57 protein-coding genes and 1 pseudogene (1 of these 58 cut by a window edge) are annotated in these 45,129 nt (G+C 35.6%); 46 read left to right on the forward strand and 12 right to left on the reverse strand.

Features of this window, described 5'->3' with window-relative positions; all coding sequences use genetic code 11:
* The 5 genes from JOC48_RS13805 to JOC48_RS13825 form a co-directional block, all read left to right on the forward strand.
* On the forward strand, positions 1-352 hold the 3' end of the coding sequence (locus JOC48_RS13805) for a carbon-nitrogen family hydrolase (RefSeq protein WP_204500641.1). 437 nt of this gene lie to the left of the window's left edge; the window shows 352 of its 789 coding nt (coding positions 438-789); its start codon lies beyond the left edge, outside the window; its stop codon occupies positions 350-352.
* A gap of 164 nt (positions 353-516) precedes the next feature.
* Positions 517-1,530: an ABC transporter ATP-binding protein gene (locus tag JOC48_RS13810; RefSeq protein WP_204500643.1), complete on the forward strand. Its 1,014-nt coding sequence runs from the start codon at positions 517-519 to the stop codon at positions 1,528-1,530.
* Positions 1,527-2,318 carry an ABC transporter permease gene (locus JOC48_RS13815; RefSeq protein WP_204500645.1) on the forward strand — a complete coding sequence of 264 codons (792 nt, stop codon included), beginning with the start codon at positions 1,527-1,529 and terminating at the stop codon, positions 2,316-2,318. Before JOC48_RS13810 ends, JOC48_RS13815 begins: the two co-directional genes overlap by 4 nt.
* Before the next feature lie 2 nt (positions 2,319-2,320).
* Positions 2,321-3,106 carry an ABC transporter permease gene (locus JOC48_RS13820; RefSeq protein WP_204500647.1) on the forward strand — a complete coding sequence of 262 codons (786 nt, stop codon included), beginning with the start codon at positions 2,321-2,323 and terminating at the stop codon, positions 3,104-3,106.
* 166 nt (positions 3,107-3,272) lie between these two features.
* Positions 3,273-4,289 carry an aldo/keto reductase gene (locus tag JOC48_RS13825; RefSeq protein ID WP_204500649.1) on the forward strand — a complete coding sequence of 339 codons (1,017 nt, stop codon included), beginning with the start codon at positions 3,273-3,275 and terminating at the stop codon, positions 4,287-4,289.
* A 136-nt stretch (positions 4,290-4,425) separates the two neighbouring features.
* Here JOC48_RS13825 and JOC48_RS13830 read toward each other — a convergent pair whose 3' ends face one another.
* From JOC48_RS13830 to JOC48_RS13840, 3 genes are all read right to left on the reverse strand, one after another.
* On the reverse strand, positions 4,426-5,160 hold the full coding sequence (locus tag JOC48_RS13830; protein ID WP_204500651.1) for a YetF domain-containing protein: 735 nt from the start codon (positions 5,158-5,160) through the stop codon (positions 4,426-4,428).
* A gap of 103 nt (positions 5,161-5,263) precedes the next feature.
* Positions 5,264-6,301 carry an anthranilate phosphoribosyltransferase gene (locus JOC48_RS13835; protein WP_204500653.1) on the reverse strand — a complete coding sequence of 346 codons (1,038 nt, stop codon included), beginning with the start codon at positions 6,299-6,301 and terminating at the stop codon, positions 5,264-5,266.
* Positions 6,298-6,906 (reverse strand): ANTAR domain-containing response regulator, encoded by a 609-nt coding sequence (locus JOC48_RS13840; protein ID WP_204500655.1) that lies wholly within the window; start codon positions 6,904-6,906, stop codon positions 6,298-6,300. Before JOC48_RS13840 ends, JOC48_RS13835 begins: the two co-directional genes overlap by 4 nt.
* Before the next feature lie 378 nt (positions 6,907-7,284).
* Between JOC48_RS13840 and JOC48_RS13845 the strand changes: the two genes are divergently transcribed.
* A complete protein-coding gene (locus JOC48_RS13845) occupies positions 7,285-8,805 on the forward strand; it encodes a NarK family nitrate/nitrite MFS transporter (protein WP_204500657.1) in 1,521 nt (506 codons plus the stop codon).
* 306 nt (positions 8,806-9,111) lie between these two features.
* Positions 9,112-10,314: an S-methyl-5-thioribose kinase gene (mtnK, locus tag JOC48_RS13850; protein WP_204500659.1), complete on the forward strand. Its 1,203-nt coding sequence runs from the start codon at positions 9,112-9,114 to the stop codon at positions 10,312-10,314.
* A gap of 184 nt (positions 10,315-10,498) precedes the next feature.
* Here mtnK and JOC48_RS13855 read toward each other — a convergent pair whose 3' ends face one another.
* The 5 genes from JOC48_RS13855 to JOC48_RS13875 form a co-directional block, all read right to left on the reverse strand.
* Positions 10,499-11,284, reverse strand: a complete 786-nt coding sequence (locus tag JOC48_RS13855; protein ID WP_204500661.1) for an alpha/beta fold hydrolase — start codon at positions 11,282-11,284, stop codon at positions 10,499-10,501.
* 151 nt (positions 11,285-11,435) lie between these two features.
* Entirely contained in the window at positions 11,436-11,741 is a 306-nt protein-coding gene (locus JOC48_RS13860) for a hypothetical protein (RefSeq protein ID WP_204500663.1), read from the reverse strand.
* A gap of 69 nt (positions 11,742-11,810) precedes the next feature.
* Positions 11,811-12,341, reverse strand: coding sequence for a tetratricopeptide repeat protein (locus tag JOC48_RS13865; RefSeq protein ID WP_239584376.1), 531 nt, complete (start codon positions 12,339-12,341; stop codon positions 11,811-11,813).
* Positions 12,342-12,352: 11 nt separating this feature from the next.
* Positions 12,353-13,039: a tetratricopeptide repeat protein gene (locus tag JOC48_RS13870; protein ID WP_239584377.1), complete on the reverse strand. Its 687-nt coding sequence runs from the start codon at positions 13,037-13,039 to the stop codon at positions 12,353-12,355.
* Between the two features lie 396 nt (positions 13,040-13,435).
* Complete coding sequence (locus JOC48_RS13875) at positions 13,436-13,960, reverse strand: hypothetical protein (protein WP_204500665.1); 525 nt, start codon at positions 13,958-13,960, stop codon at positions 13,436-13,438.
* Positions 13,961-14,371: 411 nt separating this feature from the next.
* Here JOC48_RS13875 and JOC48_RS13880 point away from each other — a divergent pair, with 411 nt between their 5' ends.
* The 4 genes and pseudogenes from JOC48_RS13880 (at position 14,372) to JOC48_RS13895 (ending at position 18,615) form a co-directional block, all read left to right on the forward strand.
* On the forward strand, positions 14,372-15,811 hold the full coding sequence (locus JOC48_RS13880; RefSeq protein WP_239584378.1) for a phenylacetate--CoA ligase family protein: 1,440 nt from the start codon (positions 14,372-14,374) through the stop codon (positions 15,809-15,811).
* A gap of 32 nt (positions 15,812-15,843) precedes the next feature.
* Complete coding sequence (locus tag JOC48_RS13885; RefSeq protein ID WP_204500667.1) at positions 15,844-17,079, forward strand: phenylacetate--CoA ligase family protein; 1,236 nt, start codon at positions 15,844-15,846, stop codon at positions 17,077-17,079.
* 82 nt (positions 17,080-17,161) lie between these two features.
* Positions 17,162-17,977: pseudogene (locus JOC48_RS13890) on the forward strand (bifunctional 3-deoxy-7-phosphoheptulonate synthase/chorismate mutase); the annotation flags it as partial.
* Between the two features lie 47 nt (positions 17,978-18,024).
* Positions 18,025-18,615, forward strand: coding sequence for a chorismate pyruvate-lyase family protein (locus JOC48_RS13895; protein ID WP_204500670.1), 591 nt, complete (start codon positions 18,025-18,027; stop codon positions 18,613-18,615).
* A gap of 98 nt (positions 18,616-18,713) precedes the next feature.
* Here JOC48_RS13895 and JOC48_RS13900 read toward each other — a convergent pair whose 3' ends face one another.
* Together JOC48_RS13900 and JOC48_RS13905 are read right to left on the reverse strand one after the other, a co-directional pair.
* A complete protein-coding gene (locus JOC48_RS13900; RefSeq protein WP_204500672.1) occupies positions 18,714-18,995 on the reverse strand; it encodes a hypothetical protein in 282 nt (93 codons plus the stop codon).
* A gap of 21 nt (positions 18,996-19,016) precedes the next feature.
* Entirely contained in the window at positions 19,017-19,235 is a 219-nt protein-coding gene (locus JOC48_RS13905) for a hypothetical protein (protein WP_204500674.1), read from the reverse strand.
* Between the two features lie 187 nt (positions 19,236-19,422).
* On the opposite strand from JOC48_RS13905, the gene JOC48_RS13910 reads away from it, so the two are divergent.
* The 5 genes from JOC48_RS13910 to JOC48_RS13930 all read left to right on the forward strand — a co-directional run bounded on the left by JOC48_RS13910 (position 19,423) and on the right by JOC48_RS13930 (position 23,722).
* Entirely contained in the window at positions 19,423-20,208 is a 786-nt protein-coding gene (locus JOC48_RS13910) for a hypothetical protein (RefSeq protein ID WP_204500676.1), read from the forward strand.
* Between the two features lie 44 nt (positions 20,209-20,252).
* Entirely contained in the window at positions 20,253-21,062 is an 810-nt protein-coding gene (locus tag JOC48_RS13915; RefSeq protein WP_204500678.1) for a CPBP family intramembrane glutamic endopeptidase, read from the forward strand.
* Between the two features lie 263 nt (positions 21,063-21,325).
* Positions 21,326-22,654, forward strand: a complete 1,329-nt coding sequence (locus JOC48_RS13920) for a S8 family peptidase (RefSeq protein ID WP_204500680.1) — start codon at positions 21,326-21,328, stop codon at positions 22,652-22,654.
* Positions 22,655-22,991: 337 nt separating this feature from the next.
* Positions 22,992-23,297, forward strand: coding sequence for a hypothetical protein (locus JOC48_RS13925; protein WP_204500682.1), 306 nt, complete (start codon positions 22,992-22,994; stop codon positions 23,295-23,297).
* Between the two features lie 158 nt (positions 23,298-23,455).
* Positions 23,456-23,722: a hypothetical protein gene (locus JOC48_RS13930; RefSeq protein WP_204500684.1), complete on the forward strand. Its 267-nt coding sequence runs from the start codon at positions 23,456-23,458 to the stop codon at positions 23,720-23,722.
* A gap of 897 nt (positions 23,723-24,619) precedes the next feature.
* Here the strand turns inward: JOC48_RS13930 and JOC48_RS13935 are convergent.
* A complete protein-coding gene (locus tag JOC48_RS13935) occupies positions 24,620-25,537 on the reverse strand; it encodes a DMT family transporter (protein WP_204500686.1) in 918 nt (305 codons plus the stop codon).
* A gap of 345 nt (positions 25,538-25,882) precedes the next feature.
* Between JOC48_RS13935 and JOC48_RS13940 the strand changes: the two genes are divergently transcribed.
* The 20 genes from JOC48_RS13940 (at position 25,883) to JOC48_RS14030 (ending at position 36,422) form a co-directional block, all read left to right on the forward strand.
* The gene (locus JOC48_RS13940) at positions 25,883-26,278 is read left to right on the forward strand and encodes a hypothetical protein (protein ID WP_204500688.1); all 396 of its coding nucleotides are present in this window, start codon (positions 25,883-25,885) and stop codon (positions 26,276-26,278) included.
* Between the two features lie 14 nt (positions 26,279-26,292).
* Positions 26,293-26,556 (forward strand): hypothetical protein, encoded by a 264-nt coding sequence (locus JOC48_RS13945; protein WP_204500690.1) that lies wholly within the window; start codon positions 26,293-26,295, stop codon positions 26,554-26,556.
* A gap of 153 nt (positions 26,557-26,709) precedes the next feature.
* Positions 26,710-27,255, forward strand: a complete 546-nt coding sequence (locus tag JOC48_RS13950) for a hypothetical protein (RefSeq protein ID WP_204500692.1) — start codon at positions 26,710-26,712, stop codon at positions 27,253-27,255.
* A gap of 262 nt (positions 27,256-27,517) precedes the next feature.
* Positions 27,518-27,697: a hypothetical protein gene (locus tag JOC48_RS13955; RefSeq protein ID WP_204500694.1), complete on the forward strand. Its 180-nt coding sequence runs from the start codon at positions 27,518-27,520 to the stop codon at positions 27,695-27,697.
* Between the two features lie 191 nt (positions 27,698-27,888).
* On the forward strand, positions 27,889-28,221 hold the full coding sequence (locus tag JOC48_RS13960) for a hypothetical protein (RefSeq protein WP_204500696.1): 333 nt from the start codon (positions 27,889-27,891) through the stop codon (positions 28,219-28,221).
* 70 nt (positions 28,222-28,291) lie between these two features.
* The gene (locus tag JOC48_RS13965; RefSeq protein ID WP_204500698.1) at positions 28,292-28,798 is read left to right on the forward strand and encodes a hypothetical protein; all 507 of its coding nucleotides are present in this window, start codon (positions 28,292-28,294) and stop codon (positions 28,796-28,798) included.
* Positions 28,799-28,865: 67 nt separating this feature from the next.
* Complete coding sequence (locus JOC48_RS13970) at positions 28,866-29,255, forward strand: WapI family immunity protein (RefSeq protein WP_204500700.1); 390 nt, start codon at positions 28,866-28,868, stop codon at positions 29,253-29,255.
* A 260-nt stretch (positions 29,256-29,515) separates the two neighbouring features.
* A complete protein-coding gene (locus tag JOC48_RS13975; RefSeq protein WP_204500702.1) occupies positions 29,516-30,076 on the forward strand; it encodes a sigma-70 family RNA polymerase sigma factor in 561 nt (186 codons plus the stop codon).
* A complete protein-coding gene (locus tag JOC48_RS13980; RefSeq protein WP_204500704.1) occupies positions 30,066-31,337 on the forward strand; it encodes a DUF4179 domain-containing protein in 1,272 nt (423 codons plus the stop codon). The genes JOC48_RS13975 and JOC48_RS13980 overlap by 11 nt, the downstream gene beginning before the upstream one ends.
* A gap of 99 nt (positions 31,338-31,436) precedes the next feature.
* On the forward strand, positions 31,437-31,625 hold the full coding sequence (locus tag JOC48_RS13985; RefSeq protein ID WP_204500706.1) for a hypothetical protein: 189 nt from the start codon (positions 31,437-31,439) through the stop codon (positions 31,623-31,625).
* A 4-nt stretch (positions 31,626-31,629) separates the two neighbouring features.
* Positions 31,630-31,794 (forward strand): hypothetical protein, encoded by a 165-nt coding sequence (locus JOC48_RS13990; protein WP_204500708.1) that lies wholly within the window; start codon positions 31,630-31,632, stop codon positions 31,792-31,794.
* A 300-nt stretch (positions 31,795-32,094) separates the two neighbouring features.
* On the forward strand, positions 32,095-32,439 hold the full coding sequence (locus JOC48_RS13995; RefSeq protein ID WP_204500710.1) for a hypothetical protein: 345 nt from the start codon (positions 32,095-32,097) through the stop codon (positions 32,437-32,439).
* A 651-nt stretch (positions 32,440-33,090) separates the two neighbouring features.
* Positions 33,091-33,336 (forward strand): hypothetical protein, encoded by a 246-nt coding sequence (locus tag JOC48_RS14000; RefSeq protein WP_204500711.1) that lies wholly within the window; start codon positions 33,091-33,093, stop codon positions 33,334-33,336.
* A 162-nt stretch (positions 33,337-33,498) separates the two neighbouring features.
* Positions 33,499-33,609, forward strand: coding sequence for a lipoprotein (locus tag JOC48_RS21295; protein ID WP_239584379.1), 111 nt, complete (start codon positions 33,499-33,501; stop codon positions 33,607-33,609).
* A gap of 168 nt (positions 33,610-33,777) precedes the next feature.
* Positions 33,778-34,038, forward strand: a complete 261-nt coding sequence (locus tag JOC48_RS14005; protein ID WP_204500712.1) for a hypothetical protein — start codon at positions 33,778-33,780, stop codon at positions 34,036-34,038.
* A gap of 123 nt (positions 34,039-34,161) precedes the next feature.
* Positions 34,162-34,593, forward strand: coding sequence for a hypothetical protein (locus JOC48_RS14010; RefSeq protein WP_204500713.1), 432 nt, complete (start codon positions 34,162-34,164; stop codon positions 34,591-34,593).
* Positions 34,594-34,846: 253 nt separating this feature from the next.
* Entirely contained in the window at positions 34,847-35,344 is a 498-nt protein-coding gene (locus JOC48_RS14015) for a hypothetical protein (RefSeq protein WP_204500714.1), read from the forward strand.
* Positions 35,345-35,393: 49 nt separating this feature from the next.
* Entirely contained in the window at positions 35,394-35,564 is a 171-nt protein-coding gene (locus JOC48_RS14020) for a hypothetical protein (protein WP_204500715.1), read from the forward strand.
* Positions 35,565-35,741: 177 nt separating this feature from the next.
* Positions 35,742-36,179: a GNAT family N-acetyltransferase gene (locus JOC48_RS14025; RefSeq protein WP_204500716.1), complete on the forward strand. Its 438-nt coding sequence runs from the start codon at positions 35,742-35,744 to the stop codon at positions 36,177-36,179.
* Positions 36,180-36,263: 84 nt separating this feature from the next.
* The gene (locus JOC48_RS14030; protein WP_204500718.1) at positions 36,264-36,422 is read left to right on the forward strand and encodes a DUF6612 family protein; all 159 of its coding nucleotides are present in this window, start codon (positions 36,264-36,266) and stop codon (positions 36,420-36,422) included.
* 195 nt (positions 36,423-36,617) lie between these two features.
* On the opposite strand, the gene JOC48_RS14035 is transcribed toward JOC48_RS14030, so the two are convergent.
* Positions 36,618-37,595 carry a tetratricopeptide repeat protein gene (locus JOC48_RS14035; RefSeq protein WP_204500720.1) on the reverse strand — a complete coding sequence of 326 codons (978 nt, stop codon included), beginning with the start codon at positions 37,593-37,595 and terminating at the stop codon, positions 36,618-36,620.
* A 592-nt stretch (positions 37,596-38,187) separates the two neighbouring features.
* Between JOC48_RS14035 and JOC48_RS14040 the strand changes: the two genes are divergently transcribed.
* The 10 genes from JOC48_RS14040 to JOC48_RS14085 all read left to right on the forward strand — a co-directional run bounded on the left by JOC48_RS14040 (position 38,188) and on the right by JOC48_RS14085 (position 44,670).
* Entirely contained in the window at positions 38,188-38,808 is a 621-nt protein-coding gene (locus JOC48_RS14040) for an NAD(P)-dependent oxidoreductase (RefSeq protein ID WP_204500722.1), read from the forward strand.
* Positions 38,809-38,895: 87 nt separating this feature from the next.
* On the forward strand, positions 38,896-39,609 hold the full coding sequence (locus JOC48_RS14045; RefSeq protein WP_338024320.1) for a DUF2711 family protein: 714 nt from the start codon (positions 38,896-38,898) through the stop codon (positions 39,607-39,609).
* 88 nt (positions 39,610-39,697) lie between these two features.
* Positions 39,698-40,243, forward strand: coding sequence for a hypothetical protein (locus JOC48_RS14050; RefSeq protein ID WP_204500724.1), 546 nt, complete (start codon positions 39,698-39,700; stop codon positions 40,241-40,243).
* A 118-nt stretch (positions 40,244-40,361) separates the two neighbouring features.
* Positions 40,362-40,871, forward strand: coding sequence for a hypothetical protein (locus JOC48_RS14055; RefSeq protein WP_204500726.1), 510 nt, complete (start codon positions 40,362-40,364; stop codon positions 40,869-40,871).
* Positions 40,872-41,448: 577 nt separating this feature from the next.
* Positions 41,449-42,489 carry a 3-deoxy-7-phosphoheptulonate synthase gene (locus JOC48_RS14060; protein ID WP_338024321.1) on the forward strand — a complete coding sequence of 347 codons (1,041 nt, stop codon included), beginning with the start codon at positions 41,449-41,451 and terminating at the stop codon, positions 42,487-42,489.
* Positions 42,490-42,553: 64 nt separating this feature from the next.
* A complete protein-coding gene (locus tag JOC48_RS14065; RefSeq protein ID WP_204500730.1) occupies positions 42,554-42,709 on the forward strand; it encodes a Z-ring associated ZapG family protein in 156 nt (51 codons plus the stop codon).
* A gap of 839 nt (positions 42,710-43,548) precedes the next feature.
* Positions 43,549-43,719, forward strand: a complete 171-nt coding sequence (locus JOC48_RS14070) for a hypothetical protein (RefSeq protein WP_204500732.1) — start codon at positions 43,549-43,551, stop codon at positions 43,717-43,719.
* 16 nt (positions 43,720-43,735) lie between these two features.
* The gene (locus JOC48_RS14075) at positions 43,736-43,906 is read left to right on the forward strand and encodes a hypothetical protein (RefSeq protein WP_204500734.1); all 171 of its coding nucleotides are present in this window, start codon (positions 43,736-43,738) and stop codon (positions 43,904-43,906) included.
* Between the two features lie 47 nt (positions 43,907-43,953).
* Positions 43,954-44,388: a hypothetical protein gene (locus JOC48_RS14080; RefSeq protein WP_204500735.1), complete on the forward strand. Its 435-nt coding sequence runs from the start codon at positions 43,954-43,956 to the stop codon at positions 44,386-44,388.
* Positions 44,389-44,475: 87 nt separating this feature from the next.
* Positions 44,476-44,670: a hypothetical protein gene (locus tag JOC48_RS14085; protein ID WP_204500736.1), complete on the forward strand. Its 195-nt coding sequence runs from the start codon at positions 44,476-44,478 to the stop codon at positions 44,668-44,670.
* The last annotated feature ends 459 nt before the right edge of the window (positions 44,671-45,129 follow it).

Here is a 45,129-nt window from a genome sequence, read left to right on the forward strand (position 1 = left end):
TTGTTATGACATTCGCTTCCCGGAATGGGTTCGAGTGCATACCATCAATAATGGAGCAAAGCTACTGTTTGTTACTGCTGAGTGGCCAAAGCCTAGAATTGATCATTGGAGAAACTTGCTCATTAGTCGTGCAATCGAAAACCAATGTTATGTTTTAGCTTGCAATCGAGTTGGAAAAGATCCTGACAATGAATTTGGCGGTAATTCACTTGTTATCGATCCGTGGGGTCAAGTATTAGCAGAAGGAAGTACAGAAGAAGCTATTATAACAACCACTATTGATACTAATTTAGTAGATGAAATTCGTAAAAGAATCCCAATATTTGAAGATCGTAGAGTTGATTTATATTGATGTTAACACTAGCCCGTCAATGGATTCGCCATTTATGGGCTTTTTTCTTTTAAAGGAAAATTTGCGTTTGACTCGTACGACATTTTTATACAGGTATTTACATTGTTTCTTTTTCTACTGTTAGGTAAACTAGATAAGGATGAATAAGGGGGAATTTTGTCAACATGGAAAACATCATTCAAGTAGACACATTACGAAAAGAATTCAAATCTTATTCTAGTAGATCTGGTTTAAAAGGGGCATTTCGTGATTTATTTACTAGAAATTATAAAGTAATACCTGCTGTAAAAGATATTTCGTTTACGATAAAAAAAGGCGAAATGGTTGGATATATAGGAGAAAATGGTGCTGGTAAATCAACTAGTATAAAAATGTTAACTGGGATTTTAACACCGACTTCAGGATCAGTCGTAGTAAATGGAATGAATCCACATAAAGAAAGAGAGAAGTTTGTTCGTTCGATTGGTGTTGTTTTTGGCCAAAGGTCACAATTATGGTGGGACATTGCTGTTCAAGAATCGTTCCGTTTGCTGAAAAAAGTCTATCATGTACCAGATCATGTCTATGAGTCTCACATGAATCACGTCATTGAGTCCTTAGATATCGGACCGTTATTAGATAAACCGGTAAGAAAATTATCTCTGGGACAGAGAATGCGGTGTGAGTTGGCTGCTGCTTTACTCCATAACCCATCGTTATTATTTTTAGATGAGCCAACAATAGGGCTTGATGTGCTTGTAAAATTAAAAATCCGAAACTTTTTGAAAGAAATAAATCAAAAATATCAAACAACTGTTTTATTAACCACACATGATTTAACAGATATAGAAGCGCTTTGTGAGCGGGTTATTATGTTAGATGAAGGACAAATTATTTACGATGGACGTTTATCAAAGCTTAAATCTAGTTGGGGAGAAGGGAAGCAAATAGAGTTTCAATTTGCAGATCCTAAAATCGAGAAACTAAATCTCGCTGTTTTAACCAATGATCTACAGACAGAATGGACATCAGGAAATAAAAAGAACGTTTGGGTCGCTAACGTCGTTAATGATGAAGAACTAATATCTGAGGTGATAGCCCGAGTTGTTGCTGCACATAAGATAACTGACATTAAGATTCATGAAATCACTACAGAGGAAATCATTCGAAATATTTACGAAGAGGGAGTTATCCAATGAGTAAGTATGTAGAAATGATTCGAATACGATTTCTAATGATGCTAGCATATCGGACAAACTATTATAGTGGAATTTTGATTTACAGCATTAACATAGGTGCTTATTATTTTTTATGGAATGCAATATACGGGGAAAAAGCATCGATTGAAGGAATGTCAGTTTTACAAATGACGTCCTATGTAGCAGTTGCATGGATGGCAAGAGCTTTTTACTTTAATAACATTGACCGTGAAATTGCTCAAGAAATTAAAGAAGGCAAAGTCGCAGTTGAATTTATTCGTCCTTATCATTATTTAATCATGAAAACGATGCAAGGGCTGGGAGAGGGATTGTTCCGACTATTCTTCTTTTCTGTACCAGGGATGGTTATTGTCGCACTTATCTTTCCAATTTCTTTTTCAGCATCCGGGATAACATGGTTATTTTTTTCAACTTCCATTGTTTTTAGTTTTATTATTAATACTCAAATTAACCTTCTGACTGGTATTTTAACGTTTTTCTTTTTTAATAATGATGGACTGATTAGAGCAAAACGCGTGATTATTGACCTTTTTTCAGGATTATTATTGCCGATAAGCTTTTATCCGGGCTGGGCACAACAAGTGATGAACTTTTTACCATTCCAAGCCATTAGTTATATTCCGAGTATGATTTTCACAGACGGTATGACTGGAAGTGCGGTTTATAATGCTCTGTGGTTTCAATTGATTTGGGCGATTTTATTAATCGTACCCATTCAATTTTTATGGATAATTGCTAAAAAACAGCTAATTGTGCAAGGGGGCTAACCATGAATTATGTAGCAATTTTTGTACAATATGTATCACAATATATAAAAACTCGTTTAACCTATCGTGTAGACATGGTTATTGAAATGATGTCTGATTTATTATTCCAAGCGGTTAATTTAGTATTTATTCTCGTTGTCTTTGGACACACTGACTTTTTAAGCGGTTGGTCAAGAGAGGAAATTATTTTTATTTATGGTTTTTTCTTAGTACCTTATGCCATTTTTGGAGCTTTTTTTAATATCTGGGATTTTAATGAACGTTACATTGTTAAAGGGGAAATGGATCGTATATTAACAAGGCCAGTTCACAGTTTATTTCAAATAATTTTAGAAAGAATGGAGTTAGAATCATTATTTGGAACATTTACAGGAATTGGTGTTATGGTGTATGCAGGGTACCAATTAGGGTTAGACATATCTTGGTTTGATCCAATATTATTTATTTTATTTGTTGTTGGAGGCGTGCTTGTCTATGGGGGAATATTCGTCCTATTGGCTTGTATTAGCTTTTGGTCGGATAGTCGAACGAGTATTATGCCAATGATGTATAACATCGGAAATTATGGTCGATATCCAGTCGATATTTATAATCAGGTAATTCGATTTATACTCACATGGATACTACCTTTTGCCTTTGTAGGTGTTTATCCTTCTGCCTATTTTTTAGGAAAGGAAGAATGGTATAGTTATGCTTTTATGACACCCGTAATAGGCATTGTGTTCTTTACTATATCTGTGTTTGTTTGGAATATTGGGGTTACCAAGTATAGAGGGGCAGGAAATTAATCACGACCTATCCGCTTTTTAGTGGATAGGTCGCTTTAATATATGAATCAAAAATCTTTTATTCTATTTTTCTTCGTTTTATAATGATAGATAGAAACCACATACATATATAATTCCACCAAAAATGAAAACGTTATCAATTATAGGGAAGTTAGGAGTGTATAAGATGGAATTTCGTTACTTAGGTAAAACTGGACTACGAGTAAGTGAGTTATGTCTCGGTACAATGACATTAGGAAGAGAAACAAGTGAGGAAGATAGTTTTAACATCCTTAATCGTTATCGGGATGAAGGCGGCAATTTCTTAGACACAGCTGATGTTTATACCCGCGGTGCCTCTGAGGAAATTGTTGGTAAATGGTTACAAAAACAAAATCGAGATGATTTTGTTTTAGCAACGAAGGTTCGGTTTCCAATGGGGGAAGGGCCAAATGACGTTGGATTAAGTCGTAAACATATTATTTCCGGCGTTAAAGAAAGTCTACGACGATTAAAAACAGACTATATTGACCTATACCAAGTTCATGCATGGGATCCAAGAACACCGTTAGAAGAAACATTAAGTACATTAAATGACTTAGTTCGTGAAGGACTTGTGCGCTATATTGGAGCTAGTAATTTTAAAGGTTGGCAGCTACAAAAAGCAATTGATCTGAGTCGTTCTAAAGGGTGGGAGCCATTCGTATGCTTGCAACCTCAATACAATCTATTGTCCAGAGCAACCGAGTTTGAATTAATTGAAGTATGTATAAATGAAGGATTAGGTGTGATTCCTTGGAGCCCATTACGCGGTGGATGGTTGAGTGGTAAATTCACTCGTGATATGGTAAAACCTCCAGAAAATACAAGAATAGCGGTAGCAGAGGAAAAAGGGTATAGCGAAACATGGGATATGTATAATAATGATTTTACGTGGAATTTAATCGATGAGTTAAAAGCTGTAGCTGAAGAGGTGAGTAAAACACCTGCACAAGTAGCTATTAATTGGTTACTTCAGCGCCCAGGGGTTACAGCACCTATTATTGGTGCGCGTACAATGGATCAATTAGAAGCGAACTTAGGGGCTGCTGGTTGGGCTTTAACAGAAGAACAAATGGATCGTTTAAATAAAGCTAGCAACTTATTTGTTAGTTATCCTTATGATTTAGCTGCTATTGAGCAACGAAAAAAAGGCCGAGAATAATTCTTAATGCTGTAGTCATTCTTGGTGGAGGAGTACATCTCGTACGCCGAAAGATGAACCAGCGTTTATTCGTGAAATTTTAGCTAAGTTATAAGTTAATGAAAAAAGGTACGGGCAAATGTTGTTACCCGTACCTTTAGTTATCCTTTCCTGGCTTATATAAATATGGACTATCTGTATTTGACTGATCATTAGGATTGTCTGTATCAACTGACAAGGTTCCTTCTTGTGTATAAGTTGCTAAGGTAATGTCTGATATGTTTTCAATTGTTAAATTGTAAGCATTTAGTTGCATATCCAGCCAATGTTCATCTTTTTTTAAATAGTTTAAATTATGATATAAAATTTGTCCGTTTAAAATAATTGGGATAGGAATAAAAGTAGGGGATGGTTGCAACTGAATGTCTTTCGGTTGTAATGGTCTAGCCTCTGATTTTGGTATGACACTGATTTTCCCCATTTCTTCCATCATTGCTAGTTCTACATCAGCAGTTTTTGTATATCCTTTCTCTCTTAACTGGCTTAAAAGTTCACTCGTTGTCATTCTTACTTGGTTTAAACCCTTTTCATCAATATCTCCGTTACGAATTAAAATACTAGGCTTTGCTATTAAAAGCCAGCGTAATTTATTGTTCAGTGTTGCGTATGAGAAAAAAATATAGATTGTTAAAAACACTGCTCCATATAGAATTGCCTGTCCGGTATTTTTATTAACTAAAGGCTCACTAAGAACCGTACCAATAACGATGATAAAGAGAATGTCAAAACTGTTCATTTCTGAAACAGCTTTTTTTCCAGCTAAACGAAAAAATATATAGGCAACAATAAAGATAACTAATGGCTTTATGATATAAGTAAGGAAAATATCCATAACGCACCTCCATAGAGATACGTTTTCCTAATAACTTAGTGAATATTCTACTTTGCATCTGTACAGTATTTAAAAGAGCCATATAGTACACTGATTATTACATTCACAGTTTCATCGAGAGTGTTTTTACTGCATTTTTCCAATTGTAATATTGGTCTAATGCTTCACCAGAGTCAATGACATACTTTGCTTGCGTTATACCTTGTTCAATAGAGTTTGCTTTTCCACAGAGCCATATTCTAACACCAGCATTTAAGAGAACTGTATTATAATAGGCAAGATCTCCATTCCCTTTTAGAACAGATAAAATGGTCTCAGCTTGTAAATTTGCATTCCACTTAACTTCTGGATAGTTAATTTGTAGCTCTAAAAGCTCCGGATCAATCACCAACCACTCTTTTTGTTGTTCTGATACCAAAAGAGCACGGGTTCTGCGCTCCACAGAAATGTCTTCAGAACCTTCCATTCCTTGAACGACTAAACCGTTATTAACACCTGTGCGACGTAATAATTCGACAATTTTATCAAATACAGTTCCATGGAAGATGCCAACTGTCATACTTGGAGAATCAGAAAAACGAATTAATTTCTCAACCGTATTTAACAATGTTCTGAGTCCAATTTCAGTTCTTATTCCTCGCAAACGAGCAAGAGGGGGGCACCATTCTTCAGTCGGAACAAATAAAAATCCTGTGCGTTCAGCTGCTTCAATTAAAGTTTCAGCATGCATGTTATTAGGAGGGATGTCTAGCGCTTGTAAAATATCATAAAGTGTTAAACCATTTTTCGGGGGAAGGGAAGGACTACTATGTAAGGACACTGGTATACCCATCGCACACAATACAAATGCTGTAGGAAAAGTAGCATAAAAGGATTTTTTTCTTCCGTCATATGGACCAGCACAATCAATACTCCCTGGAACAGGGTGAATCATACTATGTGAACGGCAAACATCAACAAAGGCAATCATTTCTTCCATAGACTCCATCTTCATTCGTTCAGCAATTAAATAGGCACCAATTTGGGCTTGTGAAGCCGTTCCATTAAAAATCATTTCTGCAACACGAATGGATTCATCATATGTTAAGTCTCTTGACCCTCTTTTCCCGCGTCCAACTTCTTTTAGAAAAGGCTGCATCATTTTCGTCCATCTCCTTTGTTCGCAACTAATAGTGGATAAACATCAATAATGGATGTAGCAACATCGACTACTCGTTTACGTTCATCCATTGCTTGTTTACGTATAAATTCATAAGCTTCTGATTCTGAAATATTTTTAATGTCGCAAAGAATTGATTTTGCTTTTTCTATTTGTTTACGCTCTTCTAATTTAGATAATAATAACTCCCTTTCTTTTTGCCATTGAATCCGTTGAAGGTAACGGTTAGAACATAAATGGAGCGACCAATGTATTTCATTATCCGTCATCGTTGAACAGAGCATCGCATCTATATCAATATCAATCTGACAGTTAACAACAACTTTCGGGTTGTTATGAAACCACCAGATTAGTGGAAGAGAACGATAAGAGAGGCATTTTTTTGCCCAATGTTCAATTTCGGCAGTGGGGGAACAGATAATTAGCGCATCTACTTGCTGGATAAGTGCTTCAAAGGAAGAAGGATCAGTAGTCTTAATTACACGATAACCAAGATCCTGTAATCTACTGCCAATGTAAGATGGATCGGTTGGCTTATAATGTTGTTTGACTTCGGGATCCATAAATAAAAGAAAACTGTCAAGCATCTGCCTAACCTCCATAAAAATTAAAGTAATGAAGTATAAAAGTTATTATTATATTCAAAAGTATAACAACTTCAGACAAGGGTCCGTGTCTTTGTGTTAGGTTTCTTAACATGGTTTTTTCATAAGTCTGTTGACACGTCTTTTTTAAAAGTTATAATAAGTAGTAAGCAAGATGTTCGTTGATGGAACATTTTTAGAACACAATGGCGTGTTCTTCATTTAGGCAATAGAGCCTGTCTTACCTGCAAGGATTAGTGGGTTAATTGACAGGCTTTTTCTGTTTAATTTCACTTTAATAGTGGCAATGGGGCCGCAGAGAACAATACGTTCTTTGCGGCTTTTTTTATTAAAGGAATAAAATTTTGGAGGGGATAATCTATGAAAGTTTCAGATTTATTTAAGTTTAAGAACGAAGAAATTAAGATGTTACATTTGACGATGATTGCTTTTTTTGTAAGTTTTGTTACCTGGTTTAACATGGCACCATTAGCTACAACAATCATGAAATCTCAAGGTTGGTTAGAGGCGGATCATCTAGCTTTACTAGCAGTCATGAACGTTGCGTTAACTATTCCAGCTCGTGTTATTATTGGAAGTTTACTAGACCGATTTGGACCTAGGATTGTTTTTTCCATGTTATTAATTACGATGTCTATTCCAACCTTTATTTTCGCATTTGGAAATGATTGGACACAATTAGCTATTTCACGTTTAGTTTTAAGCTCAATTGGTGCAGGTTTCGTTATTGGAATTCGAATGGTGTCCGAATGGTTTCCACCAAAGTCGGTTGGTTTTGCAGAAGGGTTTTATGCTGGATGGGGAAATTTTGGTTCAGCCTTTGCAGCGATGACTTTACCGTGGGTAGCTTTAACGATGTTCGGAGGAGATAATGGCTGGCGTTATGCCATTGCTATGACAGGAGTAATTTGTCTTGTATATGGCATTATCTACTTTAAGCTTGCTAAAGATACTCCTGATGGAAAAGCCTATATGATTCCTAAGAGTGCTCATGCCATAGAAGTTAGTAGTTGGAAGGATTTAATTCAGCTTATTTTATGGACAATTCCTTTAATGGGGGCATTAGCATTATTAACTTGGAGAGCAGATAACACTGGGTTACTACCAAATACTTTTACAAATCTACTATACGGTGTATTGATTGTAGCTTTAATCTATCAAATCATCCGAATTTTATTAGTTAATGTTCCGATTTTGAAAAAAGGAGTTCCAGAAGATGATAAGTACAATTTCAAAAACGTAGCAGCTCTAAATACAACTTATTTTGCAAACTTCGGTGCTGAGCTTGCTGTTGTATCAATGCTACCAATGTTTTTTGAAATGACTTGGGGGATAAGTGCAACTGCGGCAGGAATTCTTGGCTCTACGTTTGCATTCGTTAACCTATTTGCTCGTCCGTTAGGAGGTATATTATCCGATCGTCTTGGTAACCGAAAAAACGTCATGCTTTTTTACATGTCAGGAATTACAATAGGATTTGCAGTTATGGGGCTAATGAATGGTGCTTGGCCAATCTTTCTTGCAGTAGTTATAACGATATTAACTTCCGTGTTCGTACAGGGAGCAGAAGGATCTACCTTTGCAATTATACCAATGATTAAGAAACGAATTACTGGACAGATTGCTGGAATGGCTGGTGCATACGGGAATGTTGGTTCCGTTACTTATCTATTAATTTTGTCTTTTGTTACTCCTAGTGTGTTCTTTTTTATCTTATCCGCAGGAGCATTTATTAGCCTTATTTGTTGTTGGTCCTGGTTAGAGGAGCCAAAAGGTTCATTTGCAGACGATTATGAGATGTCTTCCGTTGATAAGTCACTGGCTGATGAACCGGTATCAATACCTAAAAAAGCCGTATCATCATTTCAAAATAACATGTAGTTTTTTATTAAAGAATACAAATATTTTTAGGAAAAGGGGTGGACTATTGTCCATCCTTTTTTCACTTAGGAGAAATCCAAATAAGATATAAGTTATAAAAGGGTGTATATCATCGGTTAGGGTCCAATCACAATACATATATTTTTAGCATATAAATATATAACGAGTTTACGTTATTTTTTAGCGGGCTGTCGCCAATCCGCCGGCATTACGGGTGCATCAATATGACCTGCCATCAGGGAGCAGTTCCAGTCCGTGCTCATTTTATTAGGCTAAATAGTAATCGGTATTCGGAGGGATCCAGAAATGACAAATTATCACACCTTAACGCAAGCGGAAGCGGTCGAGTATGCACAAGGAATCGAGGATTTATTCCCGGATGGTGCACAGCTCAAGTTGCGTGATATCGGCGATGGTAATCTAAATCATGTGTTCCATATATCAGACCAAGCATCAGGAAGATCCTTAATTCTGAAGCAGGCACTTCCTTATTTCAAGATGGTCGGTGAATCTGTTCCTTTGACGTTGGACAGAGTACGCATTGAATACGAAGCATTGCGCATTAATGGGGAGATTTGTCCTGATCAGACGCCAAAGGTTTACGCGTACGAGCCGGATTTGGCGTTAATCGCCATGGAGGATTTGAGCGATCACACTGTTATGCGCCGCCGCCTGATGGAGAAAGTCCGTGATCCGTTGTTCGCCGAGCATATCGGATCATTTTTGGCGCGGACGTTGTTCTTCACCTCGGACCTGGCCATGGACCAACAGGAGAAGAAACTGCGGGTGAAATCGTTCATCAATCCTGAGCTTTGCAATATTACCGAGGATCTCATCTTATACGCTCCTTTTACAAAGTCCCGGATGAATATCGTCGAGCCTCATATCCGTGATAGCGTTGAGCGCATTTGGGAGGATAAGGAGCTGCATCTTGAGGTCACGCTACTGAGGGAGAAATTTCTAACGAAAGCAGAGGCCTTGCTGCATGGTGATTTGCATACAGATAATATTTTCATCAAGCCCGATTCTACGAAAGTCATAGATCGAGAATTTGCTTTTTACGGTCCGATAGGATTTGATATCGGAACACTTATCGGCAATATGCTGCTAAACTATTCAGGCCAAGAGGGCTGGAGCACGGATGCAAAGGAGCGAACCAATTACCGCCGCTACCTTCTCGATAGTGTGTACGAGTTATGGACACAATTCGAGTCTGAGTTCCGCGAGCTGTGGAACGGGTATGCCGCTGACCGGTTGGTAAAGACACCTGGCTATCAGAATTTATATGTGACAAGATTGCTTCAGGATACCATCGGTTTTGCCGGGGTGTTAATGCTGTGCCGCGTCTATGGTTATATCCACGTCGCGGACATCGACGACATCAAAGATGCGGCTGCCCGAGAACGAGCACAGCGAAATGCGCTGGAAATTGGCGTGGCGCTGATTAAACGAAACCGATCCGCCCATTCTATTAAGGAAGTGTTGGATATCGCTTTAAAAGTTGTGTAAAGTAAAAAACTACGTCATCCATTTCTGTTCCTAGGAATACATCAATCGTAAAGGAGAAAATCAGCAGATTCGCATAGAAGGTCGGCGTGTATCGTTTTGGAAAAACAGTTCAAACGATATGGCACAATGTTGGACAGAATGAAAAGACGACTCTTATTCAAAATCAATAAGAGTCGTCTTTTTGTCAATCAATTAGGAAACGGTGGATTTCTTCTAACACCTTGTGACGTTCCTGTGAAAAAACACCGTGTCCGGCATAGGGAAATAAAATCAGCTTGGAGTCTGGAATACGACGGTTCAGAATCTTGGCATGCTTCGGCCGGAAGACCCAATCTTTCTCGCCGTGTATAATAAGCGTTGGTACCGAAATTTGCCCAATCCGATGGTACGAATCGAAATTCTTACTTGCATTATGATGAATTTCCATGCTTCTAGGGTTCGTAGGAGCGATCTGCATCTTTTCCACAAGCGAATCAATTAAGTCCGGATTCTCCTCGATATAGGCTTTGGAATAAAGCATATCTAGCATGTCTTGTGGGGTATTTGTATAATTCTTTCGCATCAGCCACTTGATCATCCGAAAGGAAGGCCGTATCCGTTTGACCCCGCAGGTCGTGGAACATAAGATTAATTTCGACACGCGACTGGGGTTTTCGATTGCAAGCTCCTGTGCAATCATTCCCCCCATGGACTGGCCTAAAATATGCGCCTTTTCGATATCGAGCGCGTTCATTAGCCCAATGACATCGTTGGCCATATCTGAAATGTCATACGCCTCTGTTGGAGCGTCACTCCGGCCTGTACCTCGTTGATCGAGCATGATGAACCTGTTTCTTTTGCTTAACGCGGCCTTAATTTCCGGATTCCACCAGTCCATGTTACTGCCTTTTCCTGTAAGACCGATCAAAGGAAATCCTTCCCCGATTGATTCATAACAAATATTAATACCGTTGACGAATATTTTTTCCAAAATTACTCACTCTCCAGTCTCGTAATCTCTTGTCACTATTGTGAACAATATCCAAGATTAATATATTATGCTAAAAAGAATAGAGTGATGATGAAAAGGAAAGGTCCACAGCCGAATAACAGCTTGAGCCTTTCCTCGTAGAATTCCTGTATTATTTCTCTTCGGTAGATTTTTTTGTATCGGACATTTCCGAATTCTGTTGCTGTTGGAAGCCTGTCTCTAGGCGCTCCCGTCCTATCTTTATTAATTCTTGGCCAGTTTCCATGATACCAGTTTTCAAGGCATCGGGAACATTGTTTAATTGAAAACTGGACGGTTGCTTTTCATCGTGGTTTTCATCGCTTGACATATTCGCAAGCTGTTTGCCGACGTTAGTAGCGCCGGTTTTTATAGCAACATGGGAATAATTCATAATCTCTTTCTTTACTCCGTTGAAGATCCCTTTTAAGATTGACATATGCCTCACCTCCTTTCCGATTCAGCGATTTGCCGGTAAGGGGATGATTCTTGGGCTAGCTCTCTTTTCTTATGATTTTTTTTGCTTCAGTTCCAATTGCTTTAGACGCTGCAAGACTGAATTGGCTTTGTCTGGTTTCCCTGCATTTTGGTAAGCTTGACTTAGGTTTCGCAGTACTTCTCGAACTTGATTTGAAGTTAGGTAGTTTGAATTCTTTTTATAGTGGTTAAGCAGGAAAGTGAAATCCTCAATTGCCGTTTCCGAGCATTGGAAAAAGGATTCCGGCAGCCTTACACAAATGTTGCCGCGCAACATCCGAATTTCTTTATTGTTTGAGTCTAAAGAAACGGCTCGATTCAATACGTCTAATCCCTCTTCTGCCTTATCCACTCTTTCAAGTATTTTAACCGCATCCCGACCTAATAGAACAAGAGTACTGCCATAATAGGCCTCTATTAATGCATTATCAGGATGAGTCTCACGAAGCTTTAGGAGCATTTCGTTTGCTTTTACCACCGCTTTTTTGTCTCCGTCCACTCCTTTATTATGGAGTGTTTTGGCTTCCTCGAATTGTTCCATGTGGGCACTTTGATCTGCCAATCTATCACCTCCTATTGAAAATATTTGTCCTCTACCAAGTTAATGATTTCGCTTCCGGCAGCACGAATGGTCCTTCTTATCAAAATTGATACGGGGCTCTCGGAGTTAGGGGTATGCTCAACATCTGGTTTCCCTTCCACAGACTTAAGCTTTAGATTGAGGAGATGCAGAAAATCAGGGTCCTGAGTTTCGTTAATCAGCCTTTTCCAGCACATAGCTGCATCCTGATTTCGACCGATTCGACTGTATGCCTCGCCAAGCTCGTAGTTAAGCTGCAAGTATTTTACGGTATCAAGAAAGCCTTCTTCTTCCTGCATTTCCCGATCAATGAGAAAGTTGTAATCTTCAATCGCTGTTTGGGTCCGTTGGAAATACTTTTCAGGCAACCTATATGCGGCCCTGCCTCGTAGCAGTCGGATCCTGCTATTTTCAGGGTCGGCACTTACTGCTTCATCAAGAATCTTCATTCCTGCTATCGTTTCCTTTAATCTACTTAACGGTGATATCTTATCTCGAGCGGTTAGCATCATGGTCGTGCCGTAATAAGCTTCAATAAGAGCATTATCCGGCTCGGCTTTGCGAAGCTTTGAAAAAATCTCATTGGCTTTATTCACCGCGTTTTTATCTCCGTCTCCGGCTTTCTTAATAAGCATTTTTCCTTCTTCGAATTGGTTCATATGAGTGTCGCTTATATTCATACTAATCCCTCCTCCTAACGAAAAATTCGATCCTATCCTTAAACAATGTCATTCCTGAATAGCTGTCGGTATCAAGCTTCACCAATCTAAATAACAACATAAATCAATCCTTTCTTTAAAATAAACAATTTATGATAGCTATGATATGTATGATTTATAGGAGCGTTTGGATGGAATACCTATTTTTATAAAATGAATGTATATCCTGTTCAAAAATAAGAATGTATATAATTTTAGGTAAGCTAGCATTATGATCAAAAGAGTAGTTAAGAGACGCTGTGGAAAAATACTCACTCTCCGGAGCTACATCCAATGTTTTGTCCGAAGTTAGAAAAAAAACGGGTAATTTCCCCGTTTTTCCAACACAGATTAGATATTTAAAACAAAATCATTCCGTTACTTTATTTTCGATGTCAACTTGGTTAAACGTTGTAATACTTTATTTGCTTTGCTCGGTTTCTCCATATCATGGGAAGCAGCACTTAGATTCTCCATCATTTCTATTAGCTGGTCATTCGTCAGATAATTAGGATCTTCTTTATAACGATCTAGCAGGAAGGAGAAGTCCTCAATCGCTGTTTGTGAGCAATGAAAAAAGGAATCTGGCAGACGTAGACATACATTCGCACGTAATAACCGAATTTCCTTGTGATTCGGCTCCATGGAAATTGCTTGATTCAATGCATCTAGACCCTCTTGGGCATGATCTGCTTTTTCGAGAGGCTGAACGGCGTCTCGCCCCAATAGCGCAAGCGTGCTACCGTAATTGGCTTCGACAAGGGCATTGTCGGGCTCTGTGTCGCGAAGCTTTAAGAAAATCTCATAAGCTTTCTTTACCGCTTTTTTATCTCCGTCTACACCTAACATAAGAAGTCTTCTTCCTTCCTCAAATTGTTTGATATGGTTGGTATTACTTTTCATTTTCATTACTCCCTTCCAAAGCAAAAATTAAAACATCCGGTATTAAGCTTCTTAAAAAAGCGTTCTTTTTAAGGTTAAGCAAAAATATGCCACTCTGACCTAAAACCACAGAATGGACAAGTAATCAGAAGAGGTATCCTTAAAATATTAGATATTTACACTAGCTACAATATGCATGATTGAAATAAATGGTCTGTATGAAACGCCTTATTTTCAAAAAAATATATGTTTGCCTCAATCAAATTCTACTTTGCCTGCATTTTATAAAAGAATAAAGGAGCGTGATAAGTTAAGCCCGAGAGTTAACAGAAAAAGAAGCTCAACCGATACTTCATATTGTGACACAAAACTAATTAAGTGAATGATAGGCGAAATAAAAGGACTGTATCTGCATATTTGACTCTGCAGTTCATGTTACTAAAGTGCAATGAAGCATCATACAAGGTTGGCACAAGTATTGATGCTTCCATAGTCAGAAAAAAACAAATGGAATGGAGGATAAAAATGAAGAAGGTTCAAACCCATAAGATGACCGTCTCTGTTGATGAACATTCGTCCCATCTCGAACAATTTAAAGCATTTTATAAGCAATTAGATGACCAAGGGAAAACAATTGAAAAGCTTCCTCGTGAAACAATAGAAGACTATCAATTAAAAGCTGTAAACGCCACACTTGCTCATGTGTGGGACAATAATGAATACTACCGTTCGAGGTTAGAAGAGGCAGGATTCACGGAGCCTAAATTAGATAGCCTAGAACAATTAGCATCTGTACCGATGCTGAAAAAAGATGTGATTAGAGGTGATAAAGAGAAGATATTGTGTGTGGATCCGAAAGAAATAGGCCAAGTTCACCTTACGAGTGGTACGTCGGGTAAACCAATATATACCGCTTATACCTTGGCTGATCAATATGTATACGATTTATTGCCTAAATATTTGGAATTGTTTAAAGAAACTGAAGATGATGTCGCGGCCATCGCATTACCATATGAATTCGCACTGCCAGGACTTGGCTTTCAGCGTTTATTCCAATTTGCGTTTGGTACAGCAGTTTTATCCCTTGGCAAGGGTGGTTATATGGCCCCAGTTGATAAGTCGCTGGAATTAATGAAGGAATATCAAGCAACGGTCCTTGCGACAACCCCTTCTTATGCAGCACTTCTGGTAGAAGAAAGCGAGAAGTACGGTATCAAAATCGGTGAAGATATTCGAATGAAGAAAATTTGGCTAACAGGTGAAGGATGTTCGTCCACCTTCCGCGAGCGGCTTGAAAAATGGTGGGGGTGCGAGGTCTCCTTTTTCTACGGTTCCACTGAGTGTGGAGTAATCGGTGTAGAATGCAGTAAGCATAATGGGTATCACATCATGGAAGGACATGTAAAGGTCGAAATCATTGATCCCGAATCAGGCGAAGTGCTTCCTCACGGGAAAACAGGAGAACTAGTTGTCACAACGCTGCTGCGTGAAGGAATGCCGATGGTACGCTATCGTACAGGAGATCTCGGTGTCTTACAAAAATCCAAATGTGATTGCGGTCTCACAATGGACGTTCTCCAACTAAGGGGTAGAATGGAACACATGCTACGTATCGGCGAAGCAGATTATTCTCCTTTCATGCTCGAGCATTTTCTCATGGAGCTTCCAGAAGTAGGCTTATGGTATCACTTTAAGATGAATCAAGGAGAGTTAACTATTGAAGCCGAGAAGTTCAAGACAGAGATGAGTGACGATCAATTGGCAGAAAAGATTAAGCAGCATATGGCTGATCGAATTGGGATTAATTGTGAAGTGGTTATCAGGGATGATATTCCTCGAACGTTCGGTAAAGCACAAAGAGTGTTCACCTAGAAAAGAAAAAACGCGAGAGAGGAGGTGCCTTTATGAGTGACATCGATATAGAGAGGACGAAAAAGTTTCAGGAGCTGTATGCGCGCATTCAAAAATCCCCTCTATACAAGCGGAAATTATCACACCATTTAAAACAAGACATCGGGCTTCAGCACATCAATACACTTCCGATAACGACAAAACAGGATCTGCGGGAAGCTGGTATATTTGGTCACCTTGCTGTTGATAGGAAGGAAATAGCTCAATATCACGAATCAACCGGAACAACTGGGGAGCCCTCTGCTTCCTGGTTTACGCATGAGGATTTGGTAACTGGTGGAAGACAACTAAAACAATGTGGTGTCCATTTGACATCTGAAGATCTTGTGCTTATCCGATTTCCTTATGCCCTGGCATTACCTGCCTTTTTAATGCAACAGACAGCCTGGCAGACAGGAGCCGGGGTAGTTCCCGCTAGTGGTCGTACGGTAGTGACTCCGTACCCTAGGGTAATAAGCATGATCAAACGGCTTGCTGTCACGGTTTTGGCGGGACTCCCGCGAGAGATGGAACTACTAGCCGAAGTGGCCCGACTAGGTGGTTCTGACCCAAGTAAGGACTTTCCTTCGCTGCGTGCCATATGCGTTGCTGGTGAATTAATGAGTGAAAAGCGTAGACAGCATATAGAGGAACTATGGGGTGTGCCAGTATTTAATATGTACGGTTCAACGGAAACAGCTAATATTGCAACAATGTGTGAGCATGGCAACATGCATATTGTAGAAGAAGATTTTGTTGTGGAAGTGTTAGATGAGAACGGAACAAATCCTGTTCCTTTTGGAGAAAAAGGGTTTGCAGCGATCACAACGCTTTCCCATCAAGGTTCGCCTCTACTGCGATATTTTAACGAGGATATCATCTCTGTAGAGCCAAGTTTATGTCCATGTGGTCGATCTGGAGCGAATCTAACCCACTATGGAAGAAGCAGGGAACGCATCTATTTTGGAGGTACCATCCTGGAGCCGGCTGATATTCAGGAAGCAGTATATTCGTTGTCGCCTGCTCCGGATGCGTGGCAGGTGATCGAACAAGAAGCAGGATTGCACGTATTACTAGATTCGCATGAAGCCGATAAATGGTCAGAGGAAGAAGTCCGGTCTCTATTATCCTCCCAACTCCAAGTGCCGATCACCGTGGAAATAACCACAATGCTCGATCGCGCCAGCCTCATGGATAACACTCCATCGACAAAGCCTATCTATATCAGAAAACGAAGTAACGGTGCTTAATAGATACCAATAGATACAGAGGCAGGAAGTTTTGATATGTCTAATCTAAAAAAAGAAAGGATGGTTAATCTTGAGTGATGAATCACAACAAAAGAAATCACAGCTACTCGTGAGCCGTGACCATAAAAGTGAGGATACTATCATTAAAGTAAAGCAAACGACAATTGGCGGATTGTCCCATACGCTGATTGCAGGACCTTGCTCAGTTGAATCGAGAGAGCAGCTTGAAACAGTTGCTTCTGCGCTAAAGCAAACGGGATTATCGGTCATGCGTGGTGGAGCATTCAAGCCGAGAACCTCCCCTTACAGTTTTCAAGGTCTTGGGGAAGAAGGTTTAAAAATGATGAAGGATGTAGCGGATGAAAGCGGATTGGTAACGATCAGTGAAATTATGAGTCCGAACCAAATCGATATAGCGGCACCTTACATCGATATTTTTCAAGTAGGCGCACGTAACATGCAGAACTTCGATTTGCTGAAAGCAGTCGGGCAAACGAAAAAGCCCGTGTTATTAAAACGTGGGCTTTCTGCTACGTTAGAGGAATTAATGCTAGCAGCAGAATATATTTTGCATCATGGGAATGATCAAGTGATGTTAATCGAACGTGGAATCCGTACTTTTGAGACAGCGACCCGAAATACCCTTGATATTTCTGCTGTTCCTATTTTAAAGCAGGAAACCCACCTACCAGTGCTCGTAGATGTCAGTCATTCCACCGGGCGAAAAGATATTCTCTTACCATGTGCAAAGGCGGCACTTGCTGCTGGAGCAGATGGGATTATGGTTGAGATACACCCGGATCCTGCAAACGCTCTTTCCGATGGGAAACAGCAGCTCAATATGGAGGAGTTTCAAGCTTTTTGGGACGGCTTAACCGATTCCGGTTTGTACCGTTAAGGTCGCTACTATGAGCCTAATAAATAGGTTTAGATGGAGGTGATAGTATGAAAGATTCCCAATTTGAGCACAAAGCATTGAAGGTTTTAAAGACATTTCTATTAGACTTACTATTAGTGACGGATGGACGGACAACGGATTTTTTGGAAGTATTGTTGAATGAGAAATTAAAGGTCCAAGTGATACGGCAAGAACAAATTAATGAAGCTGATGCCAAACTGTTCGGTGAGTCTTCCGGCGCTCCGTATTATATTAGGGAATCGGTACTAATCGGTGAAAGAAGTGGATTTGTCGTGTCCCACAACATTGCGATGGTATATGCCAAGCATGTACCTCCTGCTTTGTTTGAGAGCATTGCACATCAGAAGTACGGAATTGGCAATGCGATCAGTTCACTTGGAATGCGCTCGTTCCGGAAAGTGACAGACTCCGGATATGTCAACGAAGAGGAATCAGTTGATCTTTTCCAGCAGCCAATCAGGCTTCATTTTTCTGATCTGCATGAAAAGGTGCCTTACAAACGATACGATTTGTATTTTGGAAGTAAACCAGGAATTGAAATGCTCGAATATTACCATCCGAGCATTATCGAACATCGTTTACTGCAAGAGATCAGCAAAGAGCAATCAAGCAACTGAGCAATGACTGGCTCTACAGGATGGAGAGGTCATCCTTGGAGCCAGTCACTGTTTATCCTTGTAATTTTTTAGCCATGCATGATTAGCCGACATCATTTTTATTTTTTACTCGATTTTCCTTTCATTTGTTCAATCAAATCGATTCCGAAAAGGAGCATATGTTCAGCTGCATGAAGTGCGCCAAGGTTTATGGCTTTAAGTAATTTTCTTACCATGACTTCAACAGGTTGATCACGATCTTCTGCTGCTTCCAGGATTTCTTTCTCGGCGACATATGCTCCTTTTTTAACCGCTCTCATATAATTCTCTGAAAAGTAACTAGCTCCAAGTTGGAATAATTTAAACATTTTCACAAACGCTTGATGTTTTTTCCTATCCAACTGCTTCACCCCCTCTTGATATTACCTTTTGCCTGCAGAATTCGATGTTCGCTCCCTTAATGTTTTCTCTTTATCCTGCATCGGAAGGCTATTACTAGTTCGTGTTTGTTTTTCTCCTCCCCAACCTGCTACCAATGCAACGATAACGCCCACAACAAGTACAAAAAGAAGTATGCCGAATAAACTCAAGCCTAGGCCGAATAACAGTTTATCACCGATAGCCCATTTTTTTCTATCCATTCTATTTCACCTCTGCCTTATCCATAATAGTTCAGTATATGATTAAATATCCCAGCTTCTGTAGGTAGTAGACTATAATTTTATAAAATCCACTATAGCCCAAACGAGTAACGCTAATTCACATAGAATGGGAAGAGAAATGAAATAAAAAAGTGCGCATCAAACATACAAAAGGAGGTTTCCATAAATGGATGAATTACACAGGGAAGAAAACTCTGCAGAGGACACAGAGGAAGAAAAAAGCTCGGCTGGAACGAACAACACAGGGGATGAAGAGTGGAAGCAATTTATTAGACAAGAATTAGATAAAATGGAAAACAATGAAAAAAAAGAGTCATCAACTGAGGGAGAGTTTTCGCTTGAAACCTTAATCGAGAAGATACCAGTAGAAAATTTGGTTAAATCCACAGTGAATATGATTAAGAAGAGAGCAGATAAGGATGTAGATGAGAAAACAGAAGAGAAAGTAGAAGCAGAAATGGATGAGAAAACAGAAGAGAAAGCAGAAGCAGAAATGGATGAGAAAACAGAAGAGAAAGCAGAAGCAGAAATGGATGGGAAAACAGAAGAGAAAGCAGAAGCAGAAATGGATGAGAAAACAGAAGAGAAAGCAGAAACAGAAATGGATGAGAAAACAGAAGAGAAAGCAGAAGAAGAAATGGATGAAAAAACAGAAGAGAAAGCAGAAGCAGAAATGGATGAGAAAACGGAAGAGAAAGCAGAAGCAGAAATGGATAAAAAAACAGAAGAGAAAGCAGAAGCAGAAATGGATGAGAAAACGGAAGAGAAAGCAGAAGCAGAAATGGATGAAAAAACAGAAGAGAAAGCAGAAGCAGAAATGGATGAGAAAACGGAAGAGAAAGCAGAAGCAGAAGAAATAGATGAGATAAAAGATGTGAGGGTAGATAAGAAGCCAATGAATAAGCAAAATAGAACCAAGAGAAAGAAGAGAGTATTTAGAAGAAGACGTTAACATATCTTATATCGATACCCCCAAAAGAAGGAGCTTTACAATAGATGAAGAAGAAACTTTACTTTCCTGCCACTGCTTTACGAAATTTGGCAGCATTAAGCTTATTTGTAGCATTTTTAATTATTTTACAATTAGATAACCATCTGTTGTTGATTGTTTGGGCAATTGCTGCAGGACTTAGCTTCTTCGAAAAAACAATAAGATATTTTGTTTTGACATTAATGGCTTTCGGAATTGGGTTCTTTGTTTATAGTTATATAACTACGCATTGGCTTATAAACATCAGTCAGGATGAAACCCGGGTTTTACTCAACAGGTTGTCACTGATCGTTGTCTTGGTCCCATTGATTTTTTTTTCGCTTATTTTCAGACTTCGTTTTATGTATTATTGGCAGAAACCGCAATGGGAGGAGCCAGTTCATAATCCTTTCATTTGGGCCGGCTTTCGTAAAACGAAAGTAAGTACCTTTCTCGTTATGGCGATGATGATAAATTTTTTAGTTTTTCTGCCATTTATACTGAATCATAGCTTTAGTTTCTTCCAGGGAATCTGGGGATTCATGATCATTTTTTCCATTCTGAATGGAACGCTCGAAGAAATGATATGGAGAGGTTTTTTGCTAAGCCGTTTTTCTGAAAATTTCGGTAATCGATGGGCGGTTGTGCTAACGAGCGTTGGCTTTGGTCTGCAACATTATTCCCTTGGATTCTCTTGGGTTAGCTGCCTAGCATTTAGTATGGGCGGTTTTTTTTTCGGAGCTATTACAGTCCAATCAAAAAGTATCGTTCCGGCAGTGATATGGCATATGTTTTTCAATGCGTTGATGGTGCTTAGTGGCATGATTGTGAGTTAAAGGGGGATATAACAAATAAATTTTCGAGTTAAACAAAATATAGCAAATTACTATTTCTTAATATTCAGTCTGTTGAACAACCGACAACCTGGATACTATTTTTTTGAAAATTTTATGTAAAACATATTAAGGAGTTTAACAATCAAGATAACTGACATCTCGTTACTAGCACATTTTATCATATAGTAGACAAAGACCGCTTCATTAAACATGCAAACCTCATAGATTGTAATAAGCATAGTTTATTAGAGGAGGTTTGCCAATTGTTTGGATTTTCAATGATACAAATGGTACGTTCCCATTCTCACAAATTAGACAAATCGTTACGTGAACAAGTACTCAACTTATATAAACCATTTAAGTGGACACCTTGTTTTATGCACAATTTATTCGAGGGTATGATTAAGAAACACAAGAAAATGTCAGTCATCATTGAATTTGAAAAGCCATATTTCGAAGAGGGCTGTCATGATGTTAACCACTTATTTGCAAGCAATGCACGATGTTCTATTAGAAATGAATTTCGTAGTATTTCTTGCTGTAGTGTAGATCTTACGCCCTCTGTATTGGAAGAGATGCTTGAGAGCTGCAATAAAGTTAAAAAGGTGTATTTTAATCGAGAAATTAAAGCATTGTTAGATACAGCGGTACCTTCTGCCAATGCTCATCATGTAGTTAGAGATGGAACGGAATTATCTGGAAGAGGGAAGTCAATAGCCATTATCGATACTGGAATCTATCCCCATAATGATCTATCAGGGAGAATCACTGCGTTTGTAGATTTTATCAATCAAGAATCAGAGCCTTATGATGATAATGGGCATGGAACACATTGTGCAGGAGACGCAGCTGGTGACGGATCAGCATCATCTGGACAGTACGTATCACCTGCTCCAGAAGCTAATTTAATCGGGGTGAAAGTGTTAAATAAAATGGGGTCTGGTTCCTTAGAAACAGTTATGCAAGGGGTAGAATGGTGCATCGATTTTAATGCCAATAACCCGGATCAACCGATTGATATTATAAGTATGTCATTAGGGTCACCTGCACAACAATTTGGTACTGAAGATGATGATCCAATGGTACAAATCGTAGAAAGAGCTTGGCAGGATGGAATAGTTGTTTGTGTTGCGGCTGGTAATGAAGGTCCTGATTCTCGAACAATTGCAAGTCCTGGAATTAGTGATCAAGTCATTACAGTAGGTGCATTAGATGATAGAAATACTCCTGAGTCAAGATCAGATGATGAAGTTGCTAGCTTTTCAAGTAGAGGACCTACGATTTACGGAAAGACGAAGCCAGATATCTTAGCTCCAGGCGTTGATATCGTTTCATTAAGATCTCCTGGATCCTATTTGGATAAATTACAGAGGCAAAATCGAGTAGGCTCTGATTATTTCGTTTTATCAGGAACTTCAATGGCAACACCAATTTGTGCAGGAGTTGTCGCTTTAATTTTACAGCAAAATCCAGAGTTAACACCGCAGCAGGTTAAAGAATTACTAAAAAATGGTGCTGATATGTGGAGAAATCGAGATCCGAATGTTTATGGTGCAGGCTATTTAAATGCTGATAGCTCTGTTCCTCGCTAGAAAATGTGCATGAAGTAAGCAAAGTTCCATCATAAGATAACAGGATGTTGTATCAACGAATCAATATATTACTAGACTCCTGCATCGATTGAGTCATGGGTGCAGGATTTTTTTTGAAAAATATATATTGGACAAATTGTTAAATAATGAGTACTGAACTAAAATTTCCTTATAACATTGTGGATGAGATAGAGAAGCCTTTTCGACAATATGAAATTAAAAACATTTCTTAATAACCATGTTATAATATAAGAAAGAAAACAGAGTGATTGTATTTGAAGAAACTTGATAGTAGGGTTGTGGATAGTAGTTAAAGAAGAAAAGGAGAAATAATGAGTTGAAAAAAGTTAACGTTAAATATAAATACATAGAAACACTTACTGGCGAACAAGTAATTAATAACTATGACGCTTATCAATTAGATGAAAAACGAGTGGTCGAAATTGATACTGCCGAAGAGGAGATAGTCATTCAGCCATTAACAGAATATAGGGATGGAAATTTAGTGTATGATGAAGATGCAGATAGAGATCAAGATGATTCCATACTTATATCGGTACAAAACTCAAAAGAATTTGATATATTTGATGAAGCAGTTGTAAACTTTTTTAAATATCTAGTTGAGTTGAATTACAAGAGATAAAATAGCCCCCCTATTTCATGAAAAGTTCATATTCATTATACTAACGGGAGCCGCTTGACAAGTTCTGTTATAATCGTTTCAATCATGAAAAACAGAATTAACGCTCGATTAAACAATTACTTAATTAATTACTGTAAGAAAAAAGGAGGAGTACGGTTATGGATGATAAGTTTGAAAGAATGAAATTAATAGATAAGTTAATTGATATGGCTGATAAGCATAATATTGAGTATTCGGTCCCATCTGGTGGTTCAACAAAAAATTCAGGATTTGCAGATTTTATTTTTAAAATGGAAGAAGACCTGATGCTTGGAGTGCAGCTTGCACCGGTTGGATCCGTAAAACCATTATCAACTTTTCCAGATGGACAACCAATGACTTTTGAAGATATGGATAATATGTTAAAACATACCGCATACGAATAAAAAATTACGTCCTATAATAAAGCAAACGTCCTCTTTTATGTTGTTTATGTTTACGAAATGTTTACTCTTGGAGCCAAGATTTCTAACTTGGTTCTTTTTTATGAAAAACTGTGAATCCCTTGAATTAGCGAGAGCGATTGTTAAATAATAGCTATCTTCTTTTGTATCTACTGGCAGGTTAGCTGAAAAGGGGGCAATTGATGTATTAGGAGGTTTTTATGCGAAAATATCTATTATTGATTATGTGTTTGATGCTGCTATCAGCTTGTTCATCAGAAGACGATGTTAATTTCGATGAAACTATGATAGTTACTGGGAAAGTAATTCAAATAAAATAAGAGAGAAAAGAAGAGCTTACTAAGTATTGTTGAAGAAGTTACTAAAAAAGTCTGAGAGGTGAAAGGAAAATTAGATATAAATTATTCTCTATATTCCTAACATTTATTTTATTATTTGTCCTTACTGGCTGTTTCTTTAGTTCAAATGATAGATATGACGTTACAATCTTTACAAAGGAACCAGCATCATTAGATTTACAAGAAAGAGTTAATCAAACAATTGAAACTAATAATTTAGATAATCTTGTTCTTAATTGGAGCATAGAACCTCCAACTCATATTGATGAGTTTCCAACTATTATTGTAAAAAGTCATAATGGAACATTTGAAACAAGTAACGTAGAAGAATTTGAAGAACATATTAAATCATTAGAAAAATAGCATTGTATTTGTTGTTCGCTAACAGGGGCAAGAGTGGAACAAGGAGTTGTCGACACAGCAACTCTTATTGTGTTAAAACGACAATTTAGATGATTGAAAAAACGATTCCTGTTAGACATATCTAAAGGTATTGTTTTATATCTACTGTAACCTAAATACAACTTCCCCACAATGTTTTTCAAAAAGAAGGGGCATCAGAATTGAACATTTGTTTATTAGCCTTTTTTGATCTCTCTTGAACAATAATGACAGCTGAAATAACTAAGATAATACCAAGATATTGCCATAGGTTTAATTGTTCGTGAAAAAAAATAAAACCAGTTAGGGATGCTACTACTGGCTCAATTGTTGCTAGGATTGAAGCACGACTTGATTCTATTGTGCTTAGCCCTTTTGTATACAAAAGAAAGGGAAGCATCGTAGACAGAAAACCTAGAGCTATAATATAGAACCAAACGTTTGGATTTGAAAATAAAGGAATGACGTTCCATAATCCACTAAAAGGAATTACTGCTATTGTTGCGAACAAAAAGGTATAGATCGTAACGGTTAAAGAGTTGTATTTTTTGAGTGCAAACTTTCCAAATATGTTGTACAGCGCATAAAAGAAGCCAGAACCAAGACCAAGAATTAAACCAAGAGATGAGAACGTTAAATTCGAACCTGGTAGGATGCCAACAACAAATGCACATCCAACAATCGTTACAATTAAAGCAATAACCTTTCGTGTCGTTAGAAATTCCTTAAATATAATCCTTGAGAAAATCATTACAAATGCTGGTGCTGTGTAAAGAAGTATGAATGCAATCGATATAGACATTTCTTCAATCGCACTAAATAAGCACCAATTAAAAAAGAGAAAACTGATAATGCCAGTTCCAATAAAATATTTACTATCAACTATCCTGATTCTGAAATGCTCTCGATTCTTGATTAATGCATAAACGACTAAAAATAAAGATGCAGATAAGATACGAATGGCAACAACCTGTGATGGCATAAAACCTAATTCATAAAGGTAGGTTACAAAAACTCCAATAATCCCCCATAAAGAAGCCCCCAAACCAATATATAATAATGCTAATTTGCTATTCATCAAACTCTTCCTTTCTACTACTATGTTAAACCTACAATTCTATTTTCTTTAAGTAACGTAAACCATACCGGGTCATTCTAACGAATAAGGAATAACATGTTTACTATTATTAAATAAAATAAATGTTTAATCAAGGTGAATAGATGGTGAAAACATAGAGAAATGGGTTGAAAGAACAGCAAAGGAAAAGGGGAACTACATTACGAAAGACCTTGAAACTGTTAGAAATTGAACTTTGTTTTAGTTGCAAATTGTGAAATAGTGTACTTAAATTGAACGAAGCAGTAGAGTTTAAGAATCAATTTTATTTTATCGAGTAATATATGTGAATTGGTGGTGTTACTTTTGAGGTTTGTAATTAAAAAAATGTTTAAATCTATTACCCTAATTGTATTGTTGTTAACTTTATCAACCGTTGTTGGTTGCTCTTCTGATGAAGCAATAACAGAAGTTTCTCAACCTGGAGAACTATTCGAAAAGAAAGTGACTAATGATTCAAAGGAAAAGGAGAAATTTGAGGCAACCTTTTCAACTCTTGATACTAATCACATTCCTAAGAACATCACTTTTGAAGTTAACAAAAATGTATGGAATTTGTTAGAAAAAGATAAGGTCTATGAATTGCACTATATCTATAAACATCAATCTGACAAATTTGTATTGGAAGAAATCAGTTTATCCCAAGTATCTTTAGATAACTTTCGACAAAAGGTTAAGGGAATTAAAGGTGAAATAGAGTAAAAACGAGGAACGATGTGTCTAAAGTAAAGCAACCAGCTCATATTGTTTTACCAAATGAAATTTTTATGCAAGGAAAAATCAGTGGGAATTATAATGAGCATATAGAATTTAATGCTAGTCCAACAGAAACATACGGGACTGATGGAACTATTGTTACTGGGATGCATTACAAATTTGCTGATTTGGAAAAAGGTTCAACAATTTCATTTTCTATTACAGAGGAGTTAAAGAAAAGGTTAGAACTGAATGTTTCAGAGGTCAAAATCAAGATAAGCTAAACAATTCTTTTAATAAAGTTATTAACAGGTAGAGAGAGTTGAACAAGGAGTTGCCGATCAGGCAGCTCCTATTTGCCACAATGGAAGCAATGTGTAATAAGAAAAATAAAAAAATTATTATTGTGAGAGCAAAAGCAAATAGGGGGTATTGCGATGTATAATAAAAAACTAACCCAATTTACGAAGAACTTACTGTTAATATTATTTGTTTTTATACTTATAGGCTGCAATAATGAATCACCTAAAGAGGCAATAAACAATGGTTGGTCTGGCGAAATAGAAGTAAATGATATAGTATCTAAACAAAAAACAAGTGATGGAACAATTGTATATTTTAATGCACAAGATGTAGATGAGAGTGATAAATTTGAAAGATTGGGGATTGCATTAGTAACAAGTCAGAGTGATACAAGTTGGGAACTTATCGATTCTAAAATAAGCTCTATCACAGATGAATCATTTAGTGTAAGACACAAAATATTACGTTTCAAAACTGATGAGGGAAATGTGAAGGAGATACCAATAGCATTTGGGAAATTGGTAGATGAAAATATATCTACTGTTACAGCAGAAGTAAATGACGAGGTTAAAGAAATGGAAATAATAACCACGGATTTAAGTCGTTACTTTTATCAAGTTAATGCTTGGGGTCCAATAAAAGGTTTAGATGAAAAGGGGGAAGTTATTGAACAATACTAATTCTATATTTCAATAAAAGGGAGCAAGATCTTAACAAGATGATCGTCAAATTAAAATTGGCGGTCTTCTTCTTTTGTATTTAAAAAGGGTTAATGGAATATTATGTTAAAATTAATGGTTCAATGTCGGGCTAATGTTGTAAATGGAGTGAAATTACTGATATTATATATCATTTTATTCATATTATTTGGTTACTTATTTGTTTTACAATTGATGAAAGCATGAAGAGGCAAGTGAGTACACTTTTAAAAATTTCAAAAATGTGACACTAAACCCAAACACTGACCCTCAAGAGCAATTAAAAAGGGTTAATAAAGGTACTATCACAGAAGATGATTTGATTTATGCTATTACGTTGGGGTATCAAAGTAGCATTGAGAAAGTGATTATTAAGTATCAATATTTAGGAGTATCATACAAGAAGGTTGTCACAACTGGATAAATATGGATGATTTTTCACTAAATGAGAGCGTTAATGCAAGAAGGATTAATGTCACTTCTTTAGAAATAAATAGTATATAATTTAGGGCATTATTCGATTTTTAAAATGAAAGTAGGTGTATGGAGTTGTTAAGAAGAATTATTGTTTCACTGTTATCAACAGTGGTATTAAGTTTAATAATTTCATTTCTTATGTACACGCCTATTTCAGAAAGAAATTCTGATACATGGTATGATCCCTTCGGTGCTTACTTACCGATCTTACTAATGGTGATTGGATTGGCATATTTTTTATGTGGCATTCCCGCTTCAATGCTAATTGATAAATATGTTAACAAAGAAACTGTGAAAATGTTGATATATTTAATCGTAGGTTTTGTTGCAGGTATTCTTACCATTCTTATTTTCATACTGTTCTTGGGTGGTGGACCAATTACATTTTCTGTTTTGGCTTTCGGTATTTATGGTTCTGCCGGTAGCTTCATATTTTTTATCTTTATGATATTAACCACAATTTTAAATTAGCTTTTTAAGTAAAGGGAGCGATTACGCATTAAGGAAAATCTGACTGATATGTTGTAAAAGGGTGAAAGTGATGGATAAGACATTAGAAGAGACTTTGAGAATACTTAAAGAATGTATTTTACGTGATGGAGGGATATTTGATTTAGGTTGGTGTGAAGAGTTTTTATATTTATATCCCTTTTATAAGCACTTTGATAATGAAAATCGTGTCCTAAAAGCTGGTTTTCTTATTGGCTTTTGGGGATTATTATGTGAATGGGAAGATGGTAGTGGTTTTCCATTCTATACGGGTGTTGAAGAGTTTGGATGTCACCATTTTGATAAGTATGCGAAAGCATTTATTCGAGTTAAATCGAAGATAAAAGAAGAGTTACCTAATATTTATTTCGTTATTATTGAGTCTTTAAAGCTTCTGGATGAGAGAGATGGATTTGAGAATGATCTACCGAATCTATCCAGTTCTCTTTTTAATAATATCAGGGAAGAGTTATTTAATGATGTTATGGAAAAGCCTAACGATGTTTATGAAAAAGCATTAAATGAAGCAGAGATTTTCTTGGAGAAATCAAGCAATTAAGTCGAATTCTTATTCAACATAAGGGGGCAATAGTTGAATAAAGTCATTTTTGAAATGAGGAAATTTTATGAACGATATTAAATTAATAGCCGAAAACGGTGAGTATATAATTTTCTATATAGATGAAGAGTTCTTTAAATATGGGAAAAGTGAGATTGAAATTAAGGTAAGTAATTATCATGTTCGTGGATTAGTATGGTTCAGCTTTGGCGAATTGTCAAAGTTTGCTAAAGAACTGAAGCTGATGTATGAAAAAATGAAAGGGAACGTGGTTTTAGTAGATTCAGAATGTAATGTAGATATTACATTTTCCCTTAATCAAAGAGGCTATTTTGTTTTGAAAGGACGCTATAAAGAAAACTTGGCTAAAGACAATGAATTAATATTTGAGTTAGAAACGACTCAGCCCAGTATTAATAGGTGGGTTACAAAATTGAACGAAGCTATAAAGAGATAATAGTTGTAATTTCTTATTGAACTATTGGGTGGCTTATCTTGAATGGGGAAAGCACACCATTTTTAACTGATTTTCAGGTTTGTTTCCGTTTTTGTTCGTTTATAACAAATTCTATTCTTGGTATTTCAAACAAGACCAAAAACTCATTAAGATAAGAAGGTGTTAATCCGATAAAGATTAACACTTCTTGTGTTACTAACGAAATTCTATTCTGCAAAAAGTATAAAAATGTAAAGCCAAAATAACTACTAGTGCGTCTAATGTGTAACATCAAATGTAAGAAGGTGATCGCCATTAAAAGCTTAGTAAAAAAGGCACAAAAAGGTAATGAAAAAGCTTATATAACTTTGTTTCAGCAGTACGAAGCGGATATTTACCGGACGGCCTATGTGTATGTAAAAAATCAAGAAGACGCACTTGATGTCGTGCAGGAGACGGCTTATCGATCATTTGCAACAATCTCTCACTTAAAAGATCCGAAATATTTTAAGACGTGGCTAATTCGAATTACCATCAACTGTTCCATCGATCTATTAAGGCGGCGAAAAAAAGTGGTTCAGTTAAAGCCAGATTATGAGGAATATATCGGAGAAGAGTCGGAAACAAAGGATCTCCCACTTTCTCTGTCATTAAAGGAACTGATCGATGCGTTAAGTGAAGAAGAGAAAAGTGTTATATTATTACGCTTTTATCACGACTATACTATCAGAGAGACAGCAGAGATTCTTGAAATTCCATTAGGAACAACAAAAACAGTTTTGTATAGAGCGTTGAAAAAACTTCGAAAACAAGTAGATGAGGAGGATGTACATGAGCGATAAAATTAAAAAGGAAATGGAGAAGATTCAGCTTCCTCCCGATTTGCATCAGCGAAGTCAATTGGGTATTAGTAAGGTAAAACAGGAGTCGCGGGTCAATCAATCAAACTGGAAACAGTACAAAGGATTGATTACTGCAGCTAGCTTAATTATTTGTCTACTTTTCACGGCTGTATTCAATACTCAACTATATGCCGGCGTAAAAAAAGTGCTACAGTTTGTACCAGGTATTGGAATGGTGATGGAGGAAGACACGCCGCAAGATCGATATATCCTGGAAAAACCAGTTACGACAAAAATGGGTAATGGAAAAGTAGTCATAACGGGTATTGTCATCGATGATGAAATGACCTATATCACAATGAATGGAAAAGATACAGAGCGCTTCAAGAAGATTACGGTAATTAACGAAAAGGGGGAAAAATATTCTTTAAAATCTTCACAAGATTTATGGACATCTGGAGAGTGGGCTTCTTCGTTTTGGTATGATGGAAAATTAAATCTAAGCGGTAATATTACCGTTGTAATTCATGCCAATCAAGAAATAAATATCCCGGTGAATTTGAAGAAGGCAAATACTTTTGAAAGCTATCAAGAATTAGGGGAAACTTCTACAGCAGGTGGAGTTTCAATCACAACCATTCCGACAAGGATAGATGATGAAGCGAGAATATCACTAGTCTCCCAACATTCCAATCAATATAGAATTATTGATTATGGTATTCTTGATTATACTGTACCACACCAGATTAATGTGCAGGACCAAACAGGTGCTACTTATGATATCTATCGAAAATACATGGGAATGTCTAGTCCAACTAGAGAGTTTTATTATAAGTTAGGTGCTGAAAACATTGACCATTATTCCGTAACTATTCCGGAAATAAGTGTAACATATGATGATATGACAAAAATTAAGCTAAAGGTACCGACAGACATTACAACGGAAGAAATTAACCAAACGTATGAAATTGCTGGTTATCCATTTAAGATAACGAAGCTGGAACGTGTTGGTAACGAACAGATGCGAGTGTATATTGACCTAAATTATAACGAACAAGACCCAAGATCGCTTCATAATCTTCGAATAAAAGAGGTGGGACACAGTGCAAAGATAAATGAAAAAACACAAGTATTGGAATTTTTACAGTTTGACATTAAAAATAATGTTAAAAATATTACGATAACCTTTTCCAATCCGGAAGTAATAATCCGTGGGCCGTGGGAATTTGAATTGGATAAGGAACAATATTTTACAAAATAAGAGAACCATATAGTTGGGTTTGCTTGGATAATCAATAAAGTATCAAGCATAAAAAAATCATTTACATCATTTCTATAATCCATTTCCAAGGCAGAAGAATTGGAGAATGTTAAATTTAATAGGTTATTCAGCTATGGGATACAAGAAATACATACTAAGCGAGGTAATACAAAACTTGAGGAACACTATTCTAAATTCGGTGCAGAATCTATTGGACTTGGCCGCATGGCTATTAATGAGATTGCATCGAAAGAGTTAATTGAGTTATACTTATATAAAGGAGAGTGATACCATGCTAAAGCATGAGAACACTATATCTGAAAAAGAAGTAACAGCAACTGCTCATTGTATTGATGAAGAGCAAGATGGTATTTATGCCTACCCTCATGAGTCTGAAGAAGAGAAGCAAGAAACCATTAGATTAATGAAAAATTATATTAAGAATCGTAAACAATAGTATATTTAAATGCAAATAAGCCTTCTGTATAGAGGGCTTATTTTTGTGTACGTCACACTGTACATGTAGTGTTACACATTGAACGAGGAAGAAAATTAGTATATAGAATCGACAATAAGTAATTAAAAAATTAGTGAAACACATTCTTAACGAAATGGTGAGCTATTACACTAAAACAATAGGGTGGCGGAAGTGCAGAAATGATAAAATGATTCGTTAAAATATTTTCGTACGTTAAAAGTATTTGTGAGAATAGCGAATGAGTTAGGTTAGTTAATAATTGGTAAGGGACTATTCTTGATGAAAAATCATATTAAAGTTAACGGAAAGCTTCTTCAAACGAACAAAAGTTTTTCACAATTAAAAAATAGTCAAAAGGAATGGATTGCAGGAGAACTTTATAAGTTATACCACAATGAAATGAAGAAAAGACGTACAACAAGGAAACTAAAGCCTGATCTACGGGACTTCGTTATCTCATCTTTATATGATAAGATTGAGAACAGAGGGATATGGATTCCTTATAGGGAAGTGAAAAAATATGTATTTAGTAAAACAACAAAGGTAGTAAATTCTTTTAAGAAACAGTACCCTGAGTTAAGCAATGAAATTGAAGCGGAGCACACTATGAAGCAAAAAAGATAACTTAGAATGCTTATGGCAGTGTACAAGTATTTTCAACATATTTTTTCAGGAATAGAACACACAGAAGTATGAAATAAGCAAGATTATAAAAAAGAGCGTCGAGTTGTTCGCAAACGTAAATTACCAGGTGATATATCTTTGTCATTATTAACTTAATTGTTAAAGGGATTCCAGCTGACTACGATGAGAAAATAGACTTGGTTGCCCTTCAATACTTTTTACTCTGTCATACTTCCTTTTCAATTTAATTTCTTTAAAACGGTCCATTAGAAATACAAATAATTAGATGATTAAGCAAACTGGCGAAAATGCTGAATAAGGCTATTCGCTCATTTAAAGCAGTATTTTTTCTATTCAACATTCATTTAAATTTCACCACTTCTAATTTTTTCGATAAAATCTTTTGTGGAAAGGACTCTCCCTTGTTCTAAGTCCTGTTCTGATTTCTCATAACACTATATTATAGGAATTGTTGTTAGTTGCTTGATTATCATTATAAGGAGATTATCAAACGGAAATAGTAATATTCGTGACTGAATACACCTAAGCTAACGGGATGCGAATGTATAACAAGGATTTTGGAGCAGCAGTTGCTGATCCTTTTTCTAATGGAGTTATGTTGAACAAGCAATGTATGTTTGGAGGTTAATGATGATTGTAGATATGGATGTTCGATGTCACCTATACGGTGACGAGTTTTCACCGATAAAAGTAGAAGAAATAACAGGATTAACCATAGATAACAAGATGGAAGTTGGCGTAATAGGGACAAGGGGTAAATACAAAGGAACGCCTATCTCATATGATGGGCAATCACTTATTACTTCTGATGGAGAACTTCTTGATACGAACGACATAAATTTTAAATGGAAATTCTGTGATAAGTTGTTAACCTAATGGGATGCAAGAGCTTAACAAGAAGATCGTCAAAATTGGCGGTCTTTTTCTTTTGAATTTAAAAAGGATATATGGAATATTATGTTAACATAAATGTAGTCCAAAAGATCTTGCGGTAAAGGGCAGTTTTAGTTGAACAAGTTATGAAGGGGGATATTTATAATGAAAAAGGTTCTACTGTTTTTTTTAACTTTATTTATTATTGCAGGTTGTTCATCAGAAAAAGAAAAAGTGATTGACAAATTAAAACCAGAAACTTTCTTAGAAAAATAATTACAATCTTTATTCCACTAACTAACGCAATAGCTGAACAACGGGATGTCGAATACGGGATCCCTATAACGTTAAATGGCAGTTTTCTTGAATAAGGAAAGTAGTATTAATTAGTTGGGAAATCACTGTAATTTTTTAATAAAAATAAAATTTAAAGGGGGAATATCAATGAGAATTGCATATAAAATCGGGTTTTGGATGATTATACTTTTTCTTATTTGGTTTATTTATGCTTTATTTACTTATGAAGAAATGCTTATTTTAATACCATTGTCGGCAGGGGCGGCTGTACTTCCAGTATTTTTATGGTATTTTCTTTTAGTCTTCTTATATAAAAAGCTGCCAAAACTACGGATACTAATTTTCATTGTTTTTATTCCCTTGCTTATTTATTATTTATACTATTTAGGGGGACTTGTGATTTATTAATTTAAACCTGCTAATAAAAGGTTATTGCATTAACCTGCAATAGTGGAACAAGCTGTCGCTGCCACTGTTGAACTCGAGGTAGAAGAGTTTAGTAAAAGATAATGATTTTGGGGGATTTAATAGATGAACTATTTTTTGAAGTTAAATGTTGTTAGCATTGTATATGCTCTTATGGTATTTGTTCCTTTTGAGCTGATGTTAAATGTATATAGAATTAGCAGACTGACAAATCTTGAAATTGGTACGGTTAATTTTATGACTGGTGTAACCCTAATTGTTGACATTATAGGTGGTACAATACTACTCGTTTTCTTAACAAAAAAGTGGCTGGGTAAGCAGAAGGCGAACTTTTGGACAGTCATTCTTTGGGCACCCTATTTTGTTCTTTTTGTTTATTTATTCGCATCTTTATTCCCAATGACTAATGGTGGAGATGCCTCTAACCCTGCTTCTGGTCTTTTAGCAATAGGAGGACTGATAGTATTTCCTCTTTATATACTAATTCTCAATTTCCTTGGTAGAACAAATGATGATAAAACCTTTAAGACTGCATAAATAATAAAGATTGTGCAGAATTGTACTTAAAGTAAGGATGCAAGAGCTGAAGATTGATTACCGATTATGCAGCTCTTTTTTTATGCTTTTTCCAAATAAAAGGAGATGAATGATAAGATTGTAATTAGTAATGAAGGGTTAGTTTATATTAGGGGGATAAATCTTGTTTAAAAAATATCTTTTCATTTCGTTTGTTCTGATAATTCTGAGTGGATGTAGTTTCAATGAGACTCTAGATACTACGAACCTTACAGTGAAAGAACCAGAAACACCTTATGAAAAAGCAGCTAAAGCTACTATTTTTGAACCTGTAAAAAAACAAATCGCAAATCAATCACTACCGTATGAAGTTAAATTTCCTAAATATATTCCTTTTGAATACGAAGAATCAAACGTGTTTTTATATGGATGGGATAAGAAAAATAAGGATGTGGTAACCCATATTAGATACTTATCAATCGAAGGTTATGAACAGATTGATAAAAACACAAGTAAACCTCAACAAATACCACATGTTGATTATATGGTTTCTAATTTTGAACGGAATTATAGTACGGCATCAGAATCTAATGATCATGAAGAAATCGAGATAAATGAGGGATTTACGGCGTTATTTACGAGTGATGATTTCGGAAAAAATATGCAATTGATATGGTATAAAGATGGAATGGAATTCACTTTAGAGATGAATAATTGTGGTTATTTACAGGATGGGAAAGCAGAGTTAATAAAAATAGCTAAATCAATTTAACAGTCTTTAATTGAAATAATAGTTAGTGAAGATAAAAAGGGGTGTTAAAATGCGTGGTATTAAAACGATGTTACTGGGAATTGCGTTAATGCTAGTTGGGCTATATTTACCACACGAAGCTGCATTTAGAACAGGTGGTTATGAAATTTATCTATTAGCCTTAGGATTTATTATTGTAATAATTGGCTGTTTCAAAAAAGATAAGAAAGAAAATCCATAGATAAGTTAATAAATTAACGGGAGCAAAAGGACAATAAAGAGTTGCTATAAAGGGTGCTTGAGCGAAAGAGTGGGAGCCGTCGTAACGGCAGCTCCTTTGGCTTATTTTGAATGGACGGTTTAGTAAACGAAGAGAACATGTTAAATTTAGTTTAAATTTTGCAAAGGGGGATTAGGGATGAACACATTAACAATTAAAGAACTTCAATCACAAAATGAAATTGTTGAAGCATTTCCAGTTATGAAACAATTACGAACTCACCTTGATGAAGAGACATATCTCGAATTAGTATTAGAGGCAAAAGAGAAAGATAGATATAAAATGTTTGCATTAGTTGACGAAGGAGAAATAGTTGCAGTAACTGGCTTTAAGCCTATGGTAACACTATATTATGGTAGATTTGTTTGGGTTTGTGATTTAGTAACTGATACAAATAAGCGTTCAAGAGGCTATGGTGAAAAACTACTTACATATGTTCATGAATGGGCAAAGGAAAACAATTATAAAAGTGTTGCTTTATCTTCTGGATTAAAGCGTACTGACGCACATCGTTTTTATGAAAATAGAATGGATTATGACAAAGTAAGTTATGTATTCAAAGCAAATTTGAAATAAGTGGGCTATTAAAGTAACGGGTAGCGTTAGTAAAAGAATACGCAAGGGAAAAAAACAAAAAGATGGGGCGAAGTCTTAGCCTTTATGAAAAAGGAAACATTTTTAGCAGAAAGTATGAAAATGGTCATGGATTTTACAATGACAATTGAAGCACAAGCTACTGTTGACTATATAATTGATAGCTATAATGAAATAGAAGAAATTACACTACCTGAAAAGGCACATAGTTACAAAAATATATGATCAATACCTATGACCTTAACAAATTATACGCTTCCATTTTTTACATTGAATATGATTCAATAAAGGATATACCATCGTTTTCAACTCCTTATGGTAAAGGATTATTTGGAAGTTCTGTGATAGGTACTTCCATTTTACACTGAAAACGATGGTTCTTTCTGTTTAAATAAACCTATTTACTACGCTTAGGCATCATTAGTATCCGATAATCTCCAGGAATGCATCATCTTCGATTAAGTTATAGAACATTGGGTCTTCGTACGCCCAATCCCCATAGTTTGGATCAATCTCTATCGTTTTCGCTAACAGCTTAAGTGCTTCTTCTTTTTGTTCCATGTACATTAATGTTCGACTTTTCCCATAATATCCAGATGGGGACTCTGGAAACTTTTCAATCACCGTGTCATACACGTTAACAGCTTCCTCTAGCTTATTTAAGTCAACTAATACTGAACCTTTATAATAGTATGCATCAATTTGCGAAGGGTCTAAGGCAATAATTTGATTGCTATACGCCACTACTTCTTCAAAATTTCCAATCCCATCATGGGTGTACATCAAATACCACAATGCATCAATATCTCCAGGAATCAATTTGTTGTATTTGTTAAACGCTTCTAATGCTGCTTTATATTCGCCGATATAATAATTTGCAACACCTTTTCCATAAAAGGCATATTCACTATTTGGGTTAATTTTTAACGCCTCTTCATAGTATGTCAATGCTTCTTGATCTCGATCCATTGCTGACAGCGCATTTCCCATATTAATATATTCCATATCACCGTCTGGCTTTATATTAATTGCTTCTTTTGCAAAGTCAATAGCTTCTTCAAACCTGCCTAACTCATTTAATGCCCATGATTTATTACTTAACGCCGATTCAAGGGCTGGGTCTAACTCCAAGGACTTATCTAATGAATCTAATGCTTCATCAGCTCGTCCAAGCTCGAGTAGTAGATAACCGCGCTCTCCATGTAGACTAGCATCTCTTGGATATTTCTCGATTCTTTCGTCGACATATGCTAACGCCTCTTCAAATTCACCATTTTCATAGTAAGCTTCTACCTTTTCACTATCGTACATCAAATCAATCGGAAGCAATGTTGTTGGACTACATCCAAATAATAACGAAGTTCCTAAAGTTAGAATTAGTATAGATTTTTTTTCCATTGCCGCTATTCCCCTTATAATAGATTGGTACAAAGTTCTTAGATATTAGGCTAACAACCAAATGCTTTATTAAAATTCACACTATTTATAGAATAGCATATTTAACTACTTAGTGGAGGGAAAATCAAAACATACCTGATATTACAAATCCTTTAAAGAGGATAAAAATGCAACAAAGTTACTCCATTAATCAGTTGCATTGAGCTGGCCCTTCCTTTGTTATCAAAAGGTAATCGAACTAGATGATGAAAAGAGTTACACTTAAACATAAGCGTGCAAGAGTTAAATAAGGCGATCATCATTGGTCGTCTTTTTATTTTATCTGATAATCTTTTGGAATATTTTGTTAAAATTAATGTAACAAAAGATCTTTTAGTAAAGAAGCATGTTAATTTAAGAGTGCTGTCAACTTACATTTAACAAACTGTCCAGTCTATTGAGCGACTCCTTAATGAAAATTAGTTCGTTATTCAAAATTTAATTAGTTTGAATTTATATACTTCAAGTAATCCTGCCTAAGTTAAAAAAGACGAAATAATATCATTTATAGTGTAGTGTAATATTTGAATTCGTAAAAAGGAGGATTTTACTTTTGAATATTTTAATTTTAGGTGCAACTGGACGAGTTGGAAGTCAAATAGTAACTTATGCACTTCATGATAGACATCATGTTACTGTATTAATTCGCACTCCAGAGAAGATTCAAATAAATAGTGAAAATTTAACCATTATACACGGGGATGTTTTAAATAAAAATGATATAGTACGTGCAATGCATGGGATTGATGTTGTTATTAGTGCACTAAATACTGATGGCACAACCACTCTTTCAGAAAGTATGCCACTAATTATCAAAGCAATGGAAAACGAAGGTATACAACGAATTATCACGATAGGAACCGCAGGGATCTTACAAAGTAGAACTACGCCATCCGTACTCCGTTATCAGTCAAGTGAATCAAAACGTAAATCTACCCGTGCAGCAGAAGAACATCATAAAGTTTACGATATGCTTAAACAATCAACACTCGAATGGACTATTGTATGTCCTACATATTTACCTGATGGAGAAAGTATAGGTGATTATCGTGAGGAACGTGATTTTTTGCCGGTGGGTGGAGATAAAATATACGTTACGGATACAGCAGGATTTACTTATAAGCAGATTGAAAGTAACAATTATATAAAATCACGCGTAGGTATCGCCTACTAATAAAATTCTCTTACATTATTATCTGCTTTCAAAAGGTAAAACTTATTGTTTGTGAAAAAATCGCACTTCAACTAACTAATGCATTTCTTGAAAAAGCAAATAAAACAAAAAGGAGAAAGCTTGATGCTGGATTATATTTGGTTAGATGACAACTCACCAATATTAGACCAATTACCACATAATTTTACATCAGCAGCAATATTGCTCCATCCTTTTGTCCAAATGCCTATGGGATGGGGACAAAATAAACGAGAAAATGAACATATATATCCAACTGATGAAGAGATTTTAAAATATGGTAAACCTGTTAGTTGGGATGCCATAATAAATAAAAGTAAATTATCAACCTATGAAGAACTAGCTGTTGCTTTAAAAACGTCTATCGCTGCATTAAGAAGGGAATATGCTAGAGAAGATTTAGCTGATAAATTAAAATCAAGTATGGAAAGTGACCTATATTATCTTGATGAAGATTTCCCAACGGTATTTTTAGTTAATGACTTATTAAATCTTCTTAGTTCAAAAGGGGCAAAAAAGTTAAGTTACTCAGACCCTATACTAGACAAAAGAGGCAATATAGAATTAAAAAATTTAAATGCATTAGGGGTAAGTGAATTATCACTTAAAGAGGTGATGATTACAGATGAGAATATGGATTTTTCTTTCATGAATGTATATGACTCTTTCATCACAATTATTATGGCAAAAGGGAATGATATAAATAACATAGTTAGTTCGATAAATTTGGAAGCAATAGTATGTAGTAAAAATACATATATAAACTGGTATTCAAAGGCGTAATGAGCTAAAGGTGCAGGAATGTTGAACAAGAACTAATTGTTGATAGTAAATGATACAAATTATTCTAAGGACTAAGGAGGAGTGTGACTTGAAGGGGAAAATTATAATATCTGCGGTATTAGTCTTAGTCATCTTAATAGCTTGGAACTTCTATCCGAAACATTATAGCGAAACACTAAATGGTGTTTATTATCAACTAGGCAACGAAGAGGTATCAGAGAATATAAAAATGCATATTGATGGTAAATTACGTCCTCGTATTTTCGGAAATAAAAAGTTTGAGGGGACCGTAAAATTTGAAGGTGAAATGGTGCCTAGCATTTCAGAGGATAGAGGAGAACTGGAAATTTATTTTGAAAATGAGAACGGTGTTGGGGTTATAGCCTCATTTGGTCGTACTGGTGAGAATGGAGTTCTTATTCCCGATATTTATCATTATGGAATCGCCTACAAAAATGACGATTATACTCAATTTACAATAAAAGTTTATTGCAGGGATACTGAAGATAGTAAGGGGTCGTGGTCAAAAAACAATGGATTAATGATTACTGCTCCAGCGGGCGATAGAGAGGAAGCCTTGGAACTGTCAAATAAATTAATTGAAGAATATGAAGATTCCTTCATTAATGATTGATTGTGATTATGTACACTTAAACTAAAGGGAGGCTTATTAACAATAAGGATTAAGCGCCTATAATATTTAATAAGCTAGACTTTAATTCAAATTTCAATAAGAAAGGAGTGTGGTGAGAATGGTTAAAAAGAAGGGTTGTATTATTTTTATAATTTTATGTATCATTTCGTTAGCAGCTTGTAGTAAGGAAAATGTTAATAATTATGTGTGGAAAGCAGACAGTTCTAATTGGGAACTAGAGACTAATTTTGATAACTTAACTACACATTATAACAAGAAATTATTTACTATAACACTTACTTACAAAGGAACTTTTGATGAGTTTAATAAAATGAGAAGAGTGCAAGTTCATCAAGGTAATGTACAATATACAGCATCAGAATTATTTTTGGATACGAGTCTAAAGAATGATATACCAAATGATAATTCAAAATATGAATTTATAGACTTTAGTAGTAAGGAAAACAAAACATTGAAGGCAAAATTTCAATATGATACTGATATGGAGAAACCGTTTGAAGAGTACATTACCGATAACGGAAATATGGATTTAACTATTAGTTGGGGAACAGACAAAGATAAAGCTGAATACACAGATAAAATCAAGTTAGATGCAAGTGGTAATTGACTAAAACGTGAAAGATTACACTTAATGTAGCGGGTGTTTATCTGGAACAAGAAACGTAGACCTTATTGCGTTAAAGGAGCATTAATGTTCAATTGATGTTTAATGAAAGGGGCGAGACTTTTATGAAATATTCCCTATATGGAGCAATTGGTTTAGTCGTAATATTTATTGTTTTAAATATACTAAATTATGATGGTTTCAATATCATTATCGGTTCTTTTGAATGGGTAACTCGTTACATATTACCTTGGATAGCACTATATTGGTTTATACAATTGGTAAAAAGTAATTAAAGATAACACCTTTAAATGTTTCATTAACGGGAGCTTTTCTTGAAGATCACTTTAATCCTCGAATATCGTTCAAATTAACATTTCATGATATAAAGGAGAGCTTTAGCAGATCAAGTGGATCGTCATGTTTTATTGGTGGCCCACTTCTTTTGAGTTATTCAAAAAATTACTAGAATTATATGATAAAATAAATTCTGAACATTATTCGTAAAATATTTGTCAGTGTATATAATATCATGTTAAATATAAAATAAACTTTTTGAGGCGTACAAATAAAAAGGAGTATTAACATTATGACATTTAGAGAAATAAGCCCTAAAATTAGTATTAATGAAATGAAAGAGCTTGGTAAATTATCAGGACAAACGTTAAAGCACAAAGAAGAACGTGATAATGAACTTAATGCAATTATTAATGGTGAAGATGATCGCTTGCTTTTGGTAATCGGTCCTTGTTCATCTGATAATGAAGAAGCTGTTCTTGAATATGCTCGTCGCTTAGCAAAATTACAAGAGGAAGTTAAAGATAAGATTTTTATTGTCATGAGGGTATATACGGCAAAACCACGTACCAATGGTGATGGATATAAAGGCTTAATCCATCAGCCAGATTCAAAAGGTAATCCTAGCTTGATTAACGGTATCAAAGCTGTTCGTGAATTACATTATAAAGTAATTACAGAGACTGGTTTGACAACAGCAGATGAAATGTTATATCCCGAAAATCTTCCTTTGATTGATGATCTTGTAAGCTATCATGCAATTGGGGCGCGAAGTGTAGAGAATCAACAACATCGATTTGTTGCAAGTGGTATTGATGCACCAACAGGCATGAAAAACCCCACTTCAGGTAATTTGAACGTAATGTTTAATGGTATCTATGCTGCTCAACATGCACAAAATTTTCTGTTTAATTACGCTGAAGTAGAAACAGAAGGCAATCCCCTTGCTCATGCAATTCTACGTGGTGGAGTAAATGAGTACGGAAAAAATATACCAAATTACTATACAGAAAATTTACTAGACGCTATCAAAATTTACGAAAAAATGCATCTTAAAAATCCATTTATCATGATTGATACGAATCATAATAACTCTGGTAAACAATATTTAGAACAAATTCGTATCGTTCGTCAAATTTTGATTAATCGTGAATGGAATGAAAAAATAAAGAAATATGTTCGCGGATTTATGATTGAATCTTATCTTGAAGAAGGGCGGCAAGACGAACCATTAGTATTTGGTAAATCAATTACAGATCCTTGTCTTGGGTGGGATAATACAAAAGAACTTATTTATGAAATTTATAAAAAAGAAGCTAAATAAAGTGTTAGGGGTCAGACCCTCCATGTGGACAAATGTCCACGGTTGGGGTCTGTGACCCTTTTTTTTGGAAGCAAGTATTCCAGGATTGATTTTTTTAGGTCCAATTGGTGCAGTGATAGGTGGGTTAATTGGATTTGTATTTGGGACTACTCAATCAAATTATAGAAAGATTGTCAATTTGGAAAAAGAAATCACCGATTTAAAAAATAATAAAAGCTAAACTACTTCTATTAAATTTAAAGTAAAGGGAGCATTAGCTGAGCAAGGGAGCTGTCGGTGTCCGGCAGCTCCTATTGTGCTAAAGAAGCAGGTTAGCTGAAAAGGGGGCAATTGATGTATTAGGAGGTTTTTATGCGAAAATATCTATTATTGATTATGTGTTTGATGCTGCTATCAGCTTGTTCATCAGAAGACGATGTTAATTTCGATGAAACTATGATAGTTACTGGGAAAGTAATTCAAAAAAAATAAGAGAGAAAAGAAGAACTTACTAAGTATTGTATAGAGGTATTGACTATTATCGAACAAACTAAAAAGAATATTATACTTGAAGTCGACAATCGGAATGTATGGAACCTTATACTTTAAGATGAGTTTTATAGAATTTCGTTTGATACTAAAGACGGTTACGGATATGAAGTTAATAGCCCAATCAAATCAATTAAAATAATAGAAGTTGATAAAACATTTCAAGAAAACTTAACTAATTTACTTCTCCCCCCACAATGTTTTTCAAAAAGAAGGGGCATCAGATTTGAACATTTGTTTATTAGCCTTTTTTGATCTCTTGAACAATAATGACAGCTGAAATAACTAAGATAATACCAAGATATTGCCATAGGTTTAATTGTTCGTGAAAAAAAATAAAACCAGTTAGGGATGCTACTATCAGGGAAGAGTTATTTAATGATGTTATGGAAAAGCCTAACGATGTTTATGAAAAAGCATTAAATGAAGCAGAGATTTTCTTGGAGAAATCAAGCAATTAAGTCGAATTCTTATTCAACATAAGGGGGTAAATCTTGAGTAAAGGTTCATGGTGAATAGAGGTGTAAACGTATGAATCAATTGGAGGTTTTAAACCTAATTCAACAAATCAACAAAGAGGATGTTTTACCCAAGTATTCCCTAAGAAGAAACTCGAAATATTATTCATTTGTTATGTATATAAATAGCTCTGTTGCTTGTTATTTGAGTGAAAACTATGATGGAACAATGATTTTTTATTAATAGGGCTTATAAAGAAATGAAGGAAGTTTTCTTAAACAATAGCATCGAGGAGCACAGCTTTAAATATTTCATTTTGTGTAAGAAATATATTGCAGGAATTTCGGGGTATTTAGTTGCTCATAAACTAATCGATGAATTTCATATTGAAAATGTAGAAGGAATGGATTTTAATTTCTTATTGCGTTAACGGGATGCGAATTTTTAACAAGGTAGATGCAACGGAGGTAAAGCAAAATGAAGTCAGTAAGGATTGCATTGGAAATCGATTTTCACAAGACTTTATCGTATTATAAGAATCTCCCACTTATCGGTGAAGAAGAACGCTGTGAATGCATTTACTGTAAGAATTATGCATTAGCAACTGCTTATTTTCCAAAGAGCGTAAAAACGCTGTTAAGTAATATGGGGGTAAATCCTAAGAAAGATGCAGAAGTGAGCCATTTTTACGAGGCTAAAAATAGTAAGCATATGTATGTTGCCGATTACAGGGTATTTGGTAAGGTGTTAAAGAAACCCAATCAAAATATAATTGATATTTATCATAAAAATGATGAAGATTACTTTAACCTTGGCTTTGAAAATATCCATGTTTTAGAAAATGATGAGATTGTTATGAATTTTTATATCGATGCATTTTTACCTTGGCTCTTAGAAGTAAACCCTGAATAAGTGTTGTTCCACTATAGGAGTGCGATTATAGAACAAGCATAAATGCTTTTATGGAAGTTTAATTGAATAGCTAGGGAGAGTGTAAATGTGAATTTAGGTTGGATAAGTATTATTTCAGTTTTGCTAATTATTCTATGTTTTTCTTATACACTTACTTTTATTGAAAACATACATCAAGGAGATAAACGAATCGCCAAACAGTCAAAATTAGTAGCAATCATTTGTCTTGGCTTGGGTCTTCTTATTCCGATTGTGTTTATTCTAATCGCATATGACTTTTAACACTTTATTAAACAAACGGGTGGCAAGAGCTTAACAAGATGATCGTCCATTGACGGTCTTTTTCTTTTGAATTTATAAATGATTAATGGAATATTATGTTAAAATTAAATGAAACAATAATGACTTTTATTAAGTGTGGAGTTCTCTAAGTAAAGAGGGGGATTAACTGTTGGAAGTTATAGTATTATTTAGCCTAATCTTTTTATTGGTTATCATCTATTGCTTTTTTCTTTGGCATGGAATTATAAAGCCTTCCCCAATACAAATACAACTCTTTGGTATTCATTTGACGCTAGTTGGCGGGGTTTTATTAATAATTTTTAATGAATTTAATGTTCTTTACTATTTAACTTTCTTTATTATGTATAAATGCTACTTTAATAATGTACAGAAATGATTAATTAAGTATGTACAGTTCTGATAGTTTCGCTGCATAATATTCTGGAGGTGAATATTATG

Origin of the sequence: Aquibacillus albus (assembly GCF_016908325.1) — a bacterium.
In the GTDB taxonomy this organism is placed as follows: Bacteria; Bacillota; Bacilli; order Bacillales; family Amphibacillaceae; genus Aquibacillus_A; species Aquibacillus_A albus.

Coding starts and splice junctions, on each gene's coding strand:
- JOC48_RS13810 (WP_204500643.1), top strand. CDS start 517: ATGGAAAACATCATTCAAGTAGACACATTACGAAAAGAATTCAAATCT.
- JOC48_RS13815 (WP_204500645.1), top strand. CDS start 1,527: ATGAGTAAGTATGTAGAAATGATTCGAATACGATTTCTAATGATGCTA.
- JOC48_RS13820 (WP_204500647.1), top strand. CDS start 2,321: ATGAATTATGTAGCAATTTTTGTACAATATGTATCACAATATATAAAA.
- JOC48_RS13825 (WP_204500649.1), top strand. CDS start 3,273: ATGGAATTTCGTTACTTAGGTAAAACTGGACTACGAGTAAGTGAGTTA.
- JOC48_RS13830 (WP_204500651.1), bottom strand. CDS start 5,160: ATGGATATTTTCCTTACTTATATCATAAAGCCATTAGTTATCTTTATT.
- JOC48_RS13835 (WP_204500653.1), bottom strand. CDS start 6,301: ATGATGCAGCCTTTTCTAAAAGAAGTTGGACGCGGGAAAAGAGGGTCA.
- JOC48_RS13840 (WP_204500655.1), bottom strand. CDS start 6,906: ATGCTTGACAGTTTTCTTTTATTTATGGATCCCGAAGTCAAACAACAT.
- JOC48_RS13845 (WP_204500657.1), top strand. CDS start 7,285: ATGAAAGTTTCAGATTTATTTAAGTTTAAGAACGAAGAAATTAAGATG.
- mtnK (WP_204500659.1), top strand. CDS start 9,112: ATGACAAATTATCACACCTTAACGCAAGCGGAAGCGGTCGAGTATGCA.
- JOC48_RS13860 (WP_204500663.1), bottom strand. CDS start 11,741: ATGTCAATCTTAAAAGGGATCTTCAACGGAGTAAAGAAAGAGATTATG.
- JOC48_RS13870 (WP_239584377.1), bottom strand. CDS start 13,039: ATGAATATAAGCGACACTCATATGAACCAATTCGAAGAAGGAAAAATG.
- JOC48_RS13875 (WP_204500665.1), bottom strand. CDS start 13,960: ATGAAAAGTAATACCAACCATATCAAACAATTTGAGGAAGGAAGAAGA.
- JOC48_RS13880 (WP_239584378.1), top strand. CDS start 14,372: ATGTTACTAAAGTGCAATGAAGCATCATACAAGGTTGGCACAAGTATT.
- JOC48_RS13885 (WP_204500667.1), top strand. CDS start 15,844: ATGAGTGACATCGATATAGAGAGGACGAAAAAGTTTCAGGAGCTGTAT.
- JOC48_RS13895 (WP_204500670.1), top strand. CDS start 18,025: ATGAAAGATTCCCAATTTGAGCACAAAGCATTGAAGGTTTTAAAGACA.
- JOC48_RS13905 (WP_204500674.1), bottom strand. CDS start 19,235: ATGGATAGAAAAAAATGGGCTATCGGTGATAAACTGTTATTCGGCCTA.
- JOC48_RS13910 (WP_204500676.1), top strand. CDS start 19,423: ATGGATGAATTACACAGGGAAGAAAACTCTGCAGAGGACACAGAGGAA.
- JOC48_RS13915 (WP_204500678.1), top strand. CDS start 20,253: ATGAAGAAGAAACTTTACTTTCCTGCCACTGCTTTACGAAATTTGGCA.
- JOC48_RS13930 (WP_204500684.1), top strand. CDS start 23,456: ATGGATGATAAGTTTGAAAGAATGAAATTAATAGATAAGTTAATTGAT.
- JOC48_RS13935 (WP_204500686.1), bottom strand. CDS start 25,537: ATGAATAGCAAATTAGCATTATTATATATTGGTTTGGGGGCTTCTTTA.
- JOC48_RS13950 (WP_204500692.1), top strand. CDS start 26,710: ATGTATAATAAAAAACTAACCCAATTTACGAAGAACTTACTGTTAATA.
- JOC48_RS13960 (WP_204500696.1), top strand. CDS start 27,889: ATGTACACGCCTATTTCAGAAAGAAATTCTGATACATGGTATGATCCC.
- JOC48_RS13965 (WP_204500698.1), top strand. CDS start 28,292: ATGGATAAGACATTAGAAGAGACTTTGAGAATACTTAAAGAATGTATT.
- JOC48_RS13970 (WP_204500700.1), top strand. CDS start 28,866: ATGAACGATATTAAATTAATAGCCGAAAACGGTGAGTATATAATTTTC.
- JOC48_RS13975 (WP_204500702.1), top strand. CDS start 29,516: ATGTGTAACATCAAATGTAAGAAGGTGATCGCCATTAAAAGCTTAGTA.
- JOC48_RS13980 (WP_204500704.1), top strand. CDS start 30,066: ATGAGCGATAAAATTAAAAAGGAAATGGAGAAGATTCAGCTTCCTCCC.
- JOC48_RS13990 (WP_204500708.1), top strand. CDS start 31,630: ATGCTAAAGCATGAGAACACTATATCTGAAAAAGAAGTAACAGCAACT.
- JOC48_RS13995 (WP_204500710.1), top strand. CDS start 32,095: ATGAAAAATCATATTAAAGTTAACGGAAAGCTTCTTCAAACGAACAAA.
- JOC48_RS14000 (WP_204500711.1), top strand. CDS start 33,091: ATGATTGTAGATATGGATGTTCGATGTCACCTATACGGTGACGAGTTT.
- JOC48_RS21295 (WP_239584379.1), top strand. CDS start 33,499: ATGAAAAAGGTTCTACTGTTTTTTTTAACTTTATTTATTATTGCAGGT.
- JOC48_RS14005 (WP_204500712.1), top strand. CDS start 33,778: ATGAGAATTGCATATAAAATCGGGTTTTGGATGATTATACTTTTTCTT.
- JOC48_RS14010 (WP_204500713.1), top strand. CDS start 34,162: ATGAACTATTTTTTGAAGTTAAATGTTGTTAGCATTGTATATGCTCTT.
- JOC48_RS14020 (WP_204500715.1), top strand. CDS start 35,394: ATGCGTGGTATTAAAACGATGTTACTGGGAATTGCGTTAATGCTAGTT.
- JOC48_RS14025 (WP_204500716.1), top strand. CDS start 35,742: ATGAACACATTAACAATTAAAGAACTTCAATCACAAAATGAAATTGTT.
- JOC48_RS14030 (WP_204500718.1), top strand. CDS start 36,264: ATGAAAAAGGAAACATTTTTAGCAGAAAGTATGAAAATGGTCATGGAT.
- JOC48_RS14035 (WP_204500720.1), bottom strand. CDS start 37,595: ATGGAAAAAAAATCTATACTAATTCTAACTTTAGGAACTTCGTTATTA.
- JOC48_RS14055 (WP_204500726.1), top strand. CDS start 40,362: ATGGTTAAAAAGAAGGGTTGTATTATTTTTATAATTTTATGTATCATT.
- JOC48_RS14070 (WP_204500732.1), top strand. CDS start 43,549: ATGAATCAATTGGAGGTTTTAAACCTAATTCAACAAATCAACAAAGAG.
- JOC48_RS14075 (WP_204500734.1), top strand. CDS start 43,736: ATGAAGGAAGTTTTCTTAAACAATAGCATCGAGGAGCACAGCTTTAAA.
- JOC48_RS14080 (WP_204500735.1), top strand. CDS start 43,954: ATGAAGTCAGTAAGGATTGCATTGGAAATCGATTTTCACAAGACTTTA.